Raw genomic sequence first — 57671 nt, 5'->3', positions numbered from 1 at the left:
GCACACGTCCACCTATGACAGCGCGATCGCCACTTACCTGAGCCAACAGGCCGATAATCCCGCCGACTTGGATCGACCTGCCTTGGCAACGCCAGTGGAATGGGCGATCGCGGGTACGCGGGTGCAAAGCCTGCGCTATGGCGAAAATCCCCACCAAAGCGCCGCTTGGTATCGCAGCGGCTCCACCCCCAGCGGTTGGGCGGCTGCGGAACAACTCCAAGGCAAAGAACTGAGTTACAACAACTTGGTGGATCTGGAGTCTGCTCGGAGCCTGATTGCGGAATTTGTGGCCGCCGATGCTCCCCCGGCGGCGGCTATTTTGAAACACAACAATCCCTGTGGTGTGGCGCTGGGATCGTCGGCTGATGCGCCCCTGTTGGAGGCCTATCGCAAGGCCTTGGAAGCGGATTCGGTGTCAGCCTTTGGCGGCATCGTGGCCCTGAACCGCCCGATCGACGCGGAAACGGCCGCCGCGCTCACGGAAACCTTCCTGGAATGCATTGTGGCTCCTGGCTGTGATGAAGCAGCCCGCACCTTGTTGCAGAAAAAACAAAATCTGCGAGTCTTGGTGCTGCCGAATCTGTTGGCGGGGCCGGCGGCCACGGTGAAGACGATCGCGGGCGGCTTTTTGCTCCAAGCGGCCGACGACGAACCCAGCGACCCAAACACCTGGCGCGTGGTGACGGAAAAGCAACCAACGGCGGATCAGCTCGCAGAGTTGGCCTTTGCCTGGCGGGTGGTGAAGCATGTGAAGTCCAATGCGATCGTGGTGACCAGCAACCGATCGACCCTGGGGATCGGTGCCGGCCAAATGAATCGCGTGGGTTCCGTGGCGATCGCCCTCAACCAAGCGGGCGACCAAGCCCCGGGCGCTGTTTTGGCCAGCGATGGGTTCTTTCCCTTTGATGACTCAGTGCGGACGGCGGCGGCGGCGGGCATCGGGGCGATCGTCCAGCCCGGTGGCAGCGTGCGCGATGAAGACTCGATCAAAGCGGCCAATGAACTGGGTTTGGTGATGCTGATGACCGATCGCCGCCACTTCCTGCACTAACGGTTGTGCAGTCTGCTCCGAAGCCATTCCCAAGTCCGGCCGATCGCTGACTGCATCACTCGCTGACTGCATCATCGGAGACAAGGGGCTTAAGCCCCTTGTCTAGCCATGGTTAGCGTTGATTGATGGGTTCAAGTTGGGGATATTTTGTCCCTACTGAGTTTGTCCCTACTGGGGCAGCGGGGCCACATTATTATTGGCCGCGATCCGATTCCGAAGCATGGTCACAGCCCGCGTGTATTGGGGATCGCTCTCGGTGGCCAACAGCCGCCCGCCATTGGAGAACAGATAATATTCCTGCTCATCCGATAGCTTGATTTCCACATCGGGGCTGATGCCGGTTTTGTTAATGTCCGTGCCAGCGGGGGTGTAGTAATGGGCGATCGTGACGGCTAAACCCGAACCATCACCCAAGCTATGCACCGATTGAACCAGGGCCTTGCCAAAGGTTTGGCTTCCCACCACGAGCGCCCGGCGGTTATCCTTCAGCGCTCCGGTCAAAATTTCGCTGGCGCTGGCGGAATTGCCGTCCACCAACACCGCCAGCGGCAAGTTCGTGAGAGATGTGCGGTTAGCCCGGGCGGCTTGGCTGTTTCCTGCGCGATCGGTCGTGCTAACAATGCTGCCGGCATCGAGCCACATGCGTGCAATCTCAATGCTGGCGTTCAAGAGACCGCCCGGATTGCCGCGCAGATCCAAGACAAACGCTTCGGCCTGCTTGCCTTTCAAATCCTCGATCGCCCGCTCCATCTGTTCGGCCGCATGGGCGCTGAACTCATTGAGGCGAATATAGCCTACCCGAATGCCCGATTCCGTTTGCAGGCTCGATCGAACGATCGGCACTTCAATCCGGGCGCGGGTTAAGGACACCGAAAACGGCGCACCGCCCGCCCGCTGAATTTCCAGCTTCACCGCCGTGCCCGCCTGGCCCCGAATCAAGCTGGAAGCCTTGTCGGGAGACATGTCCTTGGTGGCTTGCCCATCGATCGTCAAAATCAGATCTCCCGCCTTCAAACCAGCCCGAGCGGCCGGTGAGTTGGGCATTGGCTCCACCACTTGCAAGTGCTTCGTCTTGTCATCTACCCCCATCCGAATCCCAATCCCAGACAGCTCGCCGGCCGTTTGGTTGGTCAGCTCCTCAAACTGCTCAGGAGTCATGAAGCGCGTGTAGGGATCATTCAGCAGCTTAATCGCCTTGCGCAGGGCTTCGTAAGCTTCATCCCGCGACGTATATTGGCGGCTCAGGAGGTCTTGGCGGATGGCTTGCCAATCATTTTGGTTAAACTGCCCATCCACATATTCACGGTTGATGATTTGCCAAGCTTCATCCACGATTTGCTTGGGGCTGTCTTGGAATTGGCCGGGTTCCGGGGCGGGCGGTTCCCGGTCTTGGCTGAAGGCCGGCAAACTCAGGGCTGGATGAAGCAGGGCAACGCTGGCCGCCGCGATCGCCACCTTTACGCCCAGGCTCTTGGGCGATCGCCGCCAATCAAACCAATGACGCGAAACCGACGAGACAGCGGGCATAGATTTGGGATCAACCTGGGGCATACGGCCAACGTTTTTGAATGAAATCAAGGGAATACAAAACCAGCACCCAGCAATTTTGGGAGTTATGGCAGGATGGCTGATAGATGATTGCTATTCATCATAGAGCGCCGATCGGGAACCGTGGGTGACTCCAGACACCGATCGAATCGCCACATTCAATCCCGCATGGATCTCTAACGGGCAGTTGACCATGATTTGGAAACGTACTCAGCCCCCCGAATCGCCATCCCCCCAGGTTGCTCGATCGACCCCATCCCCTTCATCGACCCTATCCAGTTCGCCCGCATCAACCACAACATCAACAACATCAACAACATCAACCGCAGCCCTGAGCCGATCGCTCCGGCGGCTGCAATGGTTAGGCCACTTCACCAATGGGGCGATCGCCCTGATCGCGATCGGGGGAATCGTCCTCCTGCAACAAGCCACCATCAAACGCGCTCCCCAGGGATTGGAAGATCCCGTTTTGGCTCAGGATCGCACCCGTACACAATTGCAATTGGCGGCCCGAATGCCCAGCCTTGGGTTTGATAATTTACTGGCCAATTGGGCGTTTTTAAGCTATTTGCAATATTTCGGAGACACGGAAGTTCGCCAGGCCACGGGCTACACCGCCAATGAAGATTACTTTGAGCTGATGACCCTGCGGGATCCCCGATTCACCACGTTGGCTCCTTTCATTTCGGCAGGTGTGGCGTACTATGCGGGCAAGCCGGAAAAATCTGTGGCCCTCATGACCCGCATGACCGATGTGCTGGATCCCAAGCACCAACCCGATGCCTTTTGGGTTTGGCGCTTCAAGGCGTTTGATCAATACCTGTTGCTGAATGACATCCCGGCCACCGTGGCTTCTCTGGAAATGGCGGGTCGCTGGGCAGCCATGACCTCAAAATATCGGCGGGTGGCTCCGTTTTTCCAAGAAACAGCGGACTTTTTACGCCAGGATCCCAACACGTTGGCGGTGCGGTTTTACGCCTGGAATGAGGTTTATCAAGCGGCGGTTGATCGCCTAGTGATTCAGCGGGCTGAACAGGAGTTGTTAGCCATGGGAGCCAAGCGGGGTCAACGGCTGCCCAATGGTCGATCGCAGTTTTTGCCGCCACCCGGTGTCGCTGAGCGTTGAATCGAGTGTTAATCAGTTCATCGTTTCCGTCGCCTCAATCATTAAGATTCCCCTCAATCGCCCTATGCAGCCATTTCGTCGAAAAATTGGGCTGATGACCGCTGGTCTGTTGGCCTTGGGGAGCCTGTGGTGGGGCGGCCGGTTGATGGTGGCGGCTTCGAGACCGCCGGAAGTGCTGTGGGTCTTGGGGGGCAGCATTCGGCGCGAAATGGCGGCGGTTCAGTGGGCGGCGGCCCATCCCCAACAGCGGGTGCTAATTTCCGGGGGTTCCAAGCCTCCCTGTGTCAAGGCGCTGTTCGATCGCGCTGGTGTGAAGGGCGATCGCGTGTGGCTGGAGCAATGCGCCCAATCCACGTTTGGGAACTGTTATTGGAGTCTGCCGATTTTGCAGCGTTGGGGTGCAAAACGGGTGATTTTGATGACTTCCGGTTCCCACCAATGGCGAGCCGGGGCCATGGCTCGGCTCATTCTGGGCAGTCACGGTATTTGGGTAGATGTGGTGACCGTGCCGGAAACGGGCGTGCCTGCCAATCAAGAGAACCCGCTGAAAACCGTTTTGGATGTGGGGCGTGCGGGCGCTTGGGCGATCGGCAGCCAGTGGAATAGTCCCCAATGTCAACAGGTGGGGCGTTTAGAGCAGGTGAATATGGCCGCTTGGTGTCAGCGAGCGTTTCGCTGTGAATATCAAGCGGGGCTATCTAAAATTTGTGCGCGATCGAGCCAGGGATTTCCCCAGCCCGATCGCGCACCTTCAGCGACTTCTCAAGCACCATCAACCCGCTAGGGATTCGCACGGCTCAACAACCGATCGATTGAGGCTTGTTGAGGCTTGCTGAATCCAGCCGACCGAGATTCGGATCGAGATCGGCTTGAGATTGGCTTGAGATTGGCAGCTAGTTGGACTGCTGATTGAGGTAAGCGGCGATCGCCTCATTGATCAGCGCGGTGGCCGACTGTCCCCGATCAGCAGCCAGGGTCTGCACCGACTTGTACAACTCATCGCGAATGCCAATTCGATGGCGGGGAGCGGCGCTGCCGTTGCTGGCTCGCCCCTGACCGTCCTTCTCGGCCTTGGCATCGATCGGGCGATAGGCCTGCATAAAGTGCCGCAGCGTATCAAACCCGACCCGATGGCAGAAATCACCAAAGCTTTCGCCCGGTTCGCGCGATCGCTTGAAGTAAACCAAAATCGGTTCCAGGAACGATTCCAGATCCGTATCCTTCATTCGTTCCGTAAACGTTTGGGCCAAGCGGGTTTGGCTAGGAGAACCCCCGAGCCAAACTTGGTAGGCATTGGGCGCGCTGCCCACAAAACCCAACTCAGCCATGTAGGGCCGAGCACAACCGTTGGGGCAACCGGTCATCCGAATCACGAAGGATTCATCACCCAAGCCTAAGCGCTCCATCAACGATCGAATGCGCTCCACAAAGCCCGGCAGGGCCCGCTCCGATTCGGTGATGGCCAAGCCGCAGGTGGGCATGGCTGGGCAAGCCATCGCCAGCCGCTCCAGGGGATCAATTTGCTCGATCGCCCAAACCCCGCAGTCGGTCAGGATTTTTTCAATGGCGGCTCGATCGCCCGGCTTAATGTCATAGAACAGCACATTCTGATGGGGAGTCAGCAGCATCGGCAACTGGAACCGTTCCACAATTTGCCGCAGAGCCGATCGCAGCTTGAAATCACCCTGGTCATGTACTCGCCCATTTTGGATCGACAGGCCCAAGAACAAATGGCCATCGCCCTGTTCATGCCAGCCCAAGAAGTCCTCATAGCGCCAGGCGGGCAGGGGGCGCGCCGGTTCCAGCTTTTTGCCCAAGTAATCTTCCACATGGTCGCGGAACTTGGCCACCCCCCAATCGTGCAGCAGGTACTTCATCCGGGAGTGACGACGATCGAAGCGATCGCCATAGTCCCGTTGCACCGCCACGATCGCCTTCACCAGGCCATAGACATCCGCCGCCCCCACAAAGCCAATTTCATCGGCAATGCGGGCAAAGGTTTCTTCCTTGTTGTGGGTGCGGCCCAAACCGCCACCGGCATAGACATTGAACCCTTCCAACTCCCCTTGCTCATTGGTGATCACCACCAAGCTCAAGTCCTGGGAAAACAAATCCACGGAGTTGTCCCCCGGAACCGTCACCGCGCATTTGAACTTGCGGGGCATGTAGGTTGCGCCATAGATCGGCTCTTCCGTGTCCAGGCGCATGGGCGTGGAGCCGTTGCTTTGGCGGGCCGCCTTCACGGCCGGGTCTTCTTCGGCGGAAATAGCCTTTTCCCCATCCAGCCAAATTTCGTAGTAGGCCCCCGTTTGCGGCGTGAGCAAGTCCGCAATGTTGTTGGCATAGGCCAACGCCAGTTGATACTCGGGGCGGTTTTTGTAGGGCGCTGGTGGGGCCATCACGTTGCGGTTCAGGTCGCCGCAAGCGCCGAGGGTTGACCCCATGCTGTTGACGATCGCGGCGATCGTGGCCTTCAGGTTCTTTTTCAGAATCCCGTGCAACTGAAAGCCCTGACGGGTTGTGGCGCGCAGGGTTTCGTTGCCATATTCACTGGCCAGGCGATCAAGCGTCAGATATAGTTGCGGCGGGATGAACCCTCCCGGGCTGCGGGTGCGCAACATCATCTGATAGGGCTTTTCCTGGCCCGGCTTTTGCAGGTCTCGATCGACCTGTTGATAGGAGCCGTGGAATTTCAGGATTTGAATCGCATCATTGGAAAAATAATTGGTGTCCAGCAACAGTTCCGACGCAACGGGTTCCCGGAGAAAGTTGCTTCGTTCTTTGAGTCCTTCAACTTTCGAGAGACGAGTTTCGGTGGGTGCAGCAACCGGCGAGCTAGCAGATTTGGCCATGAGTCCAGCAGTGGCAAATAAGGGGGGATTGAATGCCCCGTAAGTCGATCGAGATATCGGAGAATCGATACTCCATCCTACCATTGGCTCGGTAGGATCCACGATCCATCACTATTCACTGTAGGGCTTAGGCGGGTTGAGTTGCGCGGATGTTAACGGAAAAACTCAGTTGGGGTCTGTCGATCGCGCTGAAACTCTTGCCAACACCAGTTCACAAACCCAAAGTAACGATCGCGAAACACATCGGGACTGAAGGACTGGGCGTGGCGGTGAATCGCCTCAGCACTCAGGCGCGATCGATAGTCTTCAAACGCCGTCACCGCCGCCGCGATCGCCTCGCTGGTTTGTTGCTCAAACAGCAGCCCTGTGCCCGTTTTGGGATCCTGGCGACAGTCACGCACCGTTTCGCCGGTTCCCCCTTGGGCAAAGGCAATCACGGGCGTACCGCAGGCCTGGGCTTCCACAGGTGCAATCCCAAAATCCTCAAACGCCGCATAGACAAAGGCCCGCGCCTGGGCCATGGCTTGGGCCACCACCGCGTCTGGTTGCTCGCCCAACAGTTGCACGTTGGCCTGGGCCTGTTCGCGCAAGGATTCCAGCATCGGCCCGCCCCCAATCACCATCAGGGGCAATCCCAATTGATTGAACGCCTCCACAATCAAGTCCACCCGCTTATAGGGCACTAGCCTGGTAACGCAGAGGTAATAGTCATCCTTGGTGGTTTGCAGGGGGAATCGATCGACCTGTACCGGCGGGTAAATCACCTCCGCCCGCCGTCGATAGCAGCGCCAGATTCGATTGGCCGTGGTGCGGGAGTTAGCCGCAAAAAAATCAACCCGATTCGCCGCCAGCACATCCCACAACCGCAATCGATGCAGCAAATAGCGGGTGAGCCAGCCGATTGGGCCACGACCCGATCGACTGCCCGCCAAATAATCATGGGTCAAGTCCCAGGCATAGCGCATGGGCGCATGGCAATAGCAAACATGCAACTGATGGGCCGCCACCAGCGCCCCCTTCGCCACCGCATGGGAAGAGGACAGAATGATGTCATAGGCTCGCAGGTCTAATTGCTCGATCGCCAAGGGCCAAAGGGGCAAATAGCGCTGCACTCCACGAATGGCTCCCGGAAAGCGCTGCAAAAAGGTATGGCCGATCGCTCGGCCATACAAGTAACTTTCAGAATTGCTAGACTCGAAATCGATCAGCGCGTGCAAAGCCACCGGTTCCGGCAACCAGCGATCGAGCTGGGTCACCATTTCCCGCACCACCAACTCAGACCCCCCCGTGGCCAGCGGAGTTAACCATTCATGCACCAGGGCATAGCGGCGATCGCATGGAATCATGGGGTGATGCATCCTGACAGGGGCTGTGTTGATGGGTTGATGGGGCGGAAATCATGCCCGTTGCTGCCTAGGGGCGCTGGTTTTGGTTGATGAATCACGCCGCTCAAGGGCCGATCGAACGCTGATCGAACGCCGATTAGTCGAGCCTTGGCCCCGTGACGCGAAGCCCCGCAACAGGCGATCGCGTCAACACCCACTTAAGGGCGCTGGGGCCATACTGGAATGCTGGACATTGCCGAACAGTGCCAGACAGTGCCAGACAGCGCTAAACAGCGCAAAATGGCCCCAACATCCGTACCTCCGGCTCTAGAAGCACATCCCAACGGCTGTACACCTCATTACGGACGCAATCAATCAGATTAAAAATGTCCGTGGCCGTGGCGTTATCGCGGTTCAAGATAAAGTTCGCGTGCATTTGGGCCACTTCCGCACCCCCAATGCGATGTCCCTTCAATCCCGACTGCTCAATCAGCCAACCGGCCTTGCGGGGTTCCGGATTGCGAAACACACTGCCGCAACTGGGCAGATGGTAGGGCTGGGTAGCATGGCGGCGCTCCAGGTGCTCGCGAGTTTGAGCTTGCAGAGCGCGGGAGTCGTGGCCGGGCTGAAGTTGGAAGGTGGCTTCCGTGACCAGTTGGCTGTCTCCTTGCAGGCTGGAGGTGCGATAGCTGTAGCCCAAATCCGCTGACGATCGGTGTTGGATTTGACCCGTTTGGGGAGCTAAAACGGTGGCTTGCAACAACACGTCACGAATTTCGCTGCCATGGGCCCCAGCGTTCATGACGATGCTGCCGCCGATGCTGCCGGGAATGCCCACCGACCATTCCAGACCGCTCCAGCCTAGATAGGCCGCTTTCCAGGCCAAGGCGGCCATGGATACGCCAGCACCGGCCTTGATCCTTGCGTTCTCCCGATCGATCTGAATCCGCCGTAAATAGCGTGTGCCAATGGTTAAACCCGAAATGCCCCGATCGCTGATCAAAAGATTAGATCCCGCCCCCAAAAGGGTCACGGGAACACTGTTGCGATCGGCCCACTCAAAGCACTCGTATAAATCATCAAGGGTTTTGGGAGCGGCATACCATTCGGCTGGCCCCCCAACCCGAAAAGAAGTAAACCGCGCTAGGGAGACATTGGACTGAATCAGGCTACCCGTCTTTGTGGCGGGTGAGTGCAGTTGAGTCACCATAGGTTCAAAATTGCAACAAACAGATTGCGACAAGGGATTGCAACAAACGAATTGCGGATTGCGATTAGAAACTGCAACTAGGGAGGATGCAGTGACCTGGTGCAACGAAGCCGAAATGCGGAACCAAACCAGGGAACTAGGATCTGAAATCAAGACCCGCAATCTAGATCTAAAATCGAAATCCAGAATCGAGATCCAGAGCCTAGATCCAGAGCCTAGATATAGAGAACTGGAATGCGATGGAGCGCATCCAAACTCTAAGGGTCGATTCAAAACGGTTCAGTCAGCGAAGTAGCAACAGCACCCGATCGGGTAATGCACCCGCAGATTAGAGAGCACTGCTGGTTTTGCAATCATCCGTGGCCCGATCGGCCCGGGCTGCCAAATCCTTCAGCACCAAAGGCACGATTTGATTGAGATTCCCTGCGCCTAAAAAGAGGGCTAGGTCACCCGGTTGAAGAGCCACAGACAGAAATTGGTGTGTGTTATCGAGCGAGCCGCAATAGGACACTTCGGGATGGTAGGTCGCCACCCGATCGGCCAAGGTTTGACCACTGAGTCCTGGAACCTGTTTCTCACCAGCGGCATAAATATCCGCAATGGCCACTAAATCTGCATCCTGAAATGATTGGGCAAACTCCTCAAGAAAGGTTTGGGTGCGACTGTAGCGGTGGGGCTGAAAAATTGCCACTACTCGCGATTGCCCTGCTTGGGCGCTCAACCGTTGGCGAGCCGCGGCCAAGGTGGCGCGAATTTCGCTCGGATGGTGTGCGTAGTCGTCATACAGGGCGATTCCCCCCTCGGTACCCCGATGCTCAAAGCGACGCTGGGCCCCCTGAAAGCCCGCCAATCCTCCGGCAATTTGGGCAAAGTCCAATCCCAAGGCCCGACCCACGGCCACGGCAGCCAGGGCATTGCTGAGATTGTGCTGGCCCATCAGTTGCAGTTGGATTTCCCCGAGCACCTCCCCACGTTCTAGCACTGTGGCTGTGACACCCTGGGCCGTATATTGGGGGTTCAGCACGGTGTAATCGGCCACGCGATCGGGATCGAGACTGTAGGAAATGTCGGGTTTGAGTCGATCGCGCAACGTGGGACAGTCCAAACACCCCACCCAGCGTTGGCAGTTGTGGGTAAACTGCTCAAAGATTTCGACCACCCCATCAAGCGATTGGTAGTGATCGGGGTGGTCGAGTTCAATGTTAGTGATAACGCCGAGTTCCGCAAAAAGCTTAATCAGTGAGCCATCGGACTCATCCGCCTCCGCCACCAGGTAAGGGCCCTGGCCTAAGCGCGCATTGCCCTCCCAAGCGCCCACCTCGCCGCCCACAATGATGGTGGGATCAATGCCTGCCTGGAGCAGCATGTAACCAATCAGGCTGCTGGTGGTGGTTTTGCCATGGGTTCCGGCAACGGCGATTCCGCGCGATCGGGTCATCAGCGCCGCTAGCAGGTCTGAACGATGCAAAATTGGACAACCCAGCTCCACAGCCGCTTGATATTCTGGGTTTTCTGCCTGAATCGCCGTTGAGCAGACAACCTGCGGCAGGGCTTGCGGTGCGGTGGAGTGCGCTTCGGCCTCGGGAACCGTGGCTAGGGCCGTTGCCGCCAGGGGAACATCAGAGGGCAGCGCGGGAGGAGTTGCAAAAGGCACACCGGAACGGAAGGCATCGAAGTTCGTTGCGGATTGTTGCCAAAAAATCTGAGCACCTAGTTGTTCAAGGCGTTGAGTAATATGGCTCGATCGCGCGTCTGATCCAGAAACGGGGATCTTCTGCTTGACCAGAATATACGCGAGAGCCGACATGCCGATGCCACCGATGCCAATAAAGTGGAAAGGCCTTCCGCTAAAATCCACAAGATTCGGCATTGCCGCTCCTCAAAACACCACACCAACAATCACGCCATATCATATCAGCAACGGTCAAATTGCCGCAGAGAAGCGTTGATCCTCCTGAAACCAGCCTGGGCTGTGGGTTTTGGCGAATGATTGCGGCCTAAAATCTTGCGAATTTCTTGCGAATTTAACCCATTTCGACGGAGAACAGCCCGATCGGGACGATCGTCCCAGAAGGGTGCTTAAGCGGCTCCAGCCAAGCCTCAAGCAGACCTCAAGCAGACCTTGACCAAGCCCAAACCCAGCTTTTGGCGATCGCCCCACCGGGTTTCGTTCCCAGCAGCCATCACTCACTTCAGGGCCAAACAGCAACCAGCGATCATGATCCCCGCAAAAATTCTGCAAAATCCGTTGCGATTAGTTGGGATTGGGCCGGGATCGATGGTTAAATGTGGGCACATTGCTGGCATGATGGCTTGGCACTTGTCAGGCGATCGCTTGGGGCAGCTTTTCGTGTGCTCGCCCTCTGTTTTGGGGGGATCGATCGACCCGATCAACCCCGCCTCAGTTCCCGGAATCAGATCGTGCAGTTAGCCTGTACCATATGATTTTGGGTACAATCAACGCCTTCAAGTCGCGGGCGGGCAGTCCGAGACTCGAAACAGACGCAGAGATCAGCGTCAGCCTGGTTCGCCAGCAGCAGCCGACAAAGCGTCAACCCGTGGTCTAGTTGAGCAACTTCAGTGGTTGCTGAATTAGGGCTGGCATTCCCGCTCCGAAAATGTGGGAAACCCGTCAACTATTTCCTTAATACACCCTAAGCACGCGAGGGCATAGCATAGTGATTAGAGTCGCCATTAACGGTTTTGGCCGAATCGGTCGTAACTTCTTAAGATGCTGGTTGACCCGCCAAGATAGCCAGCTCGAACTGGTGGGCATTAACGATACGTCCGACCCCAAGACGAATGCCCACTTGCTCAAGTACGACACGATGCTCGGCAAGCTAAATGCCGACATTCAGGCTGACGAAAATTCCATTACCGTCAACGGCAAAACGATCAAATGCGTGTCCGATCGGGATCCGCTCAAGTTGCCCTGGGCCGAGTGGGGCATTGACCTGATCATTGAATCGACAGGCGTATTTGTTAGCGAAGAAGGCGCTTCTAAGCACATCCAAGCCGGTGCCAAGAAAGTCCTGATCACCGCTCCGGGCAAGGGTGACGGTGTTGGCACGTTCGTGATGGGCGTGAACGACAGCGACTACGACCACGACAAATTCAACATCGTTAGTAACGCGAGCTGCACCACCAACTGCTTGGCTCCCGTGGTGAAGGTGTTGCATGAGAACTTTGGCATCATCAAAGGCACCATGACCACCACCCACAGCTACACCGGCGACCAACGGTTGCTGGATGCAAGCCACCGGGATGTGCGTCGGGCTCGTGCTGCGGCTATGAACATTGTGCCCACCTCCACCGGCGCTGCCAAGGCTGTGGCCCTAGTGTTGCCGGAAATGAAGGGCAAGCTGAACGGGATCGCCATGCGCGTGCCGACCCCGAACGTTTCGGTGGTGGACTTTGTAGCCCAGGTGGAAAAGAGCACGATCGCCGAGCAGGTGAACGAAGTGCTGAAGGCCGCCGCTGAAAACGGTCTGAAGGGCATTTTGGAATACAGCGATCTGCCCTTGGTTTCGTCGGACTACAAGGGAACCGATGCTTCCTCGATCGTGGATGCTAGCCTGACTTTGGTGCTGGGCGGCGACATGGTGAAGGTCATCGCTTGGTATGACAACGAGTGGGGCTACAGCCAGCGCGTTGTGGACTTGGCGGAACTGGTCGCCCGCAAGTGGAAGTAGTTTCCAAACGCTTTAGCTAGCTACTCGATCTTGCAATGTTCTGTAGCTAGTCTTGGCCAGTCGTTTTTTGAATCATGCGGGAGGCAGGGTGTAACATTCTGCTTCCCTTTTTTTATTGTTGATGAATCTATTTTGGGGTCTTGACTTAGAAGAGGTCTGAAAAGCATTTTTTGGTACAGATCAAGTAATAATCGTCATTTAGCCCAAAACCCTAGATCTGCCGTTAGCGGATCGTGGGGAGCAAGATGCTCAAGACCCTTGTTACGACGACTGGGACATGGAACCTAAGCCCCTTGTCTTCGTTGGCTTGCAAGACCTGAAAGGTTAGCCATTTAGGCTTTTCAGAGATCTTCTAAAATGTCACGCCTTGGCCTGAAGAATGCCCAGCAAAATGGCGATCAGGTCGTCTAAATTGCCAGGAATTGTATAAACATTCAGGTCTTTATAACCAGGGTTGGCCAGGGGCGATCGCCCGATCTAAGGCAATTAATTCAACGGCTAAATGGTGTTTTGGCAACCAAGTTAGGAGTGATCCAATAGCCCGATCGTCGCGTGACCAACGAAGGACAATTACTGTTCAACCATTGAGGTCTCATTGGATTGGGGTTGGGGAATATTCAGCAAGGGCAACCGATCGCCCCGAAAGATTTCTTCCGCTAATTCTCCCAATTCTGCCGTTGCCGTTGCCAACATCCGAACACCCACAAAACCAGTCAAAACGGGCAAGACGGCCATACTCAACATCCATTCCGGTGTCGGTAAACAACGGATCAGGGCCTGGCTGCTCCAAGTGGGGCGATCGGGCGTTGGTTGAGAACCGGGGGAATTGGGATTGGTTGCAGGCATAGGACAATCTCTCTGAGTTATCTCTGAGTTCAAATCAACCGTCAGGCAAGCCAGAAACGCTGAAAATCGAGCAATTTCCAACGAAAGCGCTAGGGCGTGACCCGTTCATACACCAGCCATCGCAGAGAAACTGGGGGCCGTTGTTGATCCCCCAAGGGGAAAAGTCGATCGCCCGTGGCCCAGGGATCCAACCACTCTCGGGCCGCCAAGGCTTCCGGGGGCAAGTGTTCCCGCTCATAGGCCAAGGCCGGCTCATCGGACACCACCCGCAGGGGCAACGAGGCGATCGCCCGGGTTAGCTCCGTTGGCTGCAACAGAAAACTATCAGTCACGTAGGATAGTTGCCGCGCCAGCGGCGTGGGGTCATAGCCATCGGTGGTGACAAAGCAGTCCATCACAATTTTCCCGCCGGGCCGCAACGCCGGAGCCAGCTTGGCCAACAGATGCGCCAGTTGGGCCGGATCGCTGAAATATTGCACCACACCGGTCAGAACAATCAGACCGTAGCGATCGGGCTTGGGGGTAAAGGCAGGATCGCGAATATCTTGCTCAATCAGGTCGATCGCCACACCCGCATCCTTAGCCAGTTGGCGAATGGTGTCGAGCATTTCGGGGGTGAACTCGATCGCATCCACCAGGTGGCCTTGTTGGGCCAGGGCGATCGCGTTGCGCCCCGTCCCGGCTCCCACATCCAACACCGGAATTGCGGCGGCGGGGGCTTGGGCCCTGAGGGCTGCCGCCAAATCCAACACCTTGGCATCGGGATAGCGATCACTATCCTTAGGCGGGCGGTATTGCAAAAACAATTTGGCGCGATCGCTGTAGGAAATAGCCACCGGCCGGATGTCCCAAACCAGACCCCGATGGGGAGGCGGAGCTGGCGAATAGCGCACCAGCAATTGCGAATAGGGAGAAGCCGCAAACCCTTCCTCCACGTTTTGGGTCACCGTGGCTCGCACCCGTGCCATTTCCTCCGGTGAGAAGGGGTAGCCCAACACGGCGGCCAACATCTCCAACCGCCGCACATGCAAATCGATCATCCCCGGCACACAAAGCAGGGCCAGCTCCCCACGGGAGGCCTCCCAGGCGTGGGCCCCTTGCAGCAGGGCGCGATCGAGCCGATCGGGATCCGTAACCACAGTCGGCTCGATCGGCCCTTCAGGAGCGCTGGTTTCTGCCGAATTCGGGAGCAAGGGTGAGTTAGGAGATGAATCAATCACGCAGCCAGATTCCAAAAAATGTGCAAACGCAACCCGTCGGTTCCCAAGGTGTCCTGATTTTCCCAACCAGATCAACAGAACTCGGCTGAATTGGGTTGCCGTAGCTGTTGAAGAACCTCGGTTGATTGCGATTGTACTGTTGATCAACCCTTGTCAGGAAAGCTGATGGGGCAGTCTTGGGGGAGCGATCGGGCCAGGGCAACCGGAGAGCAATTGGCTTGCGATCGCGATCGCACCATTCACCCCCACTCGATCGCGTCTCGCCTAGGGCAATTTCACAACTGGCTACGGATGGCGATCGCCGCAAAACCATCTGAAAACCACGATTCTTTAGACGAACCAGTCGCGACAATTGCTAACCCCAATGCACATGGGGTGAATTTCGCGGCTCGGTGAAATGATTTTTGGTTGCATCACACAGGTTGGAGTTGTCGTCATGACTGAAGTTCGCATGGGTAAACGCATTCAGTACACTTTGACTGAAGTGGAACGAGAAATTTTGGCCCTGGTGCAAATGCTGGCCCACAACTCCACCGCCATCAGTTCCGCCACCATTTCCGCCTGCTCTCGATACACACGCCCGGAAGTGGAACAGGCCCTGTCTAGCTTGATGGCCGCTGGCTTGATTTGTCAGCGTTAGAGATTGGGGATTCACGGGCCTTGACTGGGCCCTGTTGTTAAACCTCGGTTATTTTGCTGCCAATCTTTTTTCCCCTGTGCTTTTGTTCTTGTTTTTGACAAACCGATCGTCATCAACTATGGGTCACATTGCCCATGGTTCACCAATTTGAAGCTGCAACTTTTTAGCAATGAGTTTTAGGATGCAAACTTAAGTTCATGAAGATCAACCGGAGCTTACTTTCAGAGGTAATGAAGATCATTCCCCGAAAATAATACTCAACAAAAACAAGGGGCTTAAGCCCCTTGTCTCTACAGCTTGGAATTACTTCAAAATAATCGCCAGGCTGATCCCCGTCATTCGTTTTCTGTCCGTTATCGATCTTCTAAAAGATTGTCTGGTTATCCATCTTCTAAAAAATCTTCATCCTGCGTCTAAACTGCCTTTGAGAACCCGTTATAGGTCTGGGCACGCAGATAGCGATCGAACACAGAAGCAATATTTCGCACCAACAAGCGACCGATCGGGGTGATGGTGATCCGGTTGGGCATCAGGGTTAACAGGCCATCAGCTTCCAAATTCCGTAAATCCAAATATTCCTGCGGAAAATGAGCCTCCAGACTGTGCTTAAAGGACAGCCCATATTTTTGGGCCAGTGCATCCCGATCAACCTGAAATTGACACATCAGTTCCATGATGATTGAACGCCGCAAAATATCATCAGCGTCTAAGGTCACCCCACGCTCGATCGGGAGCGTTTGATAGTCAATGGCTCGGTAATAATCCCGCAGACGCTTTTGATTTTGGGTATACACATCATTCAGCATTCCGATGGAAGTCATGCCAAACCCAATCAGATCAGAATCGGGCTGTGTTGTATAGCCTTGGAAGTTGCGGTGAAGCTGTCCCTGGCGCTGGGCGATCGCCAATTCATCATCGGGTTTTGCAAAGTGATCCATGCCAATGAAGGTGTAGCCCGCTTCCGTGAGAGTGGCGATCGTCATCTGCAAAATGTCTAGCTTTTCTTCCGCTGAGGGCAATGCATCGTAGGGAATCCGCCGCTGAATTGGTTTCATCCAAGGCACATAGGCAAAGTTAAACACTGCGATTCGATCGGGATTCAGGGCTAGGGTTTTATGCAGCGTTTCCCGGAAGGTGTTCAGATCCTGGAAAGGCAACCCATAGATCAAATCGACATTGATGCTTTCAAACTCAGCCGCCCGCATCCAATCCATCGCTTGGAAGAGCATTTCTTCTGGCTGGATGCGATTAATGGCTTCTTGAACAACAGGATTGAAGTCTTGAATGCCAAAGCTAATGCGATTGAAGCCGAGCGATCGCAAGGCCGAAACATAGCTTTCCGTGAGAGGACGCGGATTCACCTCGATCGACAGTTCTGCATCATCAGTAAATTGAAAATGTTGGTGCAGAATTTTCCAGAGATGCTGCACCTGCTCGATCGATAAATAATTCGGAGTGCCGCCTCCCCAATGCATCTGATTGACCAATCGGTCATCTGATAAATACCTTGAAACTTGCTCAATGTGACGTTGCAGATAATCCAAATAGGTTTCTGTGACGGCCTTGTGTTGAGTAATAACCGTGTTGCAACCACAAAAATAGCAAGCCGATTCGCAAAAGGGAATGTGGCAATATAAGGAAAGGGGCGTTTTGCGATCGTTGCCACGCTGAATGGATTGGATCCAGTCTTGTTCTGGAAACTGAGTCGAAAGTTCTGTGGCTGGCGGATAGCTGGTATAGCGAGGTAAAGAACAATTATATTTTTGAATCAAATCTGCATCAAAGGCCAAATTTAAAGCTTGATCTAAAACTTGCATGGGTGAAATTCCTGGCGGGATTCAAAAACACCAAAAGGCAAAATACGAACAGACAAAGAAAGCAGCGATCGCTCAGAAAATCAATAAATCAATTCACCGAGCGATCGCCCGAGCAATGGTTGTTGTGGGATGAACGGTTGACTGGCTGAAAATTCACCAGCAGTTTCGAGTGAATGGCAGATGAATGGCGAATATGGCGGGCGATCGCTAATTCACACTCACCAATTCAGTACTGCCCTTGCGAGATTGCAAAACCACTTCTTCAAAAATCGCGGGATTCACGGCCGCTTGAATCACCGGTTCCAAACTTTCCACCAACTGGCGATTCAACCTAAAGGCAAGGTTCGCCTCTTCAACGATGCCCACCACTTGCGATTCATTCAAGGGTAGTGCGTTTAAGAGATCCCGATAGCGCATCTTGAAGTCCCGTTTGGCTTCGGGCGTTGGCAATGAGTCAAATTCATGCAAACGGGTTCCCTGATCGGCTGGTAAATTCAAAGCTGATCGGGCGATCGTTCGCAGACCTTGACCGCCAGACAAATCACCCAAATAGCGCACATAGGCATGGGCAATCAGCCGTTCTGGCTGTTCTGAGGCAGCCCAATGAATCCGCATCAAATAGTTCAGCGTGATTGGGTTGGGGTTAATTTTGGTTGGCCAATCTTCCCCGTAATAAAAGGCAAGATCGCGGGCTAGTTGATCTCGCCGTAGCAACTCTGGAAAGTAGATTTGTCCAACGATCGGATGATTTTTCAGGCGATCGAGTTCCGTTTCCAGGGCATCATAAACCCAATACAAATTCGCCAAAAGTTTCTGAAAAGCCTCGCGCACCACAATGCCCTTCAGAAAGCACTTCATGTAGGCCGTGTTCTCGGCGCTGGTGTGGGATTGCTGGGTTCCCTCCCGCAGGCGCGCGGCAAGCTGGTGTCCGGGGGCGAGGGGTTGGGTACTGTGGCTCAGGTCGTGGCTCATGGTGGCCCGCTCCTAGGCTGCGTAAAATTCTGTTAACGATAAATAACCATATAGCGATTAAATGATTCAATAGTAGGAAATTCTCATAACTTAACAAACCAACCCCCGGCAGGCGACCACTCCCAACAATCCGGCTCATCCAGTCCCGCCAGCAGACCCAATTCCCGCGCTGTCCCATGGTTCAGTGCTGACGATTGGGGTTCTCCGAACGCTAGCGCAGGCTCAAGTTGAGTTTTTGTTTAGTCTTTGTTCCGTTTTGGTTCAGTCCTTAATTTCTGATCTTCGATCTTTGACCATGGTTGATTCATTGGCAAAACCCGCGATCGCCAAGCAGGTCGCAATTCAAGAAAATCTCCTGACACCGCGCTTTTACACCACAAATTTTGAGGTGGCGGCGGGCCTGGATTTGTCAGCCCAAGCCACGGAACTGGAAGCGATGTTGACGGAAATGCGCGCGGACTATAATCGCGATCACTTCGTGCGCGATCAATCGTTTAATCAGTCCTGGGATCACATTACGGGCGAGGCTCGGCAAGCGTTTATTGATTATCTGGAGCGATCGTGCGTTTCTGAGTTTTCGGGATTTTTGCTCTTTAAGGAACTGTCGCGCCGTGTAAAGCAACGCAGCCCTTTGTTGGCGGAAATGTTCCAATTGATGGCGCGGGATGAAGCTCGCCATGCGGGATTTTTGAACAAGGCCATGGGAGATTTCGGGCGTACTCTGGATTTGGGACATTTAACCAAGAATCGTCAGTACACCTTCTTCCCAATCGAGTGGGTGATTTACACAGTTTATTTGTCCGAAAAAATTGGCTATTGGCGCTATATTCTGATTCATCGCCACCTGGCTGCCCATCCCGAAAATCAGTTTTATCCACTGTTCAAATACTTTGAACCTTGGTGTCAGGATGAAAATCGCCATGGCGATATTTTCAAGGCCCTCCTGCGATCGCAGCCCGGCCTGTGGCAAACCTGGCAATCGCGCCTCTGGAGCCGCTTTTTCCTGCTGACGGTGTTTGCAACCCACACCTTGACAGTTCATGAGCGCGCGAATTTCTATCACACCCTTGGCATCAATCCCACGGATTTTGATGCGAAAGTGATTCGCAAAACCAACGAAACGGCGGCGCGGGCTTTCCCTTCCGTTTTAAATGTGGATCATCCAGAATTTCTCGATCGACTCCATCAATGTTCTGATCTAAATCAGCAGATGAGCGCGATCGAGAAATCGCCACAGCCCAAGTGGTTGAAATCCCTGAAGAAGCTCCCGATTCAGGTGCAAATTTTTGGGCATTTACTGCGTCTGTTCCTGTTACCAGGAGTGGATGCAGAAGCGCTGCGGGGAACCGTTCGCTAACTGAGGTGCAAACTGAGTTGGTAACTAGGTTTTTAACTGAGTTACCCATGCTGAATTGTCTACGATTGAGTGCTTTCCTCGTCCGGTGATGCGATCGAATTTGGTGCTTGATGGTTAGCTCTAAATCATGAAGCCTTAGGACGATCGTGAGCTGGTCAAATTCTCTAAATCTTTGGTGGAATTTTGGTGGTTTAGGGGCTTCGGCCCCTTTTTTCATGGAAGAATTTGAAATTTCTGCACGAGAATAGTAAATAAAACAATTAATTTAGGGCGCACATCGGTGCGCCCCTACCTTAGATTTGTTGGGTTAGCGTGCTTGAGTTCCTGTCAATTGGGATTGATTGCCCAAGCACAATCCCAGTTGCCTAGGCCGTGACAGCCGATCGATTGCGACGGGCATCTTGCATCGATCGCACGAATTTTTCAAACAGATAATCGGCATCGTGGGGGCCGGGGCTGGCTTCTGGGTGATATTGCACCGAAAACAGCGGCAGTTGGCGGTGGCGCAAACCTGCGATCGTTCGATCGTTCAGGTTCAAATGCGTCACTTCCACCTCTCCTTCCGTCAGGGAACCGTCAGAAATGGCGAAGCTGTGGTTTTGGCTGGTAATTTCCACCTGCTGCCCCGCAAAACCGGCCGGTTGGTTCAGTCCACGGTGACCAAACTTGAGCTTGAAGGTTTCGGCTCCCAGGGCCAAACCCAAAATTTGGTGACCCATGCAAATGCCAAACATGGGCTTGTTGGCATTCACCAGTTGTTGCACGGTTTCAATGCCCTCGGTGACAGCGGACGGATCGCCGGGGCCGTTCGAGAGGAAAATCCCGTCGGGATTGAATCCCAAAATGGTGTCGATCGGGGTGCTGGCGGGCACCACAATGATGCGGCAACCAAAACTCGCCAACCGGCGCAGAATATTCCGCTTCACGCCAAAGTCCAGCGCCACCACCGTCAGCGGCTGATCACCCGTGGTGGCCTTGGCCGCCTCCGTCGCCGGGTTAAATTCCCATTCCGGTTGGGTTCCTTCCGTCCACTCGTAAATTTCCGCCGTGGTGACTTCCTTCACCAGGTTCAAGCCCGCCATGCTCGGGGTTTGTTGCACCAATCGCAGCAAATCCGCCGGATCCAAGATTTCCGTGGAAATTGCCCCGTTCATGGCCCCTACGGCCCGAATCTTGCGGACGATCGCCCGAGTATCAACCCCGTAAATGCCTGGAATATCATGGCGGCCCATGTAGTCGGGCAGGGCCTCGGTCGATCGCCAGTTGCTCGGCCGGCGAGACACGTTGCGGGCGATCGCCCCGCACACATAGGGGCGATCGGACTCCTCATCTTCCGGGTTGATGCCAACGTTGCCCAACTCCGGATAGGTGAACAGCACAATCTGGCCGCAATAGCTCGGATCGGTCAGCACCTCCTGATAGCCAGTCATGCCGGTGTTAAAGACGACTTCGCCAACGGTTGTGCCGGTGGCTCCGAAGCTGCGACCCAAATAGGCGCTGCCATCGGCCAAGACTAAAAGCGCTGGGCGATCGGAAGTTGAAGACATGGTGAGCAATGCCTGTGCAGCAGTCGATGAAGTGGGCATAAAATCAAGTCTATATAGAATCATTTCTGGCCCGCGAGTGCTATCAAATTCGACAGTTTTCTATAGGATTTTGGGAAACCTAGAAAAAAACATTGGGGCAAGGTCGGTTTCAGGGGTTGTCACCTGTTCGATCAACTTCGATCGATCAAGATGCCAAGGGCTGATTTTCCCGACCCAAATAAGGGGCTTCTTTACAGTCAACGTTGCAGTTAACCTTCAAGCCAAAAACCAAAGCCATGTGGAAGCAACTGTGGGCAACCTGGATTGGGCTAGGGGCGATCGCCCTGGCCGGTTGTGAGGCGCTGCCCCTTGGCTCTGCCCCCGCCCCCGCGCCCGTCGAAACCAGCGAAAGTGCTCCTGCCCCGATCGCCGCCAAGCCCCAAGCCCCCACCACACCCACCCCAGCGATCGACGGAGCCGTCACCTTCCAAAAAGCCCTGGACTTGGGTTATGGCGCAGCGAAGCTCACCCAATCGGCCTACATCCCAGCGGACTGGCAATATGTCATGTCCCGTTGGCAAGAGGCGATCGTGGTGCTGCAATCAGTACCGCCCCAAAGTGCCCAATACGCCCAAGCCCAAGCCAAAATTCAGGAATACCGCAGCAACTTGGCCTATGCTCGAGAGCGATCGCGCCAGCCGATCGCCCAGCCCCCTGCCACCATTGCCGCCCAACCCCTGAGCGCCCCCGCCAGCAACACCACCCCAGACAGCAACGGCGGAACCCAGCCCGGAGCCGCCGCCACCCCCATTCCCGCCAGCAGCCCCAGCGGCAACCCTGACACCAGCTCCAACCTGCCCGCTCCGGAAACCGGCAGCGACAGCCCAAACAGCACCGCCGCCAGTTCCGGGCCCGTCATCGCCACCATCCCCATCATCCGGCGGGTCAGTGGCATTCCCGTCATTGAAGTGACCTTCAACGGGCGCAAGTTCCCCATGATGTTGGACACCGGAGCCAGCGCCACCGTGATCACCAGCAAAATGCTGTCAGCCCTCGGCATTCGGCCCCACGACAAAATCTTGGTTTCAACCCCGAGCGATCGCCGCGTCACCATGGACTTGGCCCGCGTTGACACCGTGCAAGTGGAAGGCCTGTCGGTCAGCAACCTAGAAGTGGGCGTTGCGCCGGCCTTGGAAATTGGGTTATTGGGTCAAAACTTTTTCGGTGGCTATGACCTGATCATTCGGGGCAATCAAATCGAGTTCCACAGTCGCGGCTAAAGGACCCAAAAATCAACAAAGACAAGGGGCTTCAGCCCCTTGCCCAGGATCATGGGGTTGAGCAGATCCACATATCCCAGCCCCAACGAATCAAGTTTTCATGAATCGAATTTGAGGACGCGCCCCAATCTCGCGAGTGGCGAGGGTTAGTCAACGATTCTATTCGTACCTATTCGTACAGCCACTTGCTGATCGTCGGAGACCAGTTGACCAGCTCCTCATCCTTGAACCACAACGCGATTTCACGTTGGGCCGTTTCCACTGCGTCGGAACCATGGATCAGGTTGCGGCCAATGTTGACCCCAAAGTCACCCCGGATCGTGCCTGGATTGGCGGTCAGGGGGTTGGTGGCCCCAATGATTTGGCGGGCCGATGCCACCACGCCGTCACCTTCCCACACCATCGCCACCACGGGGCCGGAGGTGATGAATTCCACCAAACCAGCAAAGAAGGGGCGCTCGCGGTGTACCGAGTAGTGCTCTTCGGCTAGCTCGCGGCTCACGTTCAGCAGCTTGAGACCCACGAGGGTGAAGCCTTTGACTTCAAAACGCTTGATGATTTCACCAATCAGACCGCGCTGCACGCCATCGGGTTTGATGGCAATAAACGTACGTTCCACGACTTGCACTCCTCAAGAAAGGGAAAAATAATAGGGGCGGGAAATTTTTGCCCTTCTAATAGTGCAAAAAAATGGGCCAGTTTGGCCAGGATCGATCGCCGGGACTGTCGATTAGGACTTCATGGATGACTTCGCCGGTTACTCCAGGGATGCGGGGGTATAACCAAAAGTTAACCAAATCCTTACCCCGCCGGGATTGCCGCCCTTTTGATTGGAATTAGGATACACTGAGAAGCTGGTTTATCTTAGTCCGGCCATTGCCGGTCATTATCAATCAAGCAGACCCGCTGCTAGCTGGACTGTCGTCTGGAGGTTGACGAAAAATGGGGATCGATTTGACGGTCGAGACTGCCACGGCGGAATCGACGATCGCCCAGGCCGAAAGTCCAATGGTGGACGGGTCGGTTACTGCAAAGGCAACGGAAGAATTAGCCCGCAGTGACCGGGGCGGACGACGCAAGCGCGGAATGCGGGCCGATACACGCACGGCAATTCAGGGTTTAACGGAATTGGCACAGAAAACAAATAGCGTGACTGGGGAACGTCCCTGGACGATCGAGGACAGCGAAGCCACCTATCGCATTCGGGCATGGGGTGAGCCGTATTTTTCGATTAATGCGGCGGGTCACGTGACGGTTTCGCCAAAAGCGGAGCGCGGCGGGGCGATCGACTTGCACGAACTCGTTGAAGCGCTCAAGCAGCGAAATTTGGGTCTGCCTCTGTTGATCCGGTTCACGGATATTTTGGCCGATCGCATTGAACGGCTCACGGCGGTTTTTGCTAAGGCGATCGCCAAGTACAAATATGCTGGGGGCTATAAGGGTGTGTTCCCCGTCAAGTGCAACCAGCAGCGCCACTTGATTGAAGACCTGGTGGAATTTGGCCAGCCCTATCAATTTGGTCTGGAAGCCGGGTCAAAGCCAGAATTGATGATCGCCCTGGCGATGTTGACCACCCCGGGAGCCATGCTGATTTGCAATGGCTACAAGGATCGGGAATATATCGAAACGGCGATCCTGGCCCAGCGCTTGGGCAAAACGCCCGTGATTGTACTGGAGCAGGTGGAAGAGGTGAAACTTGCCATCTCCGCCAGTCAGCGGTTAGGCATCAAGCCAATTTTGGGTGTCCGGGCCAAGCTGAATGCCAAGGGCGTGGGCCGCTGGGGAGATTCGGCGGGCGATCGGGCAAAATTTGGCCTGACGATTCCGGAAATTCTGGGCGCGGTGGATCAACTGCGCCAAGCGGATATGCTCGACTGTTTGCAGTTGCTGCATTTCCACATCGGGTCTCAGATCTCCTCAATCAGCGTGATTAAGGATGCCATCCGTGAAGCCAGCCAGATTTATGTGGAGCTGCATGAACTGGGCGCGGGGATGCAATACCTGGATGTGGGAGGCGGCTTGGGAATCGACTATGACGGTTCCAAGACGAATTTCCACGCTTCCACCAACTACACGCTGCAAAATTACGCCGATGACATTGTGGCGGCGGTAAATGATACCTGTTCGTCGCGAGGGGTGAAGGTTCCCACCCTCATTAGCGAGAGCGGGCGGGCGGTGGCTTCGCACCAGTCGGTGTTGGTGTTTGATGTGTTGAGTGTGAGCCAAATGGCTTTCACGGAGCCGCAGCCGTCGGAACCGGAAGACCACGCAGCCCTCAAGAGCCTTTACGAAACCTATTCGTTGATCGATCGGGACAACTATCAAGAGATGTTCCACGATGCAACGCAAACTCGGGACGAGGCCTTGAGCCTGTTTAGTTTTGGTTATTTGAGCCTGCCCGATCGCGCCAAAATCGAGCGATTGTATTGGGCTTGCTGCACCAAGATTCGGGAAATTGTCCGCAAGGAAGATTACGTGCCCGATGATTTGGAATACCTAGAACAGATGATGTCGTCGATCTACTACATCAATATGTCGGTGTTCCAGTCGGCCCCGGATACTTGGGCGATCGGGCAGCTTTTCCCGATCGCGCCGATCCACCGCCTCGATGAGGAACCCACCGAGCGGGGGATTTTGGCCGATCTCACCTGCGACAGCGACGGCAAAATCGACCAGTTCATCGATTTGCGCGACGTGAAAAACGTGTTGGAACTGCACGCCCTGAAGCCGGTCGATCCCAGCCAACAGGAGGCCTACGGCGATCGGGAATATGAACCCTACTACCTCGGCATGTTCCTGAACGGCGCTTATCAGGAAATTATGGGCAGCCTGCACAACCTGTTTGGCGACACCAACACCGTTCATATCCATCTCACCCCCAAGGGCTACCGGATTGAGCACGTGGTAAGGGGTGACACTATGAAGGAAGCCCTCAGCTACGTGCAGTACGAGCCGGAGGATTTGGTGGAAAGTATGCGTCGGCAAGCGGAGCAGGCCATGCAGGAAAAACACATTTCCTTGCGGGAGTCGCAACTGTTGCTACAAAACTATGAGCGCAGCCTTCAGGGTTATACCTACCTTGCGCCTTAGGCTGATCCAAGTTCGCAGGAGTGGCCTTGCCGGGAGCTGAACTCGATCGGGTTTTGGCTTTCCGGCTCATACCCCATGAGTGCCCCTGGTTCGCGTGAATCAGGATGGTGCTGATCAAATCCAACAGTGGCCAAGCGGCTTGTCCTGCTGCTTGGCCACTGTTCTGTTCGGAAATTTCAGCCGGAAATCTTGGTCGAAGCTTCTAGGCCGCTTCGCAGACGATCGGGCCCATCTGCGATCGAGCAATCACCATTTCGCCATGGCCAGGAATCCACACCGTCCAGGCTTCATCCTCATGCTCACAAAGCAACAGCGCCCGATCGTGGCAGATGTCACTCGGCAACCAGAGCAGATCAACCCAGCAGCGCTCTTGAGGGCGAGCAAGGTTGGCCGCGGCCGTCCAGGTTGTGGGGCTGTAGGAACGGGTGACGCGATTGCTCAGTTGCATGGCCTCAACTCCTTTGGACATCAACGCCCAGCTTAAAAGACCAGTCTTTTTCTGTATCCAAAGCTACGGAGTGACCATCAGGCCTGTCAACGTTCCGTTGGAGAACGTTACAGATTCACGCACGATCGCCTGTTTTTCCGTCGATCCCTAACGGGCTGCTCCCACCAGGGAAAAGGCCGCCCAATTCACCGGATCGGGGTGGCGCTGTTGGGTATCCAGCATGGCCACCCGCAAGGCCGCTGCCCGATCGCCCGACTTCAAAAATTCCCGGTAGAACGTCAACATCAATTCCGACGTGGGCTGATCTGGCACTGCCCAAAGGGAAACAACCGTGTTGGGTGCGCCCGCCACAATGAACGCCCGCGACAGCCCGATCGCCCCATCGCTGGTGAGTCGGCCCCGCCCCGTATCGCAGGCACTCAGCACCACCAACTGCGCCTTCAGCTTCAGATTCAAGATTTCCTCAGTGGTCAGAAATCCGTCTTGGTCATCCCCTTCCGGATTGGCACTGGGGGCCAAAGCCAAAGCCCCCGGAACCGCCGGAATGACCCCCTCACCAAAGTAGTCATCCAGCAGGCCATGGGTGGCAAGGTGAATAATTTGGGATTCTTCCATCCGGGCGGTGACGGCGGTTTCGGTGGCCGCTGCGCCCTCCAAGGGCTGAGTGTTCAGCAATTGGGCGATCGCCCGGGCCTCCAAGCTGGCTCCCGGCAAGGGGGCCAAGGAGCGCTCCTGGTCGCCCAAGTTGTGATCGGGAATTTGGGGCATGGTTGGGTTACCCACCACCAAAGCCGGGCCGCGCAGGGGTTGGGGTTGTCCCGCCGATAGCGGAGGCAGTTGGCTACTGGCCAGAGCCAACACGCGAATGGAGGGGGAGACCGACAGGGTGTGATTTTGGATCAGGTATTGGCCATCGGCATTGCGCAGGGCCGCAAAGGGTACCAGAAACAGCGTGCCTTGGGGAATAAACACCACCCGATCGCTCGGCTGCTTAGGCAACAGATCGGCGATTGGCTCAATCAACAGGCTGTGGAGTTGGCGCAGGCTGGGCAATTGTTGAAAGGTCACCTTGCTGCGGCTGCGGCTCACCAGATCATTCAAGGGAACCGGATGAGGCTGGTTTTCGGCCTGGGGTAACTGGCCGCGCCGAAAGTGAATTTGCCCCTCGGGCGACACCACCCAAATATTCACCTTGTCCGGCGGCGGCGGGTTGAGGGCACTGGTTTGGGGCTTGGCGGTGGTTAATTGGCAAGACTTGCTGTAGATGCTGCAATAGGTTGTGCTGTCCTCTTGCTGAACCGCGTAGATCACCAGGGTGGCCCGCTGCGATCGGGCTGTGGCCTGGATACTTTCCACCGACACAGCGGCATCAGGGTTCGACAAACGACCTTGGGCGGCCAATTTCCCCATCATCAAGTCCAAAAACACGCGCGATCGCCCCTGCTCTGACACCACCAGGGCCTGTTCCGGGCGGTTTTGAGCCAAGTACACATCCTGAAGCCGTTGATTGACTTGAGTTTGCAGCTCAATAAAGCCCACTTTGAAATAATCTTCCCCAATGAAGGTTTTCACCAGCTCATCCCAACCCTCGCTTGCTTGGGTCAGGACGCTGGCGGCTCGGTTCAAATCGCCGGATTGGTGTAGGGCCAAGCCCAGATCACTGAGCACTTCCACTTGCCCCCGTCGATCGTTCACCATTTGGGCAATTTTCAGCGCCGCTTCATAGGATTTGATGGCCGCGCCCCAGTTGCCTTGGGCCGCTTGGGCCAGGCCGATCGAGCGTTGGGCCGCATATTTCAATCGGGGGCTGGGGGCGATCGCCCAGGCCCGTTCTGCCGCTGCGATCGCCGCCGCAAAATTGCCTTGGTTCAAGTCAAGGGCGCTGCTCAGTTGCCAAAACTCCGGCTCCCACAGGCGATTGCTGACCCCCTTCAGGTCTTGGCGAGCTTCGCTCAGGTAGCGGCGAGCCTGGGCATAGTCTCCCGCACCGATCAGGCCCTGCACCATGGTGATCAAAGCTCCTAAGCGCCGAACGGGCGTGGCCGTTTGCAGCGAATCGTTGAGCACCTCCAAACTGTCGATCATACCGGTGGCATAGTCACCAATGGCGATCGCCCCCTTGGCGCGATCGATCAAAGCTGCATGGTAAAAGGGGCCCCCAGCGGAAGCCTGTAACCGTTGTTGATAAAACTCCAGAGCCTTCAGATAATCCGCCCGTTCGTAGTGAACATTGCCAATGATTCCCAAGGCCACCGATTCGGCACTGGCCGATCGCTCCTGCCGAGCCAGATTCAGCGCCTGGAATCCCCAATCGATCGCTTGATCTAGTTGCCCCCGCTGAAAGTTGACCAAGGCCAATTGAGCCATGGCCGCCGCCGCGCCCGCCCCATCCCGATCGCGCCGATAAATTCCCAGGGCCTGTTCCCAGGTGGCCTGCGCTTCCGGCAACTGACCTTGGCCAAACAGGCTCACCCCCTGCTCCAACAGGCGATTACCCTCCGCCGAGTCCTGTTGCTCCTGAATCAGAATCGCTGGCCCCGCCTTGGGCAGCGGGCCGCTGTAGCCAATCACCCCCGCCATTTCGGCCCCATCGATGTTGGCTCCATCCAGCTTGGCCCCGGTCAGATTCGCCTGATTCAAGTCAGCCCCAAACAGAATTGCCCCCGTGAGGTCGGCATTGGTCAAATTGGCCCGGTTTAACTCGGCCCAGGACAAATCAGCCCCCATCAACTGGGCCCCCGTCAGGTTAGACCCGTTGAAATTGACTCGGGACAAGTCCACGCCACTGAGGTCAACCCCCGTCAAATCCGTGCCATCTAGATCGCAATCCTCCAGGGTGGCCGATCGCAAATTCACCCCCTGCAAATTGGCCCTCGACAGGCTGGCATCTTCCAAATTGGCTCCCGTCAAGTTGGCCCCGGCCAAGTTGGCACGCCAAGCCAAAACCGACTTCAGATTGGCCCCCGATAAATTTGCACCTCGCAGATCCGCCCCGCTCAGGTTGGCATAGCTCATCCGTTGGCCGCTGAGATCCGCCCCGGACAGATCGCAGCCTTCGCATTGGTTCGTGGCAAACAGTTGGCGCAAATGCTCGGGATCAAAGGCCCAAGCGCGATCGCCCCCACCCCCCAAACAACTTCCCCACAGCAGCAGCACCAGCAATCGATTACCAGAGCGATCGAGCCAAGTTGCCATAGGAGTTGTCCTTAGGTTAGTAGGAGGAGAGCTGAGAAACCAGTGATGCGGCAGTTAATCGCAAGTGAGGCTGAATCGGCCCCGGAAGAACGATCAGGGCAAACACAATTCAGCACAGTCTTAATCCAAAAAACAACGGTAATTCAAGACAACACCCCTTGGCCCCAGTCGCCCAGAATCAGTTTCAAGCGTTCGCAAAGCGCTGCACCCCAATGGCCAATTAACGGTTGGTGTGACTGGGCATGTTGGTGTGATTGGGCATGATGTAGTTTTGTATAAGGTTACACGGTTTTTGTGAAGTACCGGGAATTGAGACCCGAAACCCATCTAGGATAGCGATAGGTGTTGAATAAAACATGAATCAATCATGATCAATCATGAATTTTCTTCAGATTTTTCAATCCTTTTTCCCAATTCTGATTGATCAATTCTTGTTCATTAGCTTTTATCTATTACTTCAGCACTGCTTTGACTTAGACAGGAACAATTCATCATTCAATTGATGCTTGCCATAGACTTGGGTTTCTCATTAGTTGGTGCTTAATTTTCTTTATTTTCTGTTTTTCTTTAATCAGCCCTTCATTGACCCTTAAATCAGCCTTTGAATTAAAACTGGATTAGAACTGGATTATTGCTTGATTATTGCTTGATCAGTCCTTGACGAGTTCTTGAATAGGGCTAGAGAGGTTCTGATGAGGCATGGACAAACTAGGAGGTGTCCAGTGGCCATCGCAACCGTCAATCCCACAACGGGGCAATGGGTTCAAAATTTTGAACCCCTAACGGATCAGGCATTAGCCGCCAAACTGGAGTTAGCTGATCGCACCTTTCAGGTTTACCAAACTGTCCCGATTGCCCAACGAGCAGCCTGGTTAAACCAAGTGGCCGATCGTCTGGAAACGGACTGCGAAGCCCTCGCCCGGCTGGCTGTTTTGGAAATGGGAAAACCCCTAACCGCAGCGATCGGGGAGGTGCAAAAATGCGCCGCCGTTTGCCGTTTTTATGCCGATCGAGCAGCCGAATTTTTGGCGGATGAAATGGTTGATACCGATGCTCACCGCAGCTTTATTCGGTATCAACCCTTGGGCCTCATTTTGGCCGTCATGCCTTGGAATTTTCCCTATTGGCAAGTGTTTCGCTTTGCCGCTCCGGCCCTGATGGCCGGTAACGGGGCCCTGCTGAAACATGCATCCAACGTGCCGCAAGTGGCCCAAAAGCTAGAGGACTTATTCTTGGCGGGAGGCTTTCCGGTGGGCATCTTTCAAACCTTGCTGATTGGGAGCGATCGGGTGGCAGCCTTGGTGGCGGATCCGCGAGTGGCGGCGGCCACCCTCACCGGCAGCGAAGGGGCAGGCAGCGCCCTGGCGAGCCATTGCGGAACCCACCTCAAAAAAACCCTGCTGGAGTTGGGCGGCAGCGACCCGCTCATCGTTTGCCCCAGTGCCGATTTTGAGCAAGCGGTGGCCACGGCCGTCGCGTCTCGAATGCTGAACAATGGCCAAACCTGCATCGCCGCCAAACGATTCATCACCGTGGGATCGATCGGGCCGGCCTTTGAAGCAGCCATTGCCCAAGCCTTTGCTCAGTTGGTGGTTGGCGATCCGGGCGATCGCGCAACCCAGTTGGGGCCCCTGGCCACGGCCCAAATTCTGAAAGAGTTGGCAGACCAGGTGAACCGGGCGATCGCTGCCGGGGCCCGGGTGGTAATTGGGGGCGATCGGGCGGCCCTGCTCGATCGTCTGCCGCCCTCTCTGCAAGGCGGCCACTTCTATCCCCCAACCCTGCTGGCGGACTTGCCCCCCAACGCCCCGATCGCTCAAGAGGAATTCTTTGGCCCCGTTGCCCTCCTCTTCCACACCGAAACCCTCGACCAGGCGATCGCCCTAGCCAACAACACACCCTTCGGCTTGGGAGCCAGCATTTGGACTACGGATTCTTCAGAAATTGAGCAAGGAATTCAACAACTACAAGCGGGTGCTGTGTTTGTAAATAGCCTGGTGAAATCGGATCCACGACTGCCCTTTGGTGGCATCAAACGTTCCGGCTATGGTCGCGAACTCGCTCGTCAGGGCATGTTGGAATTTACGAACGCCAAAACTGTTTGGGTTCACTAGGCATTTGAAAATTGAAGAAGACAAGTAGCTTCAGCCCCTTGCTCCCGTGACGATCTGTACCTTGCTATGGCCCACAGATACCGTCATCCTTCAGGACTTGATCCGTTTAAGCAACCACCATTGACGATCTCAGAACCTAATCTATGAACACCGCAGAATTATTGGTCAAATGTCTTGAAAACGAAGGCGTGCAATATATCTTTGGACTGCCTGGAGAAGAAAACCTTCATTTGTTAGAAGCCATCAGCCAATCTTCAATTCAATTCATCACCACCCGCCATGAACAGGGAGCCGCTTTCATGGCTGATGTTTATGGTCGTTTAACCGGCAAAGCTGGGGTTTGTTTATCCACCTTGGGCCCCGGAGCCACTAACCTGATTACCGGTGTGGCCGATGCTAATTTGGATGGGTCACCGGTCGTGGCGATCGCAGGACAAGTGGGAACCGATCGAATGCATATTGAATCCCATCAATATCTAGATTTGGTGTCGATTTTTGCTCCAATTACCAAGTGGAGCAGCCAAGTTGTTCGCCCCAGCAACACCCCGGAAATTATTCGCAAAGCCTTCAAACGGGCCCAAAGTGAAAAACCCGGTGCTGTTTATATTGACGTGCCTGAAAATATTGCTGCCATGGCCGTGGAAGGCAAACCCTTAGCCACGGATCAGAACGAAAAAACTTTTGCTTCTTTCAGTGCCCTCAATTCAGCAGCAAATTTGATTGCCAAAGCGAAAAATCCCCTGATTTTGGCCGGCAATGGAGCTATTCGGGCCCAGGCCGATCAAGCCGTCACCGAGTTTGCCACCCAATTGCACATTCCGGTGGTCAACACTTTCATGGGCAAGGGCATTATTCCCTACACTCATCCCTTAGCCCTGTGGACAACGGGACTCCAAAAACGGGACTTTATTACCTGTGCGTTTGAAGCCGCTGATTTGATCATTGCGATCGGCTATGACTTGGTGGAATATTCACCCAAGCGCTGGAATCCTTACGGCTCCATTCCAATTATTCATGTGGGTGCAATGCCCGCTGAAATTGATAGTAGCTACATCCCCCAAGTGGAAGTAGTAGGCGATATTGCTGATTCATTGTTGGAGCTGTTGCGACGCACCGATCGCTCCCATCAACCAGAACCCTTTGCAGTTCAATTACGGTCTGAAATTCGCGAAGATTATGAACAATATGCAGGCGATCAAGCGTTTCCAATCAAGCCTCAAAAAATTGTTTATGACATTCGGCAAGTGCTGGCCCCCGAAGATATTCTGATCTCCGATGTGGGGGCCCACAAGATGTGGATTGCGCGGAATTACCACTGCGATCGCCCCAATACTTGCCTCATTTCCAATGGGTTTGCAGCCATGGGCATCGCAATTCCGGGAGCCGTGGCCGCCAAACTGGTGCATCCCGATCGCAAGGTTTTGGCCGTGACTGGTGATGGCGGATTTTTGATGAATTGCCAGGAGCTAGAAACCGCCCTGCGCATTGGCACTCCCTTTGTCACGTTGGTTTTCAATGACAGTGGCTACGGACTCATTGAGTGGAAACAGCAGGATGCTTTTGGGCGATCGCGCTACATCAAATTTGGCAATCCTGATTTTGTGAAATTTGCTGAAAGTATGGGCTTAAAAGGCTATCGAGTGGAGTCCAATGGGGACTTAATACCGATTTTGAAACAGGCCTTGGCGGACTCTGTGCCTGCTGTGATTGATTGCCCCGTGGACTATCGGGAGAATTTCAAGTTTTCGCAAAAATCCGGCAATTTACACTGTCCGATCTAACCTGCAATTTCATCTCCACTCTTTGACTGAATCTTTAACTCAAGGCGATCACTATGATCAGAATCCAGTAGTGTGACAGGCTTAATGCATTGGGTCAAAATTGTGGAGTCAGTCGTGGTAACAAGGGGCTTAAACCCCTTGCTGCTTAACGATCAGGTGACGGTAATAGTCATGTAATTTGATCCAGTGAATTAAGGCATCTGCGCTATTAGGATGTGGTGAGCCAATTACTCAGGGTCGATCGCGCCTGTTGCAAGGGTTCTGACCAATCGCCTGGTTTCGCTTGTCGAAACAGCCGCATGGTGGGATACCAAGGTGAATCGGGGCGATCGAGTAGCCAACGCCAATCACAGCGGGCCGGCAGCAACACCCAAGTGGGCTTGCCCAACCCACCCGCTAAATGCACCACCGAAGTGTCCACCGAGATCAACAAATCAAGCTGTTGACAAATAGCCGCCGTATCCGCAAAGTCCCGAATCCAGGGGCTGCAATCCACTAAATTGAGGTCTGGAAATTGACCCATCAAGGGTTGATAGTCTTGGGCATTTTTTCCAACTTGTAAGCTATAAAGCATTACTGGAAATTCCTGCAAAGCCTTCAGCAAAAGTTCGCAAGGTAGGGACTTATCAAGATAGATATCATGCAGTTCGTCTTCCACTCGATAGCCACTTGCCCAAACAATGCCAATCTTTTTGGGTTTTGCGGGTAATTCCTTGAAAGGTGGCGGCAGTGGCCAGGCAGGATCAACGGTTAGATAGGGAATTTGGTTGGGAATTGTTGCCCAATCGGTCTTGCATTGGTGGGGTAAGCTCAAGAGGGGCGATCGATAGTCTACGCCGGGAAGAATTTGCCCTGGTTCCAGCACAGGCAAGACCCGATCGATGGGGGGTAGTTGGGCAAAAAGTCGATGTAAAACAGCAGGGCCACTAAACCAAACGCTTGCCCCCCAGCTTGCTAATAAATCCGCATAGCGAATGAATTGCAAAGAGTCCCCCAGCCCCTGTTCTGCTTGCAAGAGAATGGTGCGACCATGTAGCGATTCTCCTTGCCATTGGGGATGGGGTAATTCTGGGGGAGGTTGCACCGTTGTCCAGCGCCATTCATATTCTCGAAATCCTTCGGTGAGTTGCCCCAACGCCAAGAGAATGTGACTTAAGTTCCAATGGCTTTTTGCATCTTGCAGATTACACTGAATCGCGTTCTGAAAGGCTGAAATGGCTTGCAAATAATCAGCCTTTTTCCAATAGAAATTTCCTAAATTGTAATGATAATTGGCAGTTTGAGGATCGAGAGCAATCGCTTTTTGGTGCGCTGTTTCTGCCTCAGTCCATTGCCCCGCTGCGGTTAAAGCACAACCCAAATCACTCCAGTAGCTGGCCTGTTGGTCATTGAGATTCAGGGCGTGTTGATAGGCCTGAATAGATTGGTTATAGGCTCGATCGAGATAGGCCGCTTTGCCGAGTCGAGCCCAGGCTTGGGCCAAACGATCGGGCAGTCTTGGATCGGGACAACCCTGAGCGATCGCCCGTTGGTAAATCTGAATTTCTGCTGCGAAATTTTGGCTTTTTTGGGCAACCCAACCCCAGTTAAAATAGGCTTCCCAGCATTGGTGATCTTGGGCGATCGCCCACTCATAGCACTGGCGAGCTTGGGCTAATTTTCCCTGCTGAGCCAGTTGATTACCCAATTGCAAATGGTCACGACTGCTCACCAATTGCGGGTCAAGTTCCAGGGCCCGCCATTGATCGGTTTCGGCTCGTTGAATGTCTCCCAATTGGTGGGCTAGGGTCGATCGCTGCACCCAAAAACTGGCGCGATCAGGAGCTAATTTCAATGCTTGGGCCAAGGCGCGATCGGCCGCGGCCAGTTGACCGGCAGCCCACAAATCCGTTGCTAATTGCTGATATAACTCAGCAGCATTCGGCATGTGGCACAGCCGATCGCGCCATTTCGAAATGATCGAACTCAAAATAACCCCAAAACCGACCCAAGATAGATTTTAAAAGTTGCCTAGCGCTTGCCTAGTGCCTATCTAGCTTCTTCTGAGAACACATCTAAAGGCCCACCGGTCGTAGCGCAAAAAATGTTTCATTCATGCGCTCACCAATTACATTTAATTCCTGCTGCAAATTGTCAATGAATTCATGGAGACCCCGATCGATCACCTCATCCACTGAAAAATAGCTGAGTTCTGCTAACAACCGTCCCAAGGGGCGTTCCACGGGGTTGCTCCAAGTGCCCGTCGGTGTTCCAGTAATTTCATGCAAGGATTTTTGGGACTGCAACAGGCAGAATTGCACCGCGCGGGGAAACTGTCGATCGAGCAATAAAAATTCCACAATTCCCGTGGGCGAAATGCGGTGATTGCGCCACTTTTGATACATTTCATAGGCGCTGGCCGACTTCAGCAACGCAATCCATTGGAGGCGATCAAGCGTTGTGCCCACATCTTGCACCGAAGGCAGCAGAATGTAGTATTTCACATCCAAAATTCGCGATGTTTTATCCGCTCGTTCCAAAAATCGGCCCACCTGTCCAAAGTGCCAGCCTTCGCCGTGGGTCATGGTGGCATCGGTCACGCCATAGAGCAAATGACTCGCCAACTTCACTTCATTAAAAAATTTATCTAAATCAACGGCTCCTACGCTGTAGCTGGCGGCCGCTTCTTTAACCATTAAATAAAACGCATTAATTTGTTCCCAGACTTCCGTAGACAGAATTTCTCGGATCGATCGGGCATTTTCTCGCGCTGATTTCAAGCAAGACAAGATTGAATTGGGATAATTCGCATCAAATGTTAGAAACTGAATCACATTTTCAGCGGAAGATTCCCCATAATTGGCCTGAAAAAGTGCCAAGTCCCCCGTGGTCATCAACAGGGGTTCCCATTGTTGAGTCACACCCGCAGGAGAATCTAAACTCAGCTTGAGATTGACATCAACAAATCGGGCCACATTCTCCGCCCGCTCCACGTAGCGATTGAGCCAATAAATCGAGTCCGCAACGCGACTGAGCATGGTGATTTAAAGGATGAATTCCAAGGGGTGATTCAGCAAGAAGCCTTGATCGGGGAAAGTTGCCTAGAGCATACCTTAAACATCCCAGTTGATTCCAGAATTGCTTGAGTTTGAGCTGTGGTCGCAATTCCCCAATCAATGCATTCCTGAATCATCAATCATCATCCCCTTGACGATCGGCTCTACAAACGAGCAACACCGTCTAGGCGAGCAGCCGCTTGCACCGCAGCGGCCACCGCTGGAGCCACGCGCGGATCAAAAACTGAAGGGACGATTGTTTCGGGGCCCAACTGCTCATCGTCCACCAACGAGGCGATCGCCAAGGCCGCATCCAAAAACATTCGTTGGGTGAGCTTGCTGGCCCGGCTGTCGAGGGCCCCCCGGAACAGGCCCGGAAACGCCAACACATTGTTGATTTGGTTGGGATAGTCGCTGCGGCCGGTGGCGATGATGGCCGCTTTGCCGATGATCAGTTCCGGTTGAATTTCCGGAATTGGGTTGGCCATGGCAAATACGATCGGGTCTTTGGCCATGGATTCCACCATGGGCACGGACACCACCCCGGGCGCACTAACCCCCAGGAAAATATCAGCACCGACCATCGCATCAGCCAGGGTGAGCGGCCCAGGGCGATCGACCGCAAAGTCTCGCTTTTGGGGGTTCAAATCGGTGCGATCGAGCGTCAGCAGCCCCTTCGAGTCGCAAATGGCAATGTCGGTGGCTCCGGCCGCGCGCAGCAGTTGGGCGATCGCGATCCCCGCCGCCCCTGCACCATTGATCACAATTTTGACCGCCGATAGGGCTTTGCCCACATATTTCAGGGCATTGGTCAGGGCCGCCAAGGAGACGATCGCCGTGCCGTGTTGATCGTCGTGGAACACGGGGATATCCAACTCCTCCTTCAGCCGCTTTTCCACTTCAAAACAGCGCGGCGCGGCGATATCCTCCAGGTTCACCCCCCCAAAAACCGGCGCAATCCGCTTCACGGTTTCCACAATTTCATCGGCATCTTGGGTGGCCAAGCAAATGGGAAAGGCATCCACCGCGCCAAATTCCTTGAACAGCATGGCCTTGCCTTCCATCACCGGCAATGCCCCTTCGGGCCCCAAGTTGCCCAACCCCAACACGGCGCTGCCGTCGGTGACAATCGCCACCATGTTTTGCTTCACCGTTAGCTCATAGACCCGATCGGGCTGGTCAGCAATGGCCCGACAAACGCGACCCACCCCCGGTGTATAAGCCATGGCCAAATCCGCCTGGCGATCGAGCGAAATCTTGCTGTTGACGGTGATTTTGCCGCCCTGGTGCAAGGCAAAGGTGCGATCGGCCGCCGCCAGCACCAACACCTCTGGAATCGCTTTCACGGCTGCCACAATGGCCTCCGCACCCTCGGTGCTGGCCGCATCCACTGCCAAATCTCGGATGGTCTGTTGGCGATTTTGCTCCACGAGGGTGATATCGCCCAAGTTGCCCCCAGCATCCGCGATCGCCTGAATGACTCGGGAAAGCATCCCCACCTGGTTTGGCAACTGAAGACGCAACGAAACACTGAAACTGGGATTTGGCGTTAGTTTAACCACGAACCGATCCTTCCCGAATAGCAGGTTAATGAGTTAGAAGCTGACAAGACAGGCATCACTAAAGCTCTATAATCTACCACCCATGAGCCGTTGGCCTTGGTCGATCGGTCAGGAATTGCTGAAGATTTCCGGTCAGTTCTGATTGCATTTCAACTGAATTTGACGCGATAGAGGGCAAATACATCGCCTTCGCGTGTGGCGGTCACTTTGCCACCGGCGGCCTGAATCAGTTTTTTCCAGGCGATCGGCTCTTCCAAGAAAACCTCTGACCCCAAATAGGTTTCCAAAATTGCCCAATTTTCCGCTAAGGGTAATTCGGGCAAAATGGCATCAAAGACGAATAAGCCACCGGGTTTTAGGAGGGGTTTGACTCGATCGACCACGGCGGCCCAATAGTTGATCGGGTAGTAGCAGCTCACCCCTGTGGCAATCACCAAATCAAAGAATCCTGGCTCATAGTTCAGTTCATGGGCCGGTTGGCAATGCACGCCCTTAAACAGTTTGGAGTTCAGTTGCGGCCCCCGTGCTGTTAACAAATCGCAGGCGACGCGGGCCACATCTTGTCCATAGAAAAAGGCTTGCCAATCGCGCCAGGGATAAAACAAAAAGCTGCCCCCACAACCCAAATCCAAACAGCGCCAACCTTTTTGGGGCTTTGCTAATTCCCAAAAGGGGGATGTGATGCGGCTGGTGAGGGATCCAGTCGCAAATTCAGGATAGAGCGGCAAGGCGGCCACTTCGTCAGGAACTTCAAAGGCTTCACCGCGATATTCTTTGTTATATCGAGCGGCAACGGCTTGGATTTGGGCCTGTAGTTCAGGGGTGTTCCAATCACGAGATTGAAGTTCGGCAATGCTCCAGTTAACCAATGAATGCGCCCTCAAAAATTGGGATTGAATATTGCTCTAGAAACCGGGAAATGATGATTAACCTTTGAGAGCTTTTTGGAAGTTTTTGCGATAGGAGCCATTAATTAGCAAAACCGGCCAAAGTAGGGTTAGGAAAATTCGATTTTGGGTGAAGTTGGTTCGCTGAAAGCCGTTCCAAAATTTCACCCCGAAGAAGATGTAAGCCCCAAAAATCACGAGGGTTGCAAGCTGAGCCATCGATCGAGCCTCTAGATACAACAGTTAAATGCGACTAAATGCGACTAAACGCGACTGAATGCTTTTGGATGCACTTGGGTGCTAATGATGCCAGTCAACGGCGATGGGAGGAGAGCGACTCCCGGGGCTTCCGGGTTCACCCTGTCTATCAGTGTAGCCAAACCGCTAGAGTAGAAAGCGGCAAAACGCAACCATCACAAGGCAATCATGGAATTTCGAGCAAGTGTCAGCAGCCCGATCGAATGGACGGGCGCTGGTTTGGCGATCGGGCTGTTTGAGTCGGAACTGGAAACCCTGGCGGGTGACTTGGCGGCCTTGAACGATCGACTGGGTGGGGCCCTGCGCGAGGCGATCGATGAGGCCGAATTTAAGGGCAAGCCCGGCAACACTGCAACCCTGCGCGTGGGTAGCAGCACACCCGTTCGCAAATTAATCTTGATTGGGTTGGGCAACTCAGAGGATCTGCCGCTCGATCGGCTGCGCCAAGGGGCCGCCGCCGCCGCCAAAGCCGCCCGGGCCCAAAAGTGCGATCGCCTGGCCATTGCGTTCCCGCTGGCCAACCAAGAGGCGGCCGCCGCTGCCCAAGCCATCACCGAAGGGGTGCATTTGTCGCTCTATCGCGATCGCCGCTTCAAGTCCGATAGCGAAGAAAACGGCAAAACCCCCAAGCCCGAGACGATCGAGCTGTTGCCATTCCGGAATGGAACCACAGACTCAGCAGCGATCGCCCAAGGGATCGATCGGGGGGAAAAAATCGCTGCCGGAACCATTTTGGCCCGCGAGTTAGTGGCCGCTCCGGCCAACGTGGTCACCCCCATCACCATGGCCGAAACGGCCCAGGCGATCGCCGCCAACCCCGGCTGGGAACTGACGATTTTGGAAAAAGAAGATTGCGAAAAACTGGGTATGGGCAGTTTTTTGGGAGTTGCCCAAGCGTCTGACCTGCCGCCGAAGTTTATCCACTTGGTTTACAAGCCCCAAGGCACGCCCCGCAAAAAGTTGGCGATCGTGGGCAAGGGTCTGACCTTCGACAGCGGCGGCTTGAACATCAAGGCCGGCGCAGGCAGCAGCATTGAAATGATGAAAACCGACATGGGCGGCGCGGGCGCAACCTTTGGCGCGGCCCAGGCGATCGCCCTGTTGCAACCGGATGTGGAAGTGCATTTCATTTCCGCCGTCACTGAAAACATGATCAGCGGGCGAGCCATGCATCCGGGCGACATCCTCACCGCCTCCAATGGCAAAACGATCGAGGTGGGCAACACCGACGCAGAAGGCCGCCTGACCCTGGCCGACGCGCTCGTCTATGCGGACAAGCTGGGCGTGGAGGCGATCGTGGACTTGGCCACCCTCACGGGCGCTTGCGTGGTGGCATTGGGGGATGAGATTGCTGGTCTGTGGGCCACCGATGAAGCCCTGGCCAACGGCTTGAAAGCCGCCGCCGCCAAGGCCGGTGAAAAGCTATGGCAAATGCCCCTTGAAGAACCCTACTTCGACAAGATGAAATCCGTGGTAGCTGATATGAAAAACATCGGCGGCCGCGCGGGTGGCTCAATCACCGCTGCCTTATTTCTGAAGCAATTTGTGAAAGACACGCCTTGGGCGCACCTGGATGTGGCGGGGCCCGTTTGGAGTGACAAGGATTCAGCCCTGAATCCCGCCGGGGCCACCGGTTACGGGGTTCGTACCTTGGTGGAGTGGATTTTGGCTTAATAACTAGCTCAATGATCGGCTAAATCATTGGTTCAAGCGCTGGATCAGTCTGAACTGGATCAGCCTGGACTGGATCAGCCTGGATCAGTCTGAACTGGATCAGCCTGGACTAGATCAGCCTGGACTAGATCAGTCTGGACTAGATCAGTCTGGACTAGATCAGTCTGGACTAGATCAGTCTGGACTGGATCAGCCTGGATCAGTAACGGCCGTTCCGGGTCAGGGCGCTGCGAGAACGTATGAGGCCCGCAGCGCCGATCGCCCTGTGGCCCTCCCCAGCAGGGTCTCAGTGCCCTGAACCCCTGATGTTTTCGTCGCGAGACGCTAGGGCAACGGGCAATTGAGTCTTTGGGCTGCGCAAGCTAATCAGGGATTTCTTGCCCGCCCACGGTGAATCCATCAAATCCCCTAGCATTCAGATCCCCTAGCGTTTGACGAACTGGCGACGATTCAATAGAATCGGCCCCAACTCCGTAGCCTTGCCCAGGGTCAATCTTTCGGTGGTTCAGCCGAGTTGAAAGTCTGACCGTTGCGAAATTTGCCCCCTGCAAGCAACCCAACGTTGTGTCTGGGCAAGGCGGTGCTTGGGGATGGCGGCTGCGTCCCTTGCCCATATTTGGTGTGGTGGTATGACTTTGTCCATTGAGCCTCGCGAATCCAACCCGACGATCGCCCCCCGATCGACCTCGGCCGCTGACTGGTATGCCGACCAGCTCATGGATGACCTGTTTGGGGATTTGGAGCGATCGCTCGAAGAGGGCGTGGAACTGCTGACCCCACCCCCGGAACCCTCGCCCCCGATCGCCCTGCAATCGATCGCCGTGCCGCCCTTGGTGTTGCCAGCGGAGGTGTTGCCGCCCCCGCCGCCGCCCAAAATTCAAGAGCCAGATCCAGAGCTGATCGAAGCAGTGGCCGACGCGGAACGGGCCCGGCAATCGGTGCGCCTGTTCGATCGCCTAACCATCGGCGCGGCGGCCCTGTCCCTGTTGGCCACCGTGGGCCTGTGGTTTGCCAATCGCAACGAGCCGACAGCGGTGATGGCCGACGGCTCCCCAGCGGCTCCCGTTGCTTCCGTGGCCAACGACGGCAGTAGCGACCCCGACGATACGGAATTTGCTGCCTATATTTCCCGTTCCTTGGATGCGATCGAGCGGCGCACCAATGGCGGCGGCCCTGCTGCCCAGTTGCCCCAGCCTCCCGCGATCGCACCGGTGCCCTCGCAATTGCCCAACGTTGTCACCCTCAATCCTCCGAACCCCAGCCCCGCCCCACCGGCCTCCAGCGCCGCCATCACGCCCGCAGCCCCGGCTGGATTTCCCCTGTCCAGCAACTTGGTGGATGCGATCGAACGCTTAACCCGCTTGCTGGAACGGAATCCCAACTTGTCCGCCAACTTACCCCAACCCAACGGAGCCGCCACCCGCCCCAGCCCCGCGCCGGCCGCCTCCCCTCAATCAACCGCCAGCCCAGCCGCATCGCCGGGGCCCGTTGCCGTTGCTCCCAGCATGACCTACGTCCTAGTGGGGGTTTTGGAATTGGGCGATCGTTCCTCGGCCTTGGTTTCCGTGAACGGCGTAACCAGACGGGTCAGCATGGGCGAGGCGATCGGAGCCAGTGGTTGGACTTTGGTGGAAGTGGCCAACCAAGCCGCGACTCTCCGACGAGATGGCGAAACACGCTCTGTGTTCGTGGGTCAGCAATTTTAGGATGCTTTCAAGTCCTGATGACAACGCAAAATCTTGGCAGCAAGGGGTTTAAACCCCTTGTCTGTAGTGATTTAAATCGATCACAGGAACTAATCTTTCAAGGTACTCGGAAAACCAGCAGCGTTATAGCCAGGGATCTCGATCGGGTCGCCCCAGAGCAAGTAATAATCCTCCGCGTAAATCGGAAAGCGACAAAGGTCGATCGGGGTTGTTTCCGATGGATTAACCCCCTGAATTAACCCAGCCGCTTGGAAGGCCGCTGCAATTAATTCAGAGCAGAAAAAACTAGAGTGATCTTCCTGGGCACAGGTCAATCCCACTTCATCTAAGATATCCAAGCCCGCCAACGCAGCCTGCACAAAATCGTAGGCACGCTTTTCGCTTTGGCGCATGAAATCCGTGAACTTTTGCAGATCCAGCCGAGAGCGATGTTGCTCCCCCAAAGGTAGCCACCAGATTTGGCCATCATAGCCATCCATCAGGGCGCTTAATTTATTGATTTGTACGCCACTTTTGGCAATTTCCGTGTCTTTATCAAAGCAAAGGGGATGGGATTCAATAATATAAATTTCCGGCTGATCCGTGGTCAGCATATCAATTTCCAGCAAGGACGAAGCTAGCTCCAAACTGATATGTTCCTGACTCTCCGTTGTGCTTGCACTAGGGTTTTGGTCAACCTTGGAGTTTGAATCAACTTCAGCATTCTGTTTGCTATCCTGTTTGCCATCAACGTTGATCCTGCTGGGCCCATTGATCATAAATTCTGGCTGAAATACAGCACCCACATGGGAAACCGTGGATTGGGTTGAAAGGCGCACCGTTCCCGACAAGATATCCGCCCCAGCAAAGGCAATCACATCTCCCGATCGCATCTGATGACAAACTTCGTGATATTGCGCAATATTCATGACGTTTCGGGCCGTGGCTATAGGGGGTCTGTTTCAGTTTTAAGAGCTGATTTATAAACAAGTTATTGATTAATCAAGGTAGATAATCATCCCACTATCAAATACCTTAAGCATTAAATAGTCGTAGATCATCCCTTCACTCGTTTCTAAATACAACTCATAATCCTGAGCCTCTGGGGGCGGGTAGCAGTGGTTGAAAGATCACCCACTCACTGTCGCTCCAATCGCTGGGATAGGCTTTGCAGGTGGGTTTAGCAATGATGGGTAAACGACTCATAAGCAGGCTGAAGCTGCGGGTAGCTCTAGCCTAAAATTGCATTCAGCCCCGCCCGGGTGTTTTTGGCTTTTCTTTACGAATTAGCTTCCAGACAGCTAGAGGCTTAGGGGGTGTTGTCATCGCGACTGACTCCGAAACCTTGACCCAACGCCTTGAGCCTGTCGCGCTGCTACTAACTATTGCTCAAGTCCTGTGTTGCTATCTATATTTGGTTGGTGACGAAAGTTTTCACAAAAATTTTATAGATGCCTGGCAGATATCTGGTCAATATTTGGCAGATATTTTATGTATAGAAATTAATTTTATGTATAGAAATTAATAATTGTACTAATTTCATTAATTTCACTAAAACCCAAATTCCTAGGGACATAATGATCAATTGTTGCTGATCATGCCCCTAAGGCATCACGCTGAGCATGGGCAATTCATACCCCCGTCCCCAGGAACCGGTATCCCATACGCCGCCCCAAGATTCCGATCGATGGCATAGCCTGCGCGATCATTTGCAGCAAGTGGCTCGCTTAACCGCACAATTTGCCGCCCCCCTAGGAGCCGATCGCCTAGGTTACTACGCTGGCCTTTGGCATGACCTGGGCAAATATAACCCTAAGTTTCAGGAGTATCTCTATCACTGTCACCAGGCAACCCGACGTGGACGAGACAGCCCAGCGCCCAAGTCTGTTCCCCACGCAGTCTATGGTGCAAAGTTAGCAAAGCAGCAACTTCCCGACAAGCTGGGCTGCAAACTGGCCATGATCATTTTTGGTCATCATGCCGGTATTCCTGACTTGGCAGATATGGACAGCAAGCTAGCCGGTAACCATAGGGCCAAAACTGAACAGGCCTATCAAGCGGTCTTGCGGGAAGCGGAAAAAACCGATATTGAATTGGAGCCAGATCAGGACTTAACTGATTATGCTCCGGCAGAAACCGATGATTGTTACCAACAGGAAGTTTTTTGGCGGTTTCTGTTTTCTTGCTTGGTTGATGCGGACTATTTGGATACGGAGCAGCACTTTAAGCCCACAGAATCGAGCCAGCGCCACTTGGGAATCACAATCGCCCAATTGCAATTGACCTTTGAGCGTGCCTATGCCCAAAAAGTCCTGAAACCCTTAAAAAATCCCCAATCTCCCCTCAATTGCCTTCGAGCTGAAATCTATCAACTTTGTCGGCAAGCGGCGAAACAACCGCCGGGTGTGTTTCGGCTCTGTGTCCCTACGGGCGGCGGCAAGACTCTGAGCGGCCTGCGGTTTGCCCTTGACCATGCGGTGGCCCATGGGCGATCGCGTGTCATCTTTGCTGTGCCCTACACCAGCATCATTGAACAGACCGTCAATGTCTATCGCGATTTGTTTCAAGCTGAACTGGGCCCCGAGGCGGTTTTGGAACACCACAGCGCTGTTTGGCAAGAAGCACCTTCCAAAAACGAAAACGAATCTGTAATGCGTGGTGACGATCGCGCCGAGGATGCTCGCCAGGCCTTTGCTCGGGCCCGGTTAATTGCCCAAAACTGGGATGCTCCCTTGATTGTGACCACAACGGTGCAACTGTTCGATAGTTTGTTTGCCAATCGGCCGAGTCGTTGCCGCAAATTACACAACCTAATCAACAGCGTGATTGTGCTGGATGAGGTGCAAACCCTCCCGATCGAGCTGTTGGATCCGATTCTTTGTGTGCTGCGTGAGTTGGTCACCCGCTATGGCGTGACGGTGGTGCTTTGCACGGCCACCCAACCCGCCCTCGCCGGTCAAAATGCCTATCTTCAAGGATTTGCCACCGACCAAGTGCGGGATATTGTGCCCCCGGAACTGGCCAAAGCCCATTTTCAACAGTTGCAACGGGTGAACTATGTTGTGCCGCCGAAATCTTGGTCTTGGGCGGATTTAGTGACGGATTTGCAAAACCGGCAGGCAAACCAAGCACTCATCGTTTTGAATACACGCCGCAACGCTTTGGATGTCGTGGCTGCGTTGCAAGGCGCTGGCTGGCCCCGCGAGGCGCTCTTTCACCTCTCCACCTTGCTTTGTGGGGCCCATCGTCGCCAGGTGTTAGCCCAAGTGCGCGATCGCCTGCGGGCAGGGCTGCCTTGCTTGCTGGTGGCTACTCAAGTGGTGGAGGCGGGGGTGGATATTGATTTTCCGCTGGTCTATCGGGCTGAGGGGCCGCTTGATCGCGTTGTGCAAGCGGCCGGCCGCTGCAACCGAGAGGGCAATCTTTGTGATCAGTCAGGCGAGCCAATTTTGGGACAAGTGGTGATTTTCTCTCCCCAAGAGGGCCGGTTACCCAATGGCAGCTACGAAACCGCCGTTGGTACGGCCAATCGCTATCTTCAGAATCTTCAGACCGATCGTGTGAATCAAGCCTTACACGACCCCAAAACCTTTGAGCAGTACTTTCAGAATCTGTACCAAACGGTTGGGCGCGATCGAGGTCAACAGATCCAGAACAGCCGAGAAAGTTGGAGCTATGCCGAAGTAGCCGAGCAATTTTCGTTGATGAAAGATGAGACCGTGCCCGTGGTGGTTCAGTACGACGATCGCGCCAACAACCTGATTCAAAAAATTGAGCGCTCCGGTTCCCTCAACAGGGGCGATCGCGATGCGCTCCAGCCCTACATGGTGAACCTGCGCAGCGACGAATTTAACCAATCAGCCCATTGCCGCCGCGAGGTTGTCCCTGGGCTGTGGGTTTGGGAAGGGGGCTACGATCGGCAACTTTACGGAATTGAGATCAATGGCCAACCTATCCAATACGACCCAGCCGACTTTATTCCTTAGTTTGCTATCAAGTTGGTTAATCAAAAATCCACTGACTTTCCAGCATGGAGATTATGAACAGCCTAAATTCATTGAGGGTGAAATTTACCGCGCCCTATGCTTGCTTTACGCGCCCTGAGTTCAAAGTAGAACGCATTTCCTATGATGTGCCCACCCCAAGTGCAATGCGGGGAGCCTGCGAAGCCATTTTCTGGAAGCCAGAAATGCGCTATAAAATTCGCGAAATTCATGTTCTGAAGCCCATCAAATACTTTTCAATTTGGCGCAATGAGGTGAATAGTCGCCAAGTGTTTGCCACTGCCCAAGGTTGGGCTAAAAAAGGCGAAGGATCCTATTTTGCCGATGACGATCGGGCCCAAAGGCACACCCTTTGTTTGCAAGATGTGGCCTATGTGGTTGATTTGGATATTGAAGTTTTGCCCCATGCAGCCGCTGATGTGGCCAAATATCGCGATCAGTTCCAGAGGCGAATTGAGCGAGGCCAGTGTCACCATCAACCCTATTTGGGAACGAGGGAATTTTCAGCATTCTTTGAGAAGCCAAATCCTGATCACCCTGCTGATTGTGCAGATCCCAGTCTCAATCGTGAACTGGGTTTGATGTTGTATGACGTGGAATTTCAAGAGCAACCGAAGGGGCCGGTTAGCTATCGAAAACGAGATCAATCGGGCGATCGAATCGTTACGGCTCAGGCTCGTCCTCGTTTTTTTCGGGCTTCTTTAAAACAAGGTGTGCTGACCATTCCTGAACAACCCTTATCCTAGGAGGCGCTTATGCTCCTGAGCGAGTTGGCTAAGCTGGCAACCCGAATTGATGAAACACCATCAATGTATGGTTTTTCGCCAGTCAGTTGGCTGATTGAAATTGATCAACAAGGAAGACCGATCGGAACAAGCCTGATGACTCCAATGGTCGAGGAGTCACGAAAGGGGAAAAAACGAGGCAAGAAAATTATTGTTCCCCACGTTGGCCGCACAGTAGGCATTCAGCCCAAGCTGTTGGCAGATACGGGGGAGTATGTCCTGGGAGCCGCCCGATCGACCTCTAAGCCAGAGCGTGTTGCCGAATGCCATCGGCAGTTCAAAGACCTAGTTGCCAACTGTTTTAGTGCAACTCAAGAACTCGCTGTAGAAGCCATTTTGAAATTTTTGGAAAGTTGGGATCCTGTTCAACAGCGATCGCAATTTGCACCCAATTTGCAGCTTCCTTCTGAGTTTGATGCCAGTGAAGTTGTCACCTTTCGAGTTCATTTTTCCGATGCCCCCGCGCTCATTTCCGCAGAAAACAAGGCAAATCTAGAAAAAGTTCAACAATTTTGGGCTGCTTACACATCTGGTGAAACAGCATCAGATAGCCAAGAACGTCCCATGGGTTGGTGTTTGGTGACCGGAACCTATGGCCCATTGGAACAACGATTACCTTTTTTTATTAAAGGTCTTCCCAATGGACAACCTTCAGGAACAGCTTTGGTTTCTGCAAATTCCGTTGCCTTTGAATCCTTCGGGCTGGCAAATTCCCTGACTTCTCCCATTTCGCGACCAGCAGCGGAAGGGTTTGCCAAGGCGCTGAACGCCCTTCTTGCCAGTGAAAACGACAGTCTTCGCATTGGGGATAGTGTCTATGTTTGGTGGGTGCAACAGGGTGCTGAAGCAGTTGATTTGAAGATCTTGAGCAAGCCGCGTGATCCATTGAATTCAAAAAGAATTCAGAATCTACTGAAATCACCAATGACTGCTCAGGAAATCAGCGAAAAGACAAGTGCAGCCCTCGCTCAACGTTTTTTTGCAATTGCGCTCACTGCCAACAATGCCAGGGCGGTCATTCGTAGTTGGATCGATGTGACGATCGAGTCAGTCAATCACAACCTGAAAATTTGGTTTCAGGGGCAAAAAATTGACTCGCTCTATGAGGAAGATCGCGAATTTTTTGGACTCTATGAATTGGCCGCTTGTGCTTATCGCGAGCCAAAGGACATGTTGTCCCGAACTCCAACAGCGCTGTTTTTGGCGGCTATTGAAGGGCGGCCATTGCCTGCTGACTTACTCGATCGCCTCCTGCGGCGAATCCGAGTCGAAGGGGGCAGCATCACCCACACAAGGGCTGCTTTGCTCAAGCTAATTCTGACCTTGGAAGGAAAAATCAATATGAATGAGCCTCAAAATGCGATGGAAAGCCTAACTCGCAATCCGCAATTTCAAGACGAACAATTGGGCGATCGCCTCGCCTACCATGCTGGTCGCCTGTTGGCGCAAGTTGACAGGATTCAGTATGCCGCCTTGGGCAAGGTTAATGCCCCGATCGCCGATCGATACTATGGCTCCATGTCCATCAGCCCTTGCTATCTTCTGGGAAAAATCATTGGCAAAGCTCAAGCCAATCTATCCAAACTTCGCAAGGAAAAACCGGGTCTTCACAACCGGTTTCAAGAGGAGTTGGAGGAAATTCTTAGCAAAATTCCCGATCATGACCTACCCAATTTGCCCAGTCGCCTTTCGATGCAGCAGCAAGCTATTTTCGCCATTGGCTATTACCACCAACAAGCACACAACCGCCAGCAAATTCGCGATCGAGCTGCTAATTCCGCTTAGCCAAGCCTATTGCTAGCGCCCAGTCATGCTGCTTGCTTGATCACTTGAATTAATTTTCTGGAGCTTAATCATGTCTGCAATTCACACTAATGCCCAGCGTCGCCACGATTTTGTGCTGTTGTTTGATGTGTTGGATGGAAATCCCAACGGCGATCCAGATGGTGGCAATCTTCCACGGGTTGATATGGAAACCATGCATGGTTTGGTGACGGATGTTTGCTTAAAACGCAAGATTCGCAACTGGATTGCTACCTATGGCGATCTGATGGCAGAAAATAGTGAAGAAGCAAGGCGGCTTAAACTTTTTGTCAAGCATCATAGCGTTTTGAATGACCAAATTCGCGAAGCTTATCAAGAGCTGGGGTTGTCAGTAGGGAACTCAGTCTCTTGTCCTGTGAAAAATTTGGAACAACTCCAAATTCTGCGCAATCTTGAGTCACCATTGCCAGATGAGTTTCACTTTGAAGATTCCGATGACGATAACCCCGAAAACATCACTTCTGTGTTGAAGTATGATGGAACCTTGCTCAAAAAAGAGTGGAATGATCAGAAACAACTCCTCAAGGATTCCTTAGCTGGCTGGAATAAAATCAGTTCTCTTCTAGAGGCTTTGGTGAAGCAAGCAGGGGAACCTAACAAGAACCGAGATCATGCCAAACAAGCTAGAGATTGGATGTGCGCCAATTTCTTTGATGTGCGAATGTTTGGGGCAGTGATGAGCAGCGGACTGAATGCTGGTCAGGTTCGTGGGCCCATGCAATTAACCTTTTCTCGGTCAATTGACCCGGTTTTTCCAGAAGATTTGGCAATCACGCGAATGGCAGTTACCAATGCCAAAGATCGTGAAAAGCTACAAACGATCGGGCGCAAAACCAAAATCTCTTACGGTCTATATCGAGGCTATGGCTTCTTTTCGGCTCCTTTGGCCAAGCAAACCGGTGTGACCGATCGGGATTTGGAACTGTTTTGGGAAGCGGTTCAAGGAATGTTTGAAGTGGTGGATCGATCGGCTAGTCGCGGGCTAATGGCTGTGCGTGGGTTATATATCTTTTCCCATGAAAATCCATTGGGTAATGCACCAGCCCACAAATTGTTCGATCGCATTTTGGTGCAAAAGCGTCCTGAGGTTGATACACCGCGATCGTTCGATCACTACGTCATTGAACTAGACGAAACAAATTGGCCCCAAGGAGTCATCCTAACCAAGTTGATTGAAGGCTAATTAGTCCTTGGCGGAAGCCAACTCTCAACCTAGTTGGCTTCCGCACATTTTCTTATCTTTTGGTTCAGGTCAGTTCGTAAACCCTAGGATCTCTAATCATGGATGAAGATGGTTTCGTCATGCTCAGTGCTTTGCAGCACTTCATCTTCTGCCCCAGGCAATGTGCGCTCATTCATGTTGAACAGACTTTTGAGGATAATCTCTTTACTGTCCGTGGTCACCAAATTCATCAAAGAGTTGATGAGCCGACCAGCGAAGTTCTAGAGGATGGCTTACGAGTTGAACGTAAGCTATCGTTAAGATCCTTAAAACATAAGCTCTATGGAACTGCCGATGCTGTCGAATTCAGCGAAGACCATCCTCCCTATCCTATTGAATATAAATCTGGCCCTAAAAAATCTAAATTGGCTGATGAAATTCAGCTCGCTGCCCAAGCAATTTGTCTCGAAGAAATGTTTGGACAGCAAATTATGCTTGGTGCAATTTTTCATCATGCCTCTCGGCGCAGACGCGAAGTAAGAATTACAGAACAACTAAAACAGCAAGTTCTAGAGACTGCCGAACAAGTTCGCTCATTGTTCACAACCAGTCAGTTACCTCAAGCTGTACATGATCGTCGATGCCAGGATTGCTCTTTGCGTGAAATTTGTCTACCAGAAATTACTGACCCTAGCCAAAAAAAATACCAATGGCATAAGATCTTTGAAATTGATCTCAGCTCAGAAAGTAGTGCTGAAGAGTAGTGCTAAACAAACAACCGAAAATCAACCATGAAAACCCTTCAGAACGTTCTTTATCTTCAAATTCAAGGAGCTTATGCTCGCCTTGAAGGTGAAACCATCAAAATTGAGTTTGAAAAATCATTGATCTTGCAAGTTCCATTGCACCATTTAGAGGGAATCGTCCTTTTTGGAAACGTGCTGGTCAGTCCCTTTTTGATTCATCGATGTGCTAGTGACGGTCGCGACATTGTTTGGCTCTCTGAGCATGGTCGTTTTCAGGGGCGCTTAAGCAGTGCAACATCAGGAAACGTACTGCTTCGTCAAGCACAACACCAAGCGGCTTCCAATCCAGATACTCAAATCCAGATTGTGCGTCGTCTCATTGCTGGCAAATTTCAAAATTCACGTAATTTTTTGCTACGTCTAGCTCGCGAGAGCCAAGACCCTGAGGATCGAAAATTCCTCCAACAAGCTGCCAAGACTCACGAGCAAGTCATTCAGTCCTTACCAAACATAACCAGCATTGACGCTTTACGAGGCCAGGAAGGTTTTGCTGCTCGCTGTTACTTCGAGGCTTTTGATCGAGGTATTCGACGAGATCGGGATCTTTTTCAGTTTGAAGCCCGTTCTCGCCGTCCGCCCTTAAATCCCATGAATTCTTTGCTATCTCTGACTTACACACTACTAACCCGTGAGTATGTTGCAGCTTGTGAAAGTGTTGGATTGGATCCGCAAATCGGATTTTTACATGCTCTTCGCCCTGGGCGACCGGCTTTGGCTCTTGATTTAATGGAGGAGCTTCGATCCATCTTTGCTGACCGCTTTGTTTTTAAAATGATTAACCTAGGCCAAATCAAAGCAGATGATTTCATTGAGCGTCCAGGTGGGGCGATCTATCTTAACGATTCGGCTCGCAAAATATTCTTAACAGCTTATGAAAAGCGAAAGCACGAGGAAATAACTCACCCTTTTCTTCAGAAGTCAGTCCCTTGGGAGTTGGTTCCGCATATTCAAGCACGATTATTAGCAAGATACCTGCGGGGTGATTTGCCACATTATCCACCTTTCGTCCCTCGTTAATTGATTTATGAGTATCTTGAACATCCTAGTTTCTTATGATGTGAATACTGAAACGAAGGAAGGTCGTCGTCGTTTGAGGCAAGTAGCTAAAATTTGCAAGGACTACGGACAGCGCGTTCAATTTTCAGTCTTTGAATGTCGAGTTAATCTTGCTCAATATGAGATTTTTCGGAGCAAGTTAACCAAAACCATCAACCCGCAACTTGATAGTTTGCGAATCTATCGATTGATTGGTAACCGTGAAGACTGTGTTGAGTCATTTGGGCGTGATCGGTACATTGACTTTGATGAGCCACTTATTATCTAGCGATGAGCTGCGCGAACCACAAGCGCCGGGCGTTTCTCTGGGAGGTTCGCGATCTTGTCACCATAAGGCTTTGGTGTGTTTTGGGTTAAAAAATGGTTGCAAGCAGATCATGTTCCAAGCAAGTTCGCGCGATCAGATTGCCCAGAGCTTACTGGGTAAAGGTTTGCTATGCTGGCGGCAGCGCCCGGCCCCCGGGCTGGGCGAGGATTGAAACTTGGGCGTTGAGTGTGGCTGTTGCCAAAGTTTGAAGCAGCGCCCGGCCCCCGGGCTGGGCGAGGATTGAAACAAACTGAGCATAGCCCCGGATGGCGTAACGATCGCGCAGCGCCCGGCCCCCGGGCTGGGCGAGGATTGAAACAGGATTGGTCGGTAAATCTGAGACCAGGTGGACGCAGCGCCCGGCCCCCGGGCTGGGCGAGGATTGAAACATGTAGTGGATTGAATGATGGACGACAATACAAAGCAGCGCCCGGCCCCCGGGCTGGGCGAGGATTGAAACAAGACGGGCTTTCCGGCATCGAAGATGATGAGCTGCCTGCAGCGCCCGGCCCCCGGGCTGGGCGAGGATTGAAACACTCGACGAGACGCGGCCATGCTGCCCGCCGTTGCCGGCAGCGCCCGGCCCCCGGGCTGGGCGAGGATTGAAACTGGATCCAATACGAGTTGCTGAGTCGCAAGTTAATCGCAGCGCCCGGCCCCCGGGCTGGGCGAGGATTGAAACAGGTCGGGCTAACAACGGTTTGGCGTTGGATGCGAAAGCAGCGCCCGGCCCCCGGGCTGGGCGAGGATTGAAACAGGGCTAATCACCCCAATCGATAGCCCAATCACCCGGCAGCGCCCGGCCCCCGGGCTGGGCGAGGATTGAAACAAAAGGAGCGATCGCGTGAGTTTGCTCGATGATCTCAGTCAGTTTTTAGAAGCTCGGCTAGAAGCCTTTCTGCGCGAACATCCCGAGCTAGAGTTGCGGGCCCTAGAAGAACAACTGCGGGAACAGGAAGCCGATGCCAAGCGATCGATCGGGGAATTACACACCCAAGAACAGCAACTGAAAGCCGACATTTGGGAAACAGCCCAAGACGTGCAGCGTTGGCACATTCGCATCGAAAAAGTGGAAGCCGCCGGAGAACGCCAACTCGCCGCAGCCGCCCGCGAACGAGAAGCCGCCCTCTTGCGCAAAGGCAATCAACTTTGGGGACAAATGCAGGGCATTAAAACCCGCATTGAACAGTTAGAAACCCTGGTCTCGCAACTGGCCAGCAAACGGCAAGAGGTGGCCGCGCGGGCTGCCCAGGCCGATGCGCAAACCCAGACCCAAGCCAAGACCCGCACCAACCGATCGCCCTGGGACAGCAGCGATCGGGCCACCTACAGCAGAGGAATGGGAGCCGATCCCCTAGAAGAGCAGTTCCAACGCTGGGAAATGGATGAAGAACTGGAGCAACTGAAGCGCCAAATGGGCCGCCCTTGAGGGTCTGGGCAAGGGATAGCAGCCTTTTTAGCCGGTTCAACTGTTTCGGCCTCCAACAGCCGTGCTAGCTTAAGGGTGTAACGGTTTGTAAAGAAAAGTAACAACCCGATCGTGCAAGACTGGCAAAGCAAGCTCAAAGGCAAAGTAATCGTCATTGTTGGCGGCACGGGGGGCATTGGCGCAACCCTGGCTCGCAAGCTGGCAGTGGCTGGAACCTCGTTGGTGTTGGCGGCTCGGGGAACAGAACAATTGACGGCCCTCGCAGCGGAACTGCGGGGAACGGGAGCCACAGTGTTGGCGGTTCCCACGGATATTACCGATGCGGCTCAGGTGGCAAATCTATTCACCCAGGCGATCGCCCAATTTGGTCAGATTGATGCGCTGGTCAATGCGGCGGGCGCGGGAATTCTCAAACAGTTTAATAAGCTCACGGAAGCCGATCTGGATCAAATGTTGGCGGTGAATTTAAAGGGCAGTTTTCACACTTGCCAAGCCGCCATTGAGGTGATGAAAGATCGCAAGATGGGGCATATTTGCAACGTGATCGGTATTTTGGGCAAGCACTCTATGGCGATGGGTGCGGCCTATTGTGCTTCCAAGTTTGCGCTCACGGGCCTCAGCAAATGCATGGCCGATGAAGCCCGGCGCTACGGGATCAAGGTCACGCTCTTCTATTTTGGTGGCATTGATTCACCCTTTTGGGACAACGTGAGCCTCAAGGTCGATCGCACCAAAATGCTGTCCACGGAAACGGCGGCCGATGCCATTTTGTTTGCTCTCAGTGCAGAGCCGCAGGCAATTCCCATGGAAATCAATATTCAGCCGGAAAGCCATCTCTTTTTCTAGGCATCCGTGAATATTTATCGGCTATTGAGAGTAGCAATTTAGCGCCCCCATTCAAGGCAGTTGCTCAGGGAAAAAACCTGCTGATCGATCGCCCCGCTCCGCCATTGACTCGCCTTGGCCGATTGCTCTATGCTTGTGATTGAGAATGATTCTCATTCTAGATGAGCCTCTGAATCTGGGCGTGGGCCAACCAGAGGCATAACCGCAAGCTTAGGTGTGATTGATGGGTGGGATGACTCGAACCATGGCGGAACGGCGATCGCGCAACCGGAGAATCGGGCGGATGCAATGGCCAGCGATCGCCCTTGGCCTGGCCCTGCTGGGAACGGGTTGCGGCACTGGAGCCAACTCCGGGGCAACAACCCCCAATGGCAACAACACCCCGGCGACCAGCAGCACCAACCCCGATCGCCCCAAGGTGGTGGCCAGTGGCGGCGTGGTTTGCGACTTGGCCCAGCAAATTGCGGGCGAGACGATCGACCTTACCTGTTTAGTGCAACCCGGCCGCGACCCCCACACCTACGAACCCACCCCCAGCGATCGCGCCGCGATCGAGTCCGCCAGCCTCGTGCTCTATGGCGGCTACGACTTTGAAGGAGGGTTAACCAAAACCCTCACCAGCGCTCCCACCCAGGGCCCCAAAGTGGCAATTTTTGAGAAGGCCGTTCCCAGTCCCCTGAAGATGGCCGCCCATGATCATGACCATGACCACGAACAGGGCCATGAAGATGACCACGACCACAAAACCGAAACGGCCGCCAAGCCCGAGGAAGATGATCACGACCATGATGCAGATCCCAAAACTGCCACTGGGGAAGCGGCGGAACTGGTGGCGGATCCCCACGTGTGGCACAGCCCCCAAAATGGGCAAAAGCTAACGGCGATCGTGGCCGCCCAACTGAGCCAACTGATTCCCGCCCAAGCCGATCGCTATCAACAGGCTGCCCAGGCCCTGACCGGCGAACTGCAAGCACTCGATCGCTGGATTCAAACCCAAGTGGCCACCGTCCCGCCCGATCGACGGCGACTCATCACCACCCACGATGCCTTGCGCTACTATGCCCAAGCCTATGGATTTGAGGTGAAAGGGGCCCTCAGCGGTCTGAGCACCGAAGAGCGACCCACCCCCAGCAAGTTGGCGGAATTGGTGAAACTGGTCAAGGCGGCCAATGTGCCAGCCATTTTTGCAGAAGCTTCCACCAACCCCAAGACGATCGCCACCGTCGCTCGCGAGGCCGGCGTGCAGGTGGCCCCCAACCCGCTTTATATTGACGGGCCCGGCGCACCCGGCACGGCGGGATCCACCTATCAAACGATGCTGATTAGCAATACTTGCACGGTGGTGAATGCCTTGGGAGGCCAATGCGAACCCAAGACAGCTCCCCTGGCAAAATCTGGTTCTTGAAGCCTCATTCTTGAAATTCAAATCTCAAAATCTGGGTCTCAAGGTTTGGGTCTTGAAGTTGAGTTTCTAGAATTTAGTTCTTGAAGTTGAGTTCTTGATTTTTGGTGATCAAGAACTCAATTTCTGAGCCATATTTTTCACCGCTTTTTGAGATTTAACTTTGCTCTAATCTTGGATTACGCTTCCTTGATGAATAGATGAATAGATGAATACATTCAATTCATTGGCTTAAGGAAGCAATTTCATCTCTGCGCTAACCTGAGATATCCAAGATTTGTGAGGCAAGTACAACAACCATGTACGTTCTCATCGGCGGCGCAGGAATGATGGGATTGCGGTTAGCCCAACAACTCCTAGAGCTGGGGCATACCGTTGCTGTGATTGACAAAGATCCCTTAGCCTGTCGATTTGCTCGCGAACAAATCGGGGTGATGGCCTTCGAGGGCAGCGCAGTCAGCACCGCAGTGCTTCTGGAAGCTGGGATCCGGCAGGCCAATGCGGTGGTAGCAGCCCTAAGGGATGATGCTCTGAATTTGGCGCTCATCACCTTATCCAAAAGCTACGGCATTGCTCATACTGTTGTTCGGATGCTCGATCGCGAGTTTCTGGATGCTTATCGCTTGGCCGGCGCTAGCCACATCATCAGCACCATTGATTTGGCAGTGGCCACAATGGCCAACGCGATCGAATACCCAGAAGTGGAATCCATGATGCACTTTGAACAGGGTCAGGTTGAAGTGCTCAAGCTGCCCATTCCCAATGATTGTTATGTGGTCGATCGCACGGTGGCCCAAATTGCCCAAGATCCCGATTTTCCAACGGGATCGCTGATCATTGGTTATCAAAGTCATGCCTGTAGCAACTTAGAAATTCCCAATGGTCAAACAGTCTTGAAAGCTGGCTCCACCATTTTGGTTGTGACCCGGCCGGAACTCGTCCGGCCGATGATCAAATATCTTGGACTCACTGCTAGTCATCGCTCAGAGACTGAAGCTTCTGATCTAAATCTTTGATGTAGCGCTGCACCACATCTTCCGGAACAATCCGCTTGCGCAGGGCATCGTTAATTGCACCCTTTTCCGCAATAATTAACTGTCTTCGCACCACATCCAATTGGTTGGGATGATGCAAATCCAAATGGGCTTGGTGTTGGTTATAGACCTCCCTCAAAACCCGTTCTGATCCGGCGACTTTGGCTTGATAAGCAGCCCAAAGCTCCTCATAAGTTGCTTTTGGTAAAACGCCAGCCTTGAGTAGCTGGGCAAGTTCATCCTGCGCCGCCTTGGCCCCAATCAGTTGAATCTGTAATTGGCCAATTTCCTCGGATATGCCATTGCCTTGGCCGATGTTGAGCTGCTTGATCAGCCAAGGCAATGCCAGTCCTTGAATCACTAACGAAAATAGGACTGCCCCAAAAACCAGTTCAATAATGAATTCTCGGCCAACAAAACCCACAGGAATGGCGATCGCCAATGCCATGGACAGCGATCCTTTAATGTTGCCGAGCACTAGGACATGTTGCCAACGGAGGGGAATCGGGCGATCGAACCAGCGCAAGCCGGCCAGCAATGAATAAACAGAGATGATGCGTCCCAATTGATAGGCAATGATCACCAAAATAACCGCCGGGAGAATTTTCCAAAGGGTAAGGGGATTAATTTCAATGCCAATCAACAGAAAAATGAATGTATTAACACTAAAACCTGCATATTCCCAAAAGCTGAGCAGTGTGATCCGATAGGAGGCTGATTTGGCTTGGGGCAAACCCAAATTACCAAAAACCAAACCAGCAATCACGACAGCTACCGCACCGGAAACACCCAAAAACTGGCCCAGTTGGAACGTGCCTAAAGCCA

General features: G+C 53.9%; 45 protein-coding genes and 1 CRISPR repeat array (2 of these 46 only partly in view). Of the genes, 24 read left to right on the top strand and 21 right to left on the bottom strand.

The window, feature by feature from the left end; all coding sequences use genetic code 11:
* A protein-coding gene (purH, locus tag VPK24_RS05695; protein ID WP_393011189.1) for a bifunctional phosphoribosylaminoimidazolecarboxamide formyltransferase/IMP cyclohydrolase crosses the window boundary here: on the top strand, nt 1-1051 show its 3' portion. 533 nt of this gene lie to the left of the window's left edge; the window shows 1051 of its 1584 coding nt (coding positions 534-1584); the start codon falls outside the window, past its left edge; the stop codon is at nt 1049-1051.
* A 168-nt stretch (nt 1052-1219) separates the two neighbouring features.
* Here purH and ctpB read toward each other — a convergent pair whose 3' ends face one another.
* Entirely contained in the window at nt 1220-2578 is a 1359-nt protein-coding gene (ctpB, locus tag VPK24_RS05690; RefSeq protein ID WP_393011187.1) for a carboxyl-terminal processing protease CtpB, read from the bottom strand.
* Nucleotides 2579-2792: 214 nt separating this feature from the next.
* Between ctpB and VPK24_RS05685 the strand changes: the two genes are divergently transcribed.
* Nucleotides 2793-3725, top strand: a complete 933-nt coding sequence (locus VPK24_RS05685) for a hypothetical protein (RefSeq protein ID WP_393011185.1) — start codon at nt 2793-2795, stop codon at nt 3723-3725.
* Between the two features lie 64 nt (nt 3726-3789).
* The gene (locus tag VPK24_RS05680) at nt 3790-4509 is read left to right on the top strand and encodes a YdcF family protein (RefSeq protein ID WP_393011183.1); all 720 of its coding nucleotides are present in this window, start codon (nt 3790-3792) and stop codon (nt 4507-4509) included.
* 109 nt (nt 4510-4618) lie between these two features.
* On the opposite strand, the gene sir is transcribed toward VPK24_RS05680, so the two are convergent.
* The 4 genes from sir to murC form a co-directional block, all read right to left on the bottom strand.
* A complete protein-coding gene (gene sir / locus VPK24_RS05675; RefSeq protein WP_393011181.1) occupies nt 4619-6577 on the bottom strand; it encodes a sulfite reductase, ferredoxin dependent in 1959 nt (652 codons plus the stop codon).
* A 152-nt stretch (nt 6578-6729) separates the two neighbouring features.
* On the bottom strand, nt 6730-7923 hold the full coding sequence (locus VPK24_RS05670) for a glycosyltransferase (RefSeq protein ID WP_393011179.1): 1194 nt from the start codon (nt 7921-7923) through the stop codon (nt 6730-6732).
* 265 nt (nt 7924-8188) lie between these two features.
* A complete protein-coding gene (murB, locus tag VPK24_RS05665) occupies nt 8189-9112 on the bottom strand; it encodes a UDP-N-acetylmuramate dehydrogenase (RefSeq protein ID WP_393011177.1) in 924 nt (307 codons plus the stop codon).
* 328 nt (nt 9113-9440) lie between these two features.
* A complete protein-coding gene (murC, locus tag VPK24_RS05660) occupies nt 9441-10982 on the bottom strand; it encodes a UDP-N-acetylmuramate--L-alanine ligase (protein WP_393011175.1) in 1542 nt (513 codons plus the stop codon).
* 808 nt (nt 10983-11790) lie between these two features.
* Between murC and VPK24_RS05655 the strand changes: the two genes are divergently transcribed.
* Nucleotides 11791-12804: a type I glyceraldehyde-3-phosphate dehydrogenase gene (locus VPK24_RS05655; RefSeq protein ID WP_099534083.1), complete on the top strand. Its 1014-nt coding sequence runs from the start codon at nt 11791-11793 to the stop codon at nt 12802-12804.
* A gap of 570 nt (nt 12805-13374) precedes the next feature.
* On the opposite strand, the gene VPK24_RS05650 is transcribed toward VPK24_RS05655, so the two are convergent.
* Both VPK24_RS05650 and VPK24_RS05645 read right to left on the bottom strand, forming a co-directional pair.
* Nucleotides 13375-13650, bottom strand: coding sequence for a hypothetical protein (locus VPK24_RS05650; protein ID WP_393011173.1), 276 nt, complete (start codon nt 13648-13650; stop codon nt 13375-13377).
* A gap of 89 nt (nt 13651-13739) precedes the next feature.
* Nucleotides 13740-14870, bottom strand: a complete 1131-nt coding sequence (locus tag VPK24_RS05645; protein ID WP_393011171.1) for a class I SAM-dependent methyltransferase — start codon at nt 14868-14870, stop codon at nt 13740-13742.
* A 165-nt stretch (nt 14871-15035) separates the two neighbouring features.
* On the opposite strand from VPK24_RS05645, the gene VPK24_RS05640 reads away from it, so the two are divergent.
* Nucleotides 15036-15266: a hypothetical protein gene (locus VPK24_RS05640; protein ID WP_393011169.1), complete on the top strand. Its 231-nt coding sequence runs from the start codon at nt 15036-15038 to the stop codon at nt 15264-15266.
* 40 nt (nt 15267-15306) lie between these two features.
* The gene (locus VPK24_RS05635; protein WP_099534076.1) at nt 15307-15510 is read left to right on the top strand and encodes a hypothetical protein; all 204 of its coding nucleotides are present in this window, start codon (nt 15307-15309) and stop codon (nt 15508-15510) included.
* A 413-nt stretch (nt 15511-15923) separates the two neighbouring features.
* Here VPK24_RS05635 and hemN read toward each other — a convergent pair whose 3' ends face one another.
* Complete coding sequence (gene hemN, locus VPK24_RS05630; protein WP_099534066.1) at nt 15924-17327, bottom strand: oxygen-independent coproporphyrinogen III oxidase; 1404 nt, start codon at nt 17325-17327, stop codon at nt 15924-15926.
* A 207-nt stretch (nt 17328-17534) separates the two neighbouring features.
* Nucleotides 17535-18299 (bottom strand): biliverdin-producing heme oxygenase, encoded by a 765-nt coding sequence (locus VPK24_RS05625; protein ID WP_393011166.1) that lies wholly within the window; start codon nt 18297-18299, stop codon nt 17535-17537.
* Between the two features lie 295 nt (nt 18300-18594).
* Between VPK24_RS05625 and acsF the strand changes: the two genes are divergently transcribed.
* The gene (gene acsF / locus VPK24_RS05620) at nt 18595-19656 is read left to right on the top strand and encodes a magnesium-protoporphyrin IX monomethyl ester (oxidative) cyclase (protein WP_393011164.1); all 1062 of its coding nucleotides are present in this window, start codon (nt 18595-18597) and stop codon (nt 19654-19656) included.
* 365 nt (nt 19657-20021) lie between these two features.
* Here the strand turns inward: acsF and carA are convergent, their stop codons facing one another.
* Entirely contained in the window at nt 20022-21203 is a 1182-nt protein-coding gene (gene carA, locus VPK24_RS05615) for a glutamine-hydrolyzing carbamoyl-phosphate synthase small subunit (protein WP_099534145.1), read from the bottom strand.
* A 275-nt stretch (nt 21204-21478) separates the two neighbouring features.
* On the opposite strand from carA, the gene VPK24_RS05610 reads away from it, so the two are divergent.
* Nucleotides 21479-22462 carry a retropepsin-like aspartic protease family protein gene (locus VPK24_RS05610; protein ID WP_393011162.1) on the top strand — a complete coding sequence of 328 codons (984 nt, stop codon included), beginning with the start codon at nt 21479-21481 and terminating at the stop codon, nt 22460-22462.
* 169 nt (nt 22463-22631) lie between these two features.
* Here VPK24_RS05610 and ndk read toward each other — a convergent pair whose 3' ends face one another.
* On the bottom strand, nt 22632-23081 hold the full coding sequence (gene ndk, locus VPK24_RS05605; RefSeq protein ID WP_393011160.1) for a nucleoside-diphosphate kinase: 450 nt from the start codon (nt 23079-23081) through the stop codon (nt 22632-22634).
* Nucleotides 23082-23548: 467 nt separating this feature from the next.
* Between ndk and speA the strand changes: the two genes are divergently transcribed.
* Nucleotides 23549-25552, top strand: coding sequence for a biosynthetic arginine decarboxylase (gene speA, locus VPK24_RS05600; protein ID WP_393011211.1), 2004 nt, complete (start codon nt 23549-23551; stop codon nt 25550-25552).
* Nucleotides 25553-25754: 202 nt separating this feature from the next.
* On the opposite strand, the gene VPK24_RS05595 is transcribed toward speA, so the two are convergent.
* Complete coding sequence (locus VPK24_RS05595) at nt 25755-26000, bottom strand: hypothetical protein (RefSeq protein WP_393011158.1); 246 nt, start codon at nt 25998-26000, stop codon at nt 25755-25757.
* A gap of 147 nt (nt 26001-26147) precedes the next feature.
* The gene (locus tag VPK24_RS05590) at nt 26148-29195 is read right to left on the bottom strand and encodes a CHAT domain-containing protein (RefSeq protein WP_393011156.1); all 3048 of its coding nucleotides are present in this window, start codon (nt 29193-29195) and stop codon (nt 26148-26150) included.
* 722 nt (nt 29196-29917) lie between these two features.
* On the opposite strand from VPK24_RS05590, the gene VPK24_RS05585 reads away from it, so the two are divergent.
* Both VPK24_RS05585 and VPK24_RS05580 read left to right on the top strand, forming a co-directional pair.
* Nucleotides 29918-31309, top strand: a complete 1392-nt coding sequence (locus VPK24_RS05585; RefSeq protein WP_393011154.1) for an NAD-dependent succinate-semialdehyde dehydrogenase — start codon at nt 29918-29920, stop codon at nt 31307-31309.
* Nucleotides 31310-31452: 143 nt separating this feature from the next.
* The gene (locus VPK24_RS05580; protein WP_393011152.1) at nt 31453-33090 is read left to right on the top strand and encodes an acetolactate synthase large subunit; all 1638 of its coding nucleotides are present in this window, start codon (nt 31453-31455) and stop codon (nt 33088-33090) included.
* Nucleotides 33091-33298: 208 nt separating this feature from the next.
* Here VPK24_RS05580 and VPK24_RS05575 read toward each other — a convergent pair whose 3' ends face one another.
* From VPK24_RS05575 to VPK24_RS05555, 5 genes are all read right to left on the bottom strand, one after another.
* Nucleotides 33299-35059 (bottom strand): tetratricopeptide repeat protein, encoded by a 1761-nt coding sequence (locus VPK24_RS05575; protein WP_393011150.1) that lies wholly within the window; start codon nt 35057-35059, stop codon nt 33299-33301.
* Between the two features lie 85 nt (nt 35060-35144).
* A complete protein-coding gene (locus tag VPK24_RS05570) occupies nt 35145-36107 on the bottom strand; it encodes an alpha-E domain-containing protein (protein ID WP_393011148.1) in 963 nt (320 codons plus the stop codon).
* Between the two features lie 182 nt (nt 36108-36289).
* Complete coding sequence (locus VPK24_RS05565) at nt 36290-37687, bottom strand: NAD-dependent malic enzyme (RefSeq protein WP_393011146.1); 1398 nt, start codon at nt 37685-37687, stop codon at nt 36290-36292.
* 149 nt (nt 37688-37836) lie between these two features.
* Nucleotides 37837-38556 (bottom strand): class I SAM-dependent methyltransferase, encoded by a 720-nt coding sequence (locus tag VPK24_RS05560; RefSeq protein ID WP_393011144.1) that lies wholly within the window; start codon nt 38554-38556, stop codon nt 37837-37839.
* Nucleotides 38557-38613: 57 nt separating this feature from the next.
* A complete protein-coding gene (locus VPK24_RS05555; RefSeq protein ID WP_099532734.1) occupies nt 38614-38793 on the bottom strand; it encodes a hypothetical protein in 180 nt (59 codons plus the stop codon).
* Nucleotides 38794-39000: 207 nt separating this feature from the next.
* On the opposite strand from VPK24_RS05555, the gene VPK24_RS05550 reads away from it, so the two are divergent.
* Nucleotides 39001-40506: a leucyl aminopeptidase gene (locus tag VPK24_RS05550; protein ID WP_393011142.1), complete on the top strand. Its 1506-nt coding sequence runs from the start codon at nt 39001-39003 to the stop codon at nt 40504-40506.
* Between the two features lie 74 nt (nt 40507-40580).
* On the opposite strand, the gene VPK24_RS05545 is transcribed toward VPK24_RS05550, so the two are convergent.
* The gene (locus VPK24_RS05545; protein WP_393011209.1) at nt 40581-40706 is read right to left on the bottom strand and encodes a pentapeptide repeat-containing protein; all 126 of its coding nucleotides are present in this window, start codon (nt 40704-40706) and stop codon (nt 40581-40583) included.
* Between the two features lie 429 nt (nt 40707-41135).
* On the opposite strand from VPK24_RS05545, the gene VPK24_RS05540 reads away from it, so the two are divergent.
* Entirely contained in the window at nt 41136-42212 is a 1077-nt protein-coding gene (locus VPK24_RS05540; protein WP_393011140.1) for a hypothetical protein, read from the top strand.
* Nucleotides 42213-42301: 89 nt separating this feature from the next.
* Here the strand turns inward: VPK24_RS05540 and VPK24_RS05535 are convergent, their stop codons facing one another.
* Nucleotides 42302-43120: a hypothetical protein gene (locus VPK24_RS05535; protein ID WP_393011138.1), complete on the bottom strand. Its 819-nt coding sequence runs from the start codon at nt 43118-43120 to the stop codon at nt 42302-42304.
* Nucleotides 43121-43813: 693 nt separating this feature from the next.
* Here VPK24_RS05535 and cas3 point away from each other — a divergent pair.
* The 11 genes from cas3 to VPK24_RS05480 all read left to right on the top strand — a co-directional run bounded on the left by cas3 (nt 43814) and on the right by VPK24_RS05480 (nt 56828).
* Nucleotides 43814-46177, top strand: coding sequence for a CRISPR-associated helicase Cas3' (gene cas3, locus VPK24_RS05530; protein WP_393011136.1), 2364 nt, complete (start codon nt 43814-43816; stop codon nt 46175-46177).
* A gap of 77 nt (nt 46178-46254) precedes the next feature.
* Nucleotides 46255-46941, top strand: coding sequence for a type I-C CRISPR-associated protein Cas5c (gene cas5c, locus VPK24_RS05525; protein ID WP_393011134.1), 687 nt, complete (start codon nt 46255-46257; stop codon nt 46939-46941).
* Between the two features lie 9 nt (nt 46942-46950).
* A complete protein-coding gene (cas8c, locus tag VPK24_RS05520; protein ID WP_393011132.1) occupies nt 46951-48765 on the top strand; it encodes a type I-C CRISPR-associated protein Cas8c/Csd1 in 1815 nt (604 codons plus the stop codon).
* Nucleotides 48766-48835: 70 nt separating this feature from the next.
* On the top strand, nt 48836-49987 hold the full coding sequence (gene cas7c, locus VPK24_RS05515; RefSeq protein WP_393011130.1) for a type I-C CRISPR-associated protein Cas7/Csd2: 1152 nt from the start codon (nt 48836-48838) through the stop codon (nt 49985-49987).
* Between the two features lie 98 nt (nt 49988-50085).
* Nucleotides 50086-50730, top strand: a complete 645-nt coding sequence (gene cas4, locus VPK24_RS05510) for a CRISPR-associated protein Cas4 (RefSeq protein WP_393011128.1) — start codon at nt 50086-50088, stop codon at nt 50728-50730.
* A 27-nt stretch (nt 50731-50757) separates the two neighbouring features.
* Nucleotides 50758-51789: a type I-C CRISPR-associated endonuclease Cas1c gene (gene cas1c, locus VPK24_RS05505; RefSeq protein WP_393011126.1), complete on the top strand. Its 1032-nt coding sequence runs from the start codon at nt 50758-50760 to the stop codon at nt 51787-51789.
* A gap of 7 nt (nt 51790-51796) precedes the next feature.
* The gene (cas2, locus tag VPK24_RS05500; RefSeq protein ID WP_393011125.1) at nt 51797-52096 is read left to right on the top strand and encodes a CRISPR-associated endonuclease Cas2; all 300 of its coding nucleotides are present in this window, start codon (nt 51797-51799) and stop codon (nt 52094-52096) included.
* A 177-nt stretch (nt 52097-52273) separates the two neighbouring features.
* Nucleotides 52274-52965: a CRISPR direct-repeat array (repeat unit 38 nt; unit sequence GCAGCGCCCGGCCCCCGGGCTGGGCGAGGATTGAAACA).
* A gap of 14 nt (nt 52966-52979) precedes the next feature.
* Entirely contained in the window at nt 52980-53564 is a 585-nt protein-coding gene (locus VPK24_RS05495; protein ID WP_393011123.1) for a TIGR04376 family protein, read from the top strand.
* Nucleotides 53565-53675: 111 nt separating this feature from the next.
* Nucleotides 53676-54410 (top strand): SDR family oxidoreductase, encoded by a 735-nt coding sequence (locus tag VPK24_RS05490; protein ID WP_393011121.1) that lies wholly within the window; start codon nt 53676-53678, stop codon nt 54408-54410.
* Nucleotides 54411-54642: 232 nt separating this feature from the next.
* Nucleotides 54643-55815: a metal ABC transporter substrate-binding protein gene (locus VPK24_RS05485; RefSeq protein ID WP_393011119.1), complete on the top strand. Its 1173-nt coding sequence runs from the start codon at nt 54643-54645 to the stop codon at nt 55813-55815.
* 296 nt (nt 55816-56111) lie between these two features.
* Nucleotides 56112-56828: a potassium channel family protein gene (locus tag VPK24_RS05480; RefSeq protein WP_393011117.1), complete on the top strand. Its 717-nt coding sequence runs from the start codon at nt 56112-56114 to the stop codon at nt 56826-56828.
* On the opposite strand, the gene VPK24_RS05475 is transcribed toward VPK24_RS05480, so the two are convergent.
* Nucleotides 56785-57671 carry the 3' portion of a cation:proton antiporter gene (locus tag VPK24_RS05475; RefSeq protein ID WP_393011115.1) on the bottom strand. Its footprint extends 766 nt past the window's final position, so the window shows 887 of its 1653 coding nt (coding positions 767-1653); the start codon falls outside the window, past its right edge; the stop codon is at nt 56785-56787. The genes VPK24_RS05480 and VPK24_RS05475 overlap by 44 nt on opposite strands.

The organism is Limnothrix redekei LRLZ20PSL1 (assembly GCF_043235035.1).
Classification (GTDB): Bacteria; Cyanobacteriota; Cyanobacteriia; order CACIAM-69d; family CACIAM-69d; genus CACIAM-69d.
Note: the sequence above shows the minus strand (reverse complement) of the source record. Positions and strands in the feature narration are given on the sequence as shown.

Coding starts and splice junctions, on each gene's coding strand:
- VPK24_RS05635 (WP_099534076.1), top strand. CDS start 15,307: ATGACTGAAGTTCGCATGGGTAAACGCATTCAGTACACTTTGACTGAA.
- VPK24_RS05555 (WP_099532734.1), bottom strand. CDS start 38,793: ATGGCTCAGCTTGCAACCCTCGTGATTTTTGGGGCTTACATCTTCTTC.
- VPK24_RS05570 (WP_393011148.1), bottom strand. CDS start 36,107: ATGCTCAGTCGCGTTGCGGACTCGATTTATTGGCTCAATCGCTACGTG.
- speA (WP_393011211.1), top strand. CDS start 23,549: ATGCGGGCCGATACACGCACGGCAATTCAGGGTTTAACGGAATTGGCA.
- hemN (WP_099534066.1), bottom strand. CDS start 17,327: ATGCAAGTTTTAGATCAAGCTTTAAATTTGGCCTTTGATGCAGATTTG.
- VPK24_RS05580 (WP_393011152.1), top strand. CDS start 31,453: ATGAACACCGCAGAATTATTGGTCAAATGTCTTGAAAACGAAGGCGTG.
- murB (WP_393011177.1), bottom strand. CDS start 9,112: ATGGTGACTCAACTGCACTCACCCGCCACAAAGACGGGTAGCCTGATT.
- VPK24_RS05680 (WP_393011183.1), top strand. CDS start 3,790: ATGCAGCCATTTCGTCGAAAAATTGGGCTGATGACCGCTGGTCTGTTG.
- cas8c (WP_393011132.1), top strand. CDS start 46,951: ATGCTCCTGAGCGAGTTGGCTAAGCTGGCAACCCGAATTGATGAAACA.
- cas1c (WP_393011126.1), top strand. CDS start 50,758: ATGAAAACCCTTCAGAACGTTCTTTATCTTCAAATTCAAGGAGCTTAT.
- cas3 (WP_393011136.1), top strand. CDS start 43,814: ATGGGCAATTCATACCCCCGTCCCCAGGAACCGGTATCCCATACGCCG.
- VPK24_RS05625 (WP_393011166.1), bottom strand. CDS start 18,299: ATGAGCCACGACCTGAGCCACAGTACCCAACCCCTCGCCCCCGGACAC.
- acsF (WP_393011164.1), top strand. CDS start 18,595: ATGGTTGATTCATTGGCAAAACCCGCGATCGCCAAGCAGGTCGCAATT.
- sir (WP_393011181.1), bottom strand. CDS start 6,577: ATGGCCAAATCTGCTAGCTCGCCGGTTGCTGCACCCACCGAAACTCGT.
- VPK24_RS05550 (WP_393011142.1), top strand. CDS start 39,001: ATGGAATTTCGAGCAAGTGTCAGCAGCCCGATCGAATGGACGGGCGCT.
- VPK24_RS05595 (WP_393011158.1), bottom strand. CDS start 26,000: ATGCAACTGAGCAATCGCGTCACCCGTTCCTACAGCCCCACAACCTGG.
- carA (WP_099534145.1), bottom strand. CDS start 21,203: ATGTCTTCAACTTCCGATCGCCCAGCGCTTTTAGTCTTGGCCGATGGC.
- VPK24_RS05670 (WP_393011179.1), bottom strand. CDS start 7,923: ATGATTCCATGCGATCGCCGCTATGCCCTGGTGCATGAATGGTTAACT.
- VPK24_RS05480 (WP_393011117.1), top strand. CDS start 56,112: ATGTACGTTCTCATCGGCGGCGCAGGAATGATGGGATTGCGGTTAGCC.
- VPK24_RS05610 (WP_393011162.1), top strand. CDS start 21,479: ATGTGGAAGCAACTGTGGGCAACCTGGATTGGGCTAGGGGCGATCGCC.
- VPK24_RS05540 (WP_393011140.1), top strand. CDS start 41,136: ATGACTTTGTCCATTGAGCCTCGCGAATCCAACCCGACGATCGCCCCC.
- cas4 (WP_393011128.1), top strand. CDS start 50,086: ATGGATGAAGATGGTTTCGTCATGCTCAGTGCTTTGCAGCACTTCATC.
- VPK24_RS05650 (WP_393011173.1), bottom strand. CDS start 13,650: ATGCCTGCAACCAATCCCAATTCCCCCGGTTCTCAACCAACGCCCGAT.
- ctpB (WP_393011187.1), bottom strand. CDS start 2,578: ATGCCCGCTGTCTCGTCGGTTTCGCGTCATTGGTTTGATTGGCGGCGA.
- cas2 (WP_393011125.1), top strand. CDS start 51,797: ATGAGTATCTTGAACATCCTAGTTTCTTATGATGTGAATACTGAAACG.
- VPK24_RS05640 (WP_393011169.1), top strand. CDS start 15,036: ATGGGGCAGTCTTGGGGGAGCGATCGGGCCAGGGCAACCGGAGAGCAA.
- VPK24_RS05590 (WP_393011156.1), bottom strand. CDS start 29,195: ATGGCAACTTGGCTCGATCGCTCTGGTAATCGATTGCTGGTGCTGCTG.
- cas7c (WP_393011130.1), top strand. CDS start 48,836: ATGTCTGCAATTCACACTAATGCCCAGCGTCGCCACGATTTTGTGCTG.
- VPK24_RS05535 (WP_393011138.1), bottom strand. CDS start 43,120: ATGAATATTGCGCAATATCACGAAGTTTGTCATCAGATGCGATCGGGA.
- VPK24_RS05485 (WP_393011119.1), top strand. CDS start 54,643: ATGACTCGAACCATGGCGGAACGGCGATCGCGCAACCGGAGAATCGGG.
- VPK24_RS05685 (WP_393011185.1), top strand. CDS start 2,793: ATGATTTGGAAACGTACTCAGCCCCCCGAATCGCCATCCCCCCAGGTT.
- murC (WP_393011175.1), bottom strand. CDS start 10,982: ATGCCGAATCTTGTGGATTTTAGCGGAAGGCCTTTCCACTTTATTGGC.